55 protein-coding genes are annotated in these 57671 nt (G+C 27.8%); 15 read left to right on the top strand and 40 right to left on the bottom strand.

Annotated elements, in window-relative coordinates; all coding sequences use genetic code 11:
• Window positions 1–210: 210 nt before the first annotated feature.
• From NSA50_RS15765 to NSA50_RS15755, 3 genes are all read right to left on the bottom strand, one after another.
• Entirely contained in the window at window positions 211–1350 is a 1140-nt protein-coding gene (locus NSA50_RS15765) for a mechanosensitive ion channel family protein (RefSeq protein WP_195265209.1), read from the bottom strand.
• 270 nt (window positions 1351–1620) lie between these two features.
• A complete protein-coding gene (locus NSA50_RS15760; RefSeq protein WP_142690777.1) occupies window positions 1621–1779 on the bottom strand; it encodes a DUF1540 domain-containing protein in 159 nt (52 codons plus the stop codon).
• A gap of 127 nt (window positions 1780–1906) precedes the next feature.
• Entirely contained in the window at window positions 1907–2512 is a 606-nt protein-coding gene (locus tag NSA50_RS15755; protein WP_195265207.1) for an FMN-dependent NADH-azoreductase, read from the bottom strand.
• A gap of 209 nt (window positions 2513–2721) precedes the next feature.
• Between NSA50_RS15755 and NSA50_RS15750 the strand changes: the two genes are divergently transcribed.
• A complete protein-coding gene (locus tag NSA50_RS15750) occupies window positions 2722–3105 on the top strand; it encodes a winged helix-turn-helix transcriptional regulator (protein ID WP_279325039.1) in 384 nt (127 codons plus the stop codon).
• Window positions 3106–3429: 324 nt separating this feature from the next.
• Here the strand turns inward: NSA50_RS15750 and sdaAA are convergent, their stop codons facing one another.
• The 4 genes from sdaAA to NSA50_RS15730 form a co-directional block, all read right to left on the bottom strand.
• The gene (gene sdaAA / locus NSA50_RS15745) at window positions 3430–4311 is read right to left on the bottom strand and encodes an L-serine ammonia-lyase, iron-sulfur-dependent, subunit alpha (RefSeq protein ID WP_195265205.1); all 882 of its coding nucleotides are present in this window, start codon (window positions 4309–4311) and stop codon (window positions 3430–3432) included.
• A gap of 1 nt (window position 4312) precedes the next feature.
• Window positions 4313–4993: an L-serine ammonia-lyase, iron-sulfur-dependent subunit beta gene (gene sdaAB / locus NSA50_RS15740; RefSeq protein WP_195265203.1), complete on the bottom strand. Its 681-nt coding sequence runs from the start codon at window positions 4991–4993 to the stop codon at window positions 4313–4315.
• Between the two features lie 248 nt (window positions 4994–5241).
• A complete protein-coding gene (locus NSA50_RS15735; protein WP_195430051.1) occupies window positions 5242–5874 on the bottom strand; it encodes a hypothetical protein in 633 nt (210 codons plus the stop codon).
• Between the two features lie 153 nt (window positions 5875–6027).
• Complete coding sequence (locus NSA50_RS15730) at window positions 6028–7683, bottom strand: nucleoside kinase (RefSeq protein ID WP_195430049.1); 1656 nt, start codon at window positions 7681–7683, stop codon at window positions 6028–6030.
• A 197-nt stretch (window positions 7684–7880) separates the two neighbouring features.
• On the opposite strand from NSA50_RS15730, the gene NSA50_RS15725 reads away from it, so the two are divergent.
• The 10 genes from NSA50_RS15725 (at window position 7881) to NSA50_RS19835 (ending at window position 19124) form a co-directional block, all read left to right on the top strand.
• Window positions 7881–8567 carry a DUF421 domain-containing protein gene (locus NSA50_RS15725; RefSeq protein ID WP_195265198.1) on the top strand — a complete coding sequence of 229 codons (687 nt, stop codon included), beginning with the start codon at window positions 7881–7883 and terminating at the stop codon, window positions 8565–8567.
• Complete coding sequence (locus NSA50_RS15720) at window positions 8567–8947, top strand: DUF4363 family protein (protein WP_195265196.1); 381 nt, start codon at window positions 8567–8569, stop codon at window positions 8945–8947. Before NSA50_RS15725 ends, NSA50_RS15720 begins: the two co-directional genes overlap by 1 nt.
• 554 nt (window positions 8948–9501) lie before the next feature.
• A complete protein-coding gene (locus tag NSA50_RS15715; protein ID WP_195265194.1) occupies window positions 9502–10725 on the top strand; it encodes an argininosuccinate synthase in 1224 nt (407 codons plus the stop codon).
• Window positions 10726–10727: 2 nt separating this feature from the next.
• The gene (gene argH, locus NSA50_RS15710; protein ID WP_257446579.1) at window positions 10728–12128 is read left to right on the top strand and encodes an argininosuccinate lyase; all 1401 of its coding nucleotides are present in this window, start codon (window positions 10728–10730) and stop codon (window positions 12126–12128) included.
• Window positions 12116–13150 (top strand): N-acetyl-gamma-glutamyl-phosphate reductase, encoded by a 1035-nt coding sequence (gene argC / locus NSA50_RS15705; protein ID WP_257446576.1) that lies wholly within the window; start codon window positions 12116–12118, stop codon window positions 13148–13150. The genes argH and argC overlap by 13 nt, the downstream gene beginning before the upstream one ends.
• A 36-nt stretch (window positions 13151–13186) precedes the next feature.
• Window positions 13187–14407 (top strand): bifunctional glutamate N-acetyltransferase/amino-acid acetyltransferase ArgJ, encoded by a 1221-nt coding sequence (gene argJ / locus NSA50_RS15700; RefSeq protein ID WP_257446573.1) that lies wholly within the window; start codon window positions 13187–13189, stop codon window positions 14405–14407.
• A 16-nt stretch (window positions 14408–14423) separates the two neighbouring features.
• Entirely contained in the window at window positions 14424–15278 is an 855-nt protein-coding gene (argB, locus tag NSA50_RS15695; RefSeq protein ID WP_257446572.1) for an acetylglutamate kinase, read from the top strand.
• Between the two features lie 22 nt (window positions 15279–15300).
• On the top strand, window positions 15301–16464 hold the full coding sequence (locus tag NSA50_RS15690; RefSeq protein WP_257446569.1) for an aspartate aminotransferase family protein: 1164 nt from the start codon (window positions 15301–15303) through the stop codon (window positions 16462–16464).
• 149 nt (window positions 16465–16613) lie between these two features.
• Window positions 16614–17540 carry an ornithine carbamoyltransferase gene (gene argF, locus NSA50_RS15685; protein WP_257446567.1) on the top strand — a complete coding sequence of 309 codons (927 nt, stop codon included), beginning with the start codon at window positions 16614–16616 and terminating at the stop codon, window positions 17538–17540.
• 369 nt (window positions 17541–17909) lie between these two features.
• Entirely contained in the window at window positions 17910–19124 is a 1215-nt protein-coding gene (locus NSA50_RS19835; protein WP_306813964.1) for a 3D domain-containing protein, read from the top strand.
• Window positions 19125–19374: 250 nt separating this feature from the next.
• Here the strand turns inward: NSA50_RS19835 and NSA50_RS15675 are convergent, their stop codons facing one another.
• The gene (locus NSA50_RS15675) at window positions 19375–20415 is read right to left on the bottom strand and encodes a nucleoid-associated protein (RefSeq protein WP_257446564.1); all 1041 of its coding nucleotides are present in this window, start codon (window positions 20413–20415) and stop codon (window positions 19375–19377) included.
• A gap of 258 nt (window positions 20416–20673) precedes the next feature.
• Window positions 20674–21333, bottom strand: coding sequence for an HAD family hydrolase (locus NSA50_RS15670; RefSeq protein ID WP_257446561.1), 660 nt, complete (start codon window positions 21331–21333; stop codon window positions 20674–20676).
• Window positions 21334–21692: 359 nt separating this feature from the next.
• Here NSA50_RS15670 and fba point away from each other — a divergent pair, with 359 nt between their 5' ends.
• Complete coding sequence (fba, locus tag NSA50_RS15665) at window positions 21693–22556, top strand: class II fructose-1,6-bisphosphate aldolase (RefSeq protein WP_195265176.1); 864 nt, start codon at window positions 21693–21695, stop codon at window positions 22554–22556.
• Window positions 22557–22684: 128 nt separating this feature from the next.
• Here fba and NSA50_RS15660 read toward each other — a convergent pair whose 3' ends face one another.
• Complete coding sequence (locus NSA50_RS15660; RefSeq protein ID WP_195265174.1) at window positions 22685–23500, bottom strand: ZIP family metal transporter; 816 nt, start codon at window positions 23498–23500, stop codon at window positions 22685–22687.
• Between the two features lie 102 nt (window positions 23501–23602).
• Window positions 23603–24163, bottom strand: coding sequence for a class IV adenylate cyclase (locus NSA50_RS15655; RefSeq protein WP_195265173.1), 561 nt, complete (start codon window positions 24161–24163; stop codon window positions 23603–23605).
• 275 nt (window positions 24164–24438) lie between these two features.
• Between NSA50_RS15655 and NSA50_RS15650 the strand changes: the two genes are divergently transcribed.
• Complete coding sequence (locus NSA50_RS15650; protein WP_195265159.1) at window positions 24439–25485, top strand: HD-GYP domain-containing protein; 1047 nt, start codon at window positions 24439–24441, stop codon at window positions 25483–25485.
• Between the two features lie 38 nt (window positions 25486–25523).
• Here the strand turns inward: NSA50_RS15650 and NSA50_RS15645 are convergent, their stop codons facing one another.
• The 18 genes from NSA50_RS15645 to NSA50_RS15560 form a co-directional block, all read right to left on the bottom strand.
• Entirely contained in the window at window positions 25524–26357 is an 834-nt protein-coding gene (locus NSA50_RS15645; protein WP_195265157.1) for a prephenate dehydrogenase, read from the bottom strand.
• A gap of 249 nt (window positions 26358–26606) precedes the next feature.
• The gene (gene aroF, locus NSA50_RS15640) at window positions 26607–27617 is read right to left on the bottom strand and encodes a 3-deoxy-7-phosphoheptulonate synthase (protein ID WP_195265156.1); all 1011 of its coding nucleotides are present in this window, start codon (window positions 27615–27617) and stop codon (window positions 26607–26609) included.
• Between the two features lie 87 nt (window positions 27618–27704).
• The gene (gene aroQ / locus NSA50_RS15635) at window positions 27705–28160 is read right to left on the bottom strand and encodes a type II 3-dehydroquinate dehydratase (protein WP_257446554.1); all 456 of its coding nucleotides are present in this window, start codon (window positions 28158–28160) and stop codon (window positions 27705–27707) included.
• A gap of 26 nt (window positions 28161–28186) precedes the next feature.
• Entirely contained in the window at window positions 28187–28678 is a 492-nt protein-coding gene (locus NSA50_RS15630; protein ID WP_195265152.1) for a shikimate kinase, read from the bottom strand.
• A gap of 16 nt (window positions 28679–28694) precedes the next feature.
• Window positions 28695–29504, bottom strand: coding sequence for a shikimate dehydrogenase (gene aroE / locus NSA50_RS15625; RefSeq protein WP_257446549.1), 810 nt, complete (start codon window positions 29502–29504; stop codon window positions 28695–28697).
• A 276-nt stretch (window positions 29505–29780) separates the two neighbouring features.
• Window positions 29781–30197 (bottom strand): GNAT family N-acetyltransferase, encoded by a 417-nt coding sequence (locus NSA50_RS15620; protein WP_195265149.1) that lies wholly within the window; start codon window positions 30195–30197, stop codon window positions 29781–29783.
• Window positions 30198–30615: 418 nt separating this feature from the next.
• Entirely contained in the window at window positions 30616–31743 is a 1128-nt protein-coding gene (gene pheA / locus NSA50_RS15615) for a prephenate dehydratase (protein WP_257446544.1), read from the bottom strand.
• A gap of 3 nt (window positions 31744–31746) precedes the next feature.
• A complete protein-coding gene (aroC, locus tag NSA50_RS15610; RefSeq protein WP_257446541.1) occupies window positions 31747–32826 on the bottom strand; it encodes a chorismate synthase in 1080 nt (359 codons plus the stop codon).
• Window positions 32804–34099, bottom strand: a complete 1296-nt coding sequence (gene aroA, locus NSA50_RS15605; protein ID WP_195265135.1) for a 3-phosphoshikimate 1-carboxyvinyltransferase — start codon at window positions 34097–34099, stop codon at window positions 32804–32806. The genes aroC and aroA overlap by 23 nt, the downstream gene beginning before the upstream one ends.
• 189 nt (window positions 34100–34288) lie before the next feature.
• Window positions 34289–35356 carry a 3-dehydroquinate synthase gene (gene aroB / locus NSA50_RS15600; protein WP_257446538.1) on the bottom strand — a complete coding sequence of 356 codons (1068 nt, stop codon included), beginning with the start codon at window positions 35354–35356 and terminating at the stop codon, window positions 34289–34291.
• Between the two features lie 201 nt (window positions 35357–35557).
• Window positions 35558–36571, bottom strand: coding sequence for a 3-deoxy-7-phosphoheptulonate synthase (gene aroF / locus NSA50_RS15595; protein WP_195265131.1), 1014 nt, complete (start codon window positions 36569–36571; stop codon window positions 35558–35560).
• A 207-nt stretch (window positions 36572–36778) separates the two neighbouring features.
• On the bottom strand, window positions 36779–38206 hold the full coding sequence (cls, locus tag NSA50_RS15590) for a cardiolipin synthase (protein WP_257446534.1): 1428 nt from the start codon (window positions 38204–38206) through the stop codon (window positions 36779–36781).
• Between the two features lie 313 nt (window positions 38207–38519).
• Entirely contained in the window at window positions 38520–39068 is a 549-nt protein-coding gene (locus NSA50_RS15585; protein WP_257446531.1) for an NADH peroxidase, read from the bottom strand.
• Window positions 39069–39343: 275 nt separating this feature from the next.
• Window positions 39344–40297 carry a siderophore ABC transporter substrate-binding protein gene (locus NSA50_RS15580; RefSeq protein ID WP_195263823.1) on the bottom strand — a complete coding sequence of 318 codons (954 nt, stop codon included), beginning with the start codon at window positions 40295–40297 and terminating at the stop codon, window positions 39344–39346.
• 58 nt (window positions 40298–40355) lie between these two features.
• Window positions 40356–41111: an iron ABC transporter ATP-binding protein gene (locus tag NSA50_RS15575; protein WP_195263822.1), complete on the bottom strand. Its 756-nt coding sequence runs from the start codon at window positions 41109–41111 to the stop codon at window positions 40356–40358.
• Window positions 41108–42061: an iron chelate uptake ABC transporter family permease subunit gene (locus NSA50_RS15570; RefSeq protein WP_195263821.1), complete on the bottom strand. Its 954-nt coding sequence runs from the start codon at window positions 42059–42061 to the stop codon at window positions 41108–41110. Before NSA50_RS15570 ends, NSA50_RS15575 begins: the two co-directional genes overlap by 4 nt.
• Window positions 42061–42996 carry an ABC transporter permease gene (locus NSA50_RS15565; protein ID WP_195263820.1) on the bottom strand — a complete coding sequence of 312 codons (936 nt, stop codon included), beginning with the start codon at window positions 42994–42996 and terminating at the stop codon, window positions 42061–42063. The genes NSA50_RS15570 and NSA50_RS15565 overlap by 1 nt, the downstream gene beginning before the upstream one ends.
• A gap of 206 nt (window positions 42997–43202) precedes the next feature.
• Window positions 43203–43994 carry a GTP pyrophosphokinase gene (locus tag NSA50_RS15560; RefSeq protein WP_195263819.1) on the bottom strand — a complete coding sequence of 264 codons (792 nt, stop codon included), beginning with the start codon at window positions 43992–43994 and terminating at the stop codon, window positions 43203–43205.
• Window positions 43995–44353: 359 nt separating this feature from the next.
• Here NSA50_RS15560 and NSA50_RS15555 point away from each other — a divergent pair, with 359 nt between their 5' ends.
• Together NSA50_RS15555 and NSA50_RS15550 are read left to right on the top strand one after the other, a co-directional pair.
• Window positions 44354–45079, top strand: a complete 726-nt coding sequence (locus NSA50_RS15555) for a DUF2225 domain-containing protein (protein ID WP_257446525.1) — start codon at window positions 44354–44356, stop codon at window positions 45077–45079.
• Window position 45080: 1 nt separating this feature from the next.
• The gene (locus NSA50_RS15550; protein ID WP_195263817.1) at window positions 45081–46055 is read left to right on the top strand and encodes a methyl-accepting chemotaxis protein; all 975 of its coding nucleotides are present in this window, start codon (window positions 45081–45083) and stop codon (window positions 46053–46055) included.
• A 94-nt stretch (window positions 46056–46149) separates the two neighbouring features.
• Here NSA50_RS15550 and NSA50_RS15545 read toward each other — a convergent pair whose 3' ends face one another.
• From NSA50_RS15545 to NSA50_RS15495, 11 genes are all read right to left on the bottom strand, one after another.
• Window positions 46150–48618 (bottom strand): FAD-dependent oxidoreductase, encoded by a 2469-nt coding sequence (locus tag NSA50_RS15545; RefSeq protein ID WP_257446522.1) that lies wholly within the window; start codon window positions 48616–48618, stop codon window positions 46150–46152.
• 203 nt (window positions 48619–48821) lie between these two features.
• Window positions 48822–49103 (bottom strand): ArsR/SmtB family transcription factor, encoded by a 282-nt coding sequence (locus NSA50_RS15540; protein ID WP_195263815.1) that lies wholly within the window; start codon window positions 49101–49103, stop codon window positions 48822–48824.
• 114 nt (window positions 49104–49217) lie between these two features.
• Window positions 49218–49871, bottom strand: a complete 654-nt coding sequence (locus NSA50_RS15535; RefSeq protein WP_195263814.1) for a Crp/Fnr family transcriptional regulator — start codon at window positions 49869–49871, stop codon at window positions 49218–49220.
• Between the two features lie 100 nt (window positions 49872–49971).
• The gene (locus NSA50_RS15530; protein ID WP_195263813.1) at window positions 49972–50205 is read right to left on the bottom strand and encodes a glutaredoxin family protein; all 234 of its coding nucleotides are present in this window, start codon (window positions 50203–50205) and stop codon (window positions 49972–49974) included.
• 314 nt (window positions 50206–50519) lie between these two features.
• A complete protein-coding gene (locus tag NSA50_RS15525) occupies window positions 50520–50843 on the bottom strand; it encodes a hypothetical protein (RefSeq protein ID WP_195263812.1) in 324 nt (107 codons plus the stop codon).
• Window positions 50844–50854: 11 nt separating this feature from the next.
• On the bottom strand, window positions 50855–51265 hold the full coding sequence (locus NSA50_RS15520; RefSeq protein ID WP_257446514.1) for a YbaN family protein: 411 nt from the start codon (window positions 51263–51265) through the stop codon (window positions 50855–50857).
• Window positions 51266–51296: 31 nt separating this feature from the next.
• Complete coding sequence (locus NSA50_RS15515; protein ID WP_257446511.1) at window positions 51297–51587, bottom strand: nitrous oxide-stimulated promoter family protein; 291 nt, start codon at window positions 51585–51587, stop codon at window positions 51297–51299.
• A gap of 89 nt (window positions 51588–51676) precedes the next feature.
• Entirely contained in the window at window positions 51677–53347 is a 1671-nt protein-coding gene (locus NSA50_RS15510; protein WP_195263809.1) for an amino acid ABC transporter ATP-binding/permease protein, read from the bottom strand.
• Between the two features lie 2 nt (window positions 53348–53349).
• On the bottom strand, window positions 53350–55104 hold the full coding sequence (locus tag NSA50_RS15505; RefSeq protein WP_257446508.1) for an ABC transporter ATP-binding protein/permease: 1755 nt from the start codon (window positions 55102–55104) through the stop codon (window positions 53350–53352).
• Between the two features lie 126 nt (window positions 55105–55230).
• Window positions 55231–55509 (bottom strand): DUF2325 domain-containing protein, encoded by a 279-nt coding sequence (locus NSA50_RS15500; RefSeq protein ID WP_195263807.1) that lies wholly within the window; start codon window positions 55507–55509, stop codon window positions 55231–55233.
• A gap of 354 nt (window positions 55510–55863) precedes the next feature.
• Window positions 55864–56502 carry a DUF3793 family protein gene (locus NSA50_RS15495; RefSeq protein ID WP_195263806.1) on the bottom strand — a complete coding sequence of 213 codons (639 nt, stop codon included), beginning with the start codon at window positions 56500–56502 and terminating at the stop codon, window positions 55864–55866.
• Window positions 56503–57671 lie beyond the last annotated feature (1169 nt).

Here is a 57671-nt window from a genome sequence, read left to right as displayed (position 1 = left end):
TATAATTCATGTAATTTACTTAATAATTAAATTATACCACTAAATTTTCATAAAAAAAGTGGACATATATAAGTTACTTATTCCATAACATTTTTAATACTAATTAACAAACTTACATATGCCCACTTGAGCTCTAAACTAAGAATAATATATAATATGCTTTCTATCTTATATATTATTAATTTAATTTAACATTTGCTTTAATTTCCCCTATTTTCCTCTTTCTTCTTCAGTTATATTTCTTATTGATTCTAGTTCTGTACATTCCGTTTCACAATTTGCTCCTCTATTCTCTAATCCATTTCCAAAATTAAAAGTAAAGAACATAAGCTCTACTTCTTCTTCTCTAAGTATTCTTAATATATCCATATTTATTTCTTCTTTTAATTTTTCGTATAATTTATAATTTAATTCATTAGTATAGAAATAAACAAAAACTCCAAATCCATAAGTTGATAGCTCATTAAAACTTACAATAATTAAATCTTTATCAATTTTTTCATGACTATTTAATAATTCTTCAATTCTACTTATGCAATTTTTAATTTTTTCAACTTCAGTGTCAAACTTAATAGTGAACTTAAAATGTATTCTTCTTAGTTTTCTTTGTGTCCAATTTATAATATTTTCATTTGCAAGCTTTGAATTTGGTACAGTTGCAACCGCCATAGAAAACGTCCTTATTTTTGTGCTTCTAAACGTTATGTCTTCAACTATTCCTTCAACTTGAGATGTTTGTATCCAATCACCTATTGCAAAAGGTCTATCTAATACTATTATAACTCCACCAAATAAATTAGAAAAAGTATCTTGTGCCATTAGTGCAAATGCTACACCACTAATTCCAAGACCAGCTATGAATCCCGTAAAACCAAATTCCCTAGCTACACAACTTACCCCTATCACTATAATAACTAATCTTATTATTATAGATACAAAAGGAAATACTATTGTATTTCCTCCATCATTTTTATGCATTCTTGTATATAAGAGAGAATTTTCTAGAGTTAAATTGTAAAAGAAATAACATATTACTATAACTATAAATATTTTTTTTAATCTATCACTTGTAACTGTATTAACATTCAGACCATCGAAATCTATAATCTTTAATGATGCATAAAAAGAATATAATGTTATATATAGCTTGATTGGCTTTTCCAACGCCCTTACCAAGCTATCATCTGCAAAATTTTTAGTTCTCTTTACTATCCTAATTATATAATCAAAAATCTTAGTTATTATATATTTGTTTATAGCTAAAGCTATAATTATGACTATACCTGCAATTATGTATTTGCTTATACTTATCTTTAATAATTCTGTAAAAATATCTTCTATCTCTTTCATAGTTCCTCCTAAAAGGATTTCTATAAAATGTTAACTATAAATCTAAATAACATTTTCATTTTTATATCAAATATTATTTTTACCTATATTCTTTATTTTTATCCATTTTATGAATTTAATATTTCCTATAATTCTTCTTAAATTCACTAATTATTTGTCATAAGATTTAATATATTTTACAAATAAAAAGAGAAAGGAATTATCCTTTCTCTTTTCTCTTAGATTTATTTAATTTAAATCCAATATCTAGCTTGTAATTCTAAAAAATTATTATCTTAATTCAAAAGAATCACAATCTGTACATTCTACTTGAGTTGGATTTTTTTCATGAGTTCCAACTTGAATCATTGATAATGTACAATATTTTTCATTTGTATTATTATACTTACATTGTTCAACTGTACATTTTATACTTGGGTTCTTATCCATTAAAATCACCACCTTACAAAGTTATTATTAGCTTTATAAGTTATACTATTCATAAAATAAAACTATTTTAAAGTGATGAAATTAATCTATTTTATTGATCCTTAGAATCTCTTCTTAAATCTTTAAATTAAAAATTCTTTGCTATTTCTTTTGCTTCAGCTATTTCATCTGTAACAATCTTTTCTACATCTATTCCATATACATCTAAGTTTTCAGCAGCAACGCTCTTAATATCTTTAACACCAAAGAATGTTAAAATAGATTTTAAATATCTTTCTCCCATTTCTAGGTCTTTAGTTATTGGATTTGAATAATCTCCACCTCTTCCAGAAACTATTAAAGCCTTAGTTGCTTTACATAATCCTACTGGACCATTTTCAGTATATTTAAAAGTTATTCCTGTTACACTTACATAGTCAAAATAAGCTTTAACTATTGCTGGTGTTCCTAAATTCCACATTGGTGTAGAAATAACAATCTTATCTGCTTCAGCTATTTGATAAGCATATTTTAAAATTGGGTGCTTCTTACTCTCTTCAGTTTTTTCTCCAAATACAGCTGCTAAATCTTCTGGTCTTAAAAAGTCAATTCCTTCCTTATATAGATCTAAAACTGTTACTTCATCATTTGGATTGTTCTTTTTATATTCTTCTATAAAATTATCTGATATTCTAAATGTTCTTGATTGTCCTTCTGGTTTAATATTTGCTTTTATATATAATACTTTATTCATTTTGTCCTCCTAATAGTAATTACCATTGGTAATATACTTGTATTTTGCTATAATATAAATACTAGTTTAAATATTCTTTTTTTTCAAGTAGACACTTTTTTTATACATAGTATCCAAATTGATACTGCTTCTCAATTAAAATAGTATAACTTATATTTTTATTGTGATTAAATTTTGTGAAATTTATGTTATAGATAAGGAGAAATTATATGGAGAAATTCTCAATAACTCATAATGATTGTTATATAAACGAATCAAATAACTCTCATGAGATATGTCCAATGATTTTGGTGCATAAGCTAATTTCTGGCAAATGGAAAATATTAATACTATGGTATTTATGCAAAGAACCGCTTAGATTTAGTGATTTAAAAAGAAAGCTTCCTAATGTTACTCAAAAAATGCTTACAAATCAACTTAGAAGCCTAGAAGAAGACAATTTAATTTACAGAAAAGTTTATCCTGTAGTTCCTCCCAAAGTTGAATATGGCCTAACTGCTGTTGGAGAAAAAATAATGCCTGTACTTCAGGCTATGCATAATTATGGTGAGGATTATATAGATATGATGAACGGAAACTCAATGGATAATTAATAATTTACGCCGAAGAATTAAGGTGATAATTCATATTCGCTAAATGAAAAATTATAGAATGAATAAGTTATTGCATTAATTTTAGGAAAGCCGAATGAAAAAATGATAGAGTTATAGAAAAATCCTTAAGGGATTTTTAATTTATATTGTGCTTTACACAAATTAATTCTTTAAGTTTTACGTAGTAAAACCTCCTTAACTCTTTCACTATTAACTATTAATTTGTGCACTTTCGCTTCCTAAATATTTATTAATAAATATTAGTGGATAAATATAAATAGAGCATGCGAAATAAGCATACTCTATTTATATTTATCACGATATTTAATTGTCTCCAAAGACTTTTTTCTTTAACATTAATCCAGCTTTTGTTACTGCTACGCCACCTTGTGCAGTTTCTCTTAATGAAGCTGGTAAACTTCTTCCTACTTTGTACATTGCAGATAATGCATCATCAAAAGGTATCTTAGATTCTACACCTGCCATTACTAAATCTGCTGTACATAATGCACTCATAGCTCCAGAAGCATTTCTTTTAGCACATGGAATTTCTACTAATCCAGCAACTGGATCACAAACTAAGCCTAATATATTTTTAAATACTATAGCAGCTGCATCTAATGACATTTTTGGTGTTCCACCCATCATCTCTACAACTGCTGCTGATGCCATCGCTGCCGCTGATCCACATTCGGCTTGGCACCCACCTTCAGCACCTGCAAAAGTTGCGTTTCTTCCAATTATCATTCCAACTGCTGCTGATGCAAATAATGCTCTCATTAATTCTTCATCATTTTTTCCAAGCCTTTCTCCAGCTGTTAAAATAACAGCTGGTAAAATACCGCAAGAACCAGCAGTAGGGCATGCAACTATTTTCCCCATTGATGCATTTACTTCTGATGATGATAATGCCATAGCCATCGCTAAAACCATAGTATCTCCAGTTAAAGAGTTTCCCTTTTTTAAATATTGTTGCATTTTATATGCATCTCCACCAATTAGCCCACTAACTGAATATACTTCTTTTTCTCTTGCTTCAGTTGCACCACTTCTCATGGCATCTAAAGTCTTTTTCATTTTTAGAAATACCTCTTCTCTTGAAATATCCCTATCTTCCATTTCTCTTATAATTGCGTATTCACTTAATGAAATTGAATTTTCTTCACATATATGTACAAGTTCTTCTCCAGATTTTGCTATGTCCAAACTACTCACCCTCCTCAACTTTATTAATAAGGATTACTTTTTCTATTCCTTCAACTTCTTTTATTTGTTCTATTAATTCATCTGAAATTTTACTATCAACTTCAAATGTCATAGTTGCATTTTTACCTCTTTGACTTCTGCCTAAATTTAAAAATGCAATATTAACTTTATTATCATATAAAATATTTGTAACCTTTGCTACAGTTCCAGGTATATCTCTATGGGAAGTTATTATCGTTGCATAAGCACCTGTGAATTTAACTTTATTTCCGTTTATTTCAACGATTTCAATATTTCCTCCACCAATTGAACTTCCTATAACATCACACTCTTTACCATTTTTACACTTAATTAAAAATCTAACAGTATTAGGATGATAATCTCCTAAATCTTCGTCTTTAAATGTTATTTTTATTCCTTTTTCTTTTGCAATTTCAAGTGAATCCCTAAGTCTTTCATCTGAAGGATCCATTCCCATTATTCCTGCAACTAAAGCTCTATCAGTACCATGTCCCTTATAGGTTTTTCCAAAGGATCCATGTAATAAAAATGTCACTTCTATAACATCATCACCTGCAATTGCTCGAGCAACTTTACCTAATCTTGCTGCTCCTGCAGTATGTGATGAAGATGGTCCTACCATTATAGGGCCTAATATATCAAAAACACCCATGCCACTCATGATTTTTTCTCCTTTTGTATTTAATTTTGCTATACATATTATATATTGGAATTAATTAAAAATCTATACGAGCTATTACTTATTAAATGTATAAGTAGAACACCTAATAAATTATAGTATATGAATAAATTTAGTATTTTACTAATTTATATAAAACTTAAATATAAATGCTTCACTCTTTTAATTAAATGAATATATTGATTATTTATTATACCTATTTAATTTTATAACTTATTACATAAAAAATATTAACCAAAGAGTTTAACTAAACTTAAATCATATATTTTTATTAAGTAAGGATTATCCTTAAAATAAAGTCTAAACTTATTACCATTTTTCTTAAAGTAAATAGTAGTTATACCATTTAACTCTCTTTTTAATTTAATCTTATCTATTTCGTGCCTTTTATACTTAAGTATACTCTTTCTTCTTATAACTTCCAATTCATCTTTATCAATATTAAATACATTGTTTTCAAATATAGTAACCTTTCTACTATATATTATTCCTATAATAAAAATTAAAAATATTAATATCGCAAATCTAGGCTTTTCTATAAGATTTATAATAGAAATGGAAATTAAATAAAAAGGAAAAATTTCTTTAAAAACTTTGGTATTAGTGTAATCAAATAATATATTCTCCTTATTTAGCTCTTTTCTTAAATCTTCAAGCTTACCTTTTTCACTCCATAAAAGAGAACCCAAACTTAACGAGTAAATTTTCCCCCTATAAGTTAGTATTCCTAAATAGCCTTCATCATAAAAAACACTTCTAATATCTGATTTTTTTATTTTTACTTTTCTAAAAAAACTTTTATAAATGAAATCATCATCAGTTAATTCTATAATTACTTTTTTATAATCATTTATTAATACCATAAAAACCCCCATAAGTAATTTAAGAATGAAAAAGTTAAGAAATGAAAAAAATAAAATAAAAATTTTTAAGATTTTTTACACTTTCATAATTTAACGAAGGTAAATTATTTCCTAAATTCTTTCATTCTCTCACTCTTTCATCCTTTCACTTTTCTAGTATTTATAAAATACGCTTCCACCTATAAATTCTCTTAATATACTATTAGTTGGTACATAATCCTTATCTATTTCTTTAAAGAAACCTAAAAATGATTTTAGTCTACTTGCTTCTAAATAAACTGGACTGTCTTGACCAATTTTATCTAGCTCTTCTAGTGCATATTTCTTTAATACACATAATTCATAAACTAAAGTTGAATTAAACATAACATCAGCTTCTTCTTGGAAAACAAAAATATTTCTTTCTTCTCCTCTTCTAATAGATGGCCACATCTTCAAGGTTTGTTCTGCTCCATACCCTCTAGATAAATGATCTCTAACGATTCTTCTTACTCTTCTTATATCAGTAGTTGCTATTCTATTATGATTATCTAAATTTAATTGAGTTAGTGCAGATATATAAATTTTAAATTTTTGATTATCTGAAATTGATGACGTAAGAATTGGATTTAACCCATGGATTCCTTCAATTAATAATATTCCATTGCTTGGAAGGGTTAACTTATTACCAACCCACTCTCTTCCACCCTTTTTAAAATTAAAACTTGGAATTTCTACTTCCTCTCCTCTTAGCAAACTGCTTAAATTAGAATTAAATAATTCTAAATCTAAAGAATAGATACTTTCAAAATCATATTCTCCATTTTCGTCTTTTGGAGTATGGTCTCTATCTACAAAATAATCATCTAATGATATAGGGATTGGTACATACCCATTTACTCTAAGTTGAACTGATAATCTATTAGCAAAAGTAGTCTTACCTGAAGAGCTAGGCCCTGCTATTAACACAACCTTTGTTTCTTTTCTTTCATTTATCATATCAGCTATTTGTGCTATTTTCTTTTCATGCAAAGCTTCAGAAACCATAATTAAATCTCTAAACTCTCTATTTTCAACTTTGTCATTTAATGAGCCAACTTCTCCAACGCCTAGAATGTTAAGCCATCTTTCTGTTTCCATAAAAATTTGAGATAACTTTCTATTTTCCTTAAAATCAGATACAGAATTTAAATTATCTTTCTCTGGATATCTTAATACAAATCCTGGCTCATAATACATTAAATCAAATGCTTTAATCACTCCTGTTGAATATGCCATTTGACCATAGAAATAATCATATCTTCCATCTAATTCATATAAATTTACATTTTCAAAAGATACATGATTTAATAAAGAAACCTTATCATCCATTCCATATCCCTTAAATATTTCAATAGCTTTTTCTCTTTTTACTCTTATCTTATTTATAGGTAAGTCTTTTTCGATAATCTCTTTCATTTTCAACTTTATCTTATCTATATCTCCAGTACTTAAAACTTCTTCCTTATGAAGTTCACCAAATACCCCTTCTCCAAGACTATGTTCAATTGTTATAACTGAATTATCGAAAAGGTCTAAAGTAGCTTTTATAAAAATGAACTGTAATGTCCTAGTGTAAATTTTATATCCTATAGTACTATCAAACATTATTAATTCTATATCACCATCTCTATCTATAACTCTAAACAACTCATGATACTTTCTATTTACTCTGCATAATGCTACATCCGTTGAATCTATTTTTAGTGAAGTGTCTATAAATTCCTTGTAAGTAATACCCTCTTGAACATCATATTCTTTGCCCTGGTATTTTATCTTAAAAATACTCATAATTGCCCTCCTCCAGCTAAACTTTTTGTCAATATTTTCTAAATATCCTTATTTAATATTATATACTGAATGTTCAAAAAATCTATAAAAATATCTTACATAATACTACCTTATTAATACTCATATAATACTCACCTTATTAATATAAGAATAAATCTATGCATTTATACAAATAATATCTCTTACGAGGTGGTTTTATGTTTATTGTACTAATTAGAACAATTTTTCTTTATGCTTTAGTTATATTAGTAGTTAGGTTAATGGGAAAGAGACAAATTGGAGAATTGCAGCCTTATGAATTTGTAATTACTATAATGATTTCAGATTTAGCTGCATTACCGATGCAAGATACACGATTACCATTAATATTAGGCGTTATTCCTATTATAACTTTACTATTTATTAAGACGGTATTATCATTAATTCAACTAAAAAGCCAAAAAGCTAGGAAAATTTTAGAGGGTGAACCTTGCATATTAATAAATAGAGGTAAAATAAATTTTGAAACTCTAAAAAAACAACAAATTAACTTAGATGAACTTATGGAAGAAATAAGACTTGCTGGATATTTTGACTTAAGTGAAATTGAATTTGGTATATTAGAAAATAACGGACAAATGTCCTTTCTAACTTCTAATAAATCTAGTGATGGAATCTCAAATTCTCAAAATACTAGTTCATCTGAGCCTAGACTACCTATTATTTATGTTTTAGATGGTAGAATAAATAGAAATGCACTAACTTCCGGAAATAAAACTGATGAGTGGATTCAAAATGAACTAAAGAAACATAAGGTTAACTCAATTAAAGATGTGTTAATTGCAATGACAGATACTAAAGGTAAATTTATTTACCAACTTCATACAGATAAGGAGGATAATTAATGAAAAACAGCATTATTTCTATACTCCTATTTATAGTATTAATTACAGGATTATTTTTTCTTGATACTAAATTTGTATCACTTTGTGATGATGTAATGATAAAATGTGAAGAAATAGAAGATCTTCTTGCTGAAGGCGAAGAATATTTAGCATATGAAAGTTCAGTTGAACTATTATCATTAATTAAGGAAAAAGCTGATATTCCTGCAATATATCTAAATCATGTTGATTATGATTCATTAATGAATGAATCCCTAAAGTTAACTCTTTATATAAAAGGTGAAGATAAGGCTGAATCATTAGCAACTCTTCATGTAGTAAGATATGCAGCCGAACATTTAAAAGATCTACAAAAGCCTAATTTACAAAATTTATTTTAAAATAATTTTTTAATTCAATCTGATCTTATTTTAATTTACACTTAATTATAAACATGCAAAGCTTATATGAAATAAAAATTACTTGGGATGTCTTTGACATCCCTTTAATTTTAATTGTGTGACAGCATATTTTTAAATTTTTAAATAAAAAAACATTCATAAACTAGTTCATAAAAATGCATCAATGTCATATACATACTATTATCGCGCAAGATTTATACGAAATATTTGAATAATTATTCAAATATACTATTGCATAATTATACCATAAGCTGTATAATTATAAACATAGTTTTCTCGCAAACTATATGAATATTTTTATTTGACTACTTTTAATATTTTAGTAGCCTATATAATATCTAAACAAATATGGCTTCAATATTGCTAATTCTATCAAATAAATCTATAAATGTTTTTAAATATAAATGTTTGATAATTAAATAGATAATTGAAGCATATAAATCAAACAAATTTTTATTAGTAATAAATATACTGTTGCTATTTATAAATATTCTTTCTTTTATTCTTAGCAATATACAAGGGGGCTTTAATATATGAAAAAAATTAATAAAGTTGTACTAGCCTATTCAGGAGGATTAGATACTTCAATAATTATTTCTTGGCTAAAAGAAAATTATAACTGTGAAGTTATTGCTGTAGTTGGTAATGTTGGACAAAAGGATGAACTCGTAGGTCTAAAAGAAAAAGCACTTAAAACTGGGGCTTCAAAGTGCTATATAGAAGATTTAACTCATGAGTTTGTTAATGAATATATTTTCCCTACTATTAAGGCTAATGCTATTTATGAAGGAAAATATCTTCTTGGTACATCTTTTGCAAGACCAATAATCGGTAAAAGATTAGTTGAAATAGCTTTAGCTGAAGGAGCTGATGCTATTTGTCATGGATGTACTGGTAAAGGAAATGACCAAGTAAGATTTGAGCTTGCTGTTAAAGCCTTTGCGCCAGACATGGAAATAATAGCTCCATGGAGAATTTGGGATATAAAATCTAGAGAAGAAGAAATTAAATACGCTTTGGATAAAGAAATTCCAATAGCAATAAGCTACGAAACTAATTATAGTAAAGATAAAAATTTATGGCATTTAAGTCATGAAGGCCTTGATTTAGAAGATCCAAATAATGAGCCAAACTATGATAAAATCTTAGAGCTAACAAATACATTGGAAAAAGCACCTGATAAATCAACTTATATAACTTTAAAATTTGAAAAAGGTATTCCAGTTGAATTAAACGGTGAGAAATTAGATGGTGTTACTTTAATTGAAAAGCTTAATAAAATAGGTGGAGAAAATGCCATTGGAATAATTGACATGGTTGAAAATAGGTTAGTTGGAATGAAATCCAGAGGTGTTTATGAAACCCCAGCTGGAACTATACTTTACAAAGCTCATAAAGATTTAGAAGAAATTTGCCTTGATAAGGAAACTTCTCACTACAAAGAAATTGTAGCATTAAAATTTGCAGAAATTGTTTATAACGGCCAATGGTTTACTCCCCTTAGAGAAGCTTTAACCGCATTTATAGAAAAAACTCAGGAAACTGTTACTGGTGAAGTAAAACTTAAATTATATAAAGGCAATATAATAAATGCTGGAATGACTTCTCCTTACTCCTTATATAGCGAAGAGTATGCAACATTTGGAGAAGATGCTGTATATGATCAAAAAGATTCTGCTGGGTTTATAAACTTATTTGGTCTTCCTATAACAGTTAAAGCAAAAATGAATGAAACACTAAAGAAAGCTGGTAAATAAATATGAAACTTTGGGGCGGACGATTTGAAAAAGGAGTTAATTCATTAGTTAATGATTTTAACTCATCAATACGAGTGGATTCAAGAATGTATAAGGAAGACATCTTAGGTAGTTTAGCTCATGTAAAAATGTTAGGAGAACAAAATATCATCCCAAAAGAAGATAGTATAAAAATAGCTGCTGGCCTAGAAACAATATTAAAAAGATTCGAAAACGGAGTTATCAAAATAGATGAAGCTTCTGAAGATATCCATAGTTTTATAGAAGGAACATTAACCTACTATATTGGTGCTGAAGGAAAAAAACTTCATACTGGAAGAAGCAGAAATGATCAGGTAACTCTCGATACAAAGCTATATTTAAAAAGTGCCTTAAAAGATTTAGTAAATAATATTCTATCTCTTCAAGAAGTTATCTATCAAAAGGCTAATGATAATGTAAATACTATAATGCCAGGATATACTCATATGCAAAAGGCACAACCTATAACCTTTGCACATCATTTATTAGCATATTCTGAAATGTTTAAAAGAGATTTAGGTAGAATATTTGATTGTTATAAAAGATTGGATCAAATGCCATTAGGTAGTGGAGCTCTTGCTACATCAACCTATAACCTTGATAGACATATGATAGCAAAAGACTTAGGCTTTGCTTCTCTTACTGTAAATAGCTTAGATTCAGTTTCAGATAGAGATTATGCAATAGAAGCTTTATCAACCTTATCTATGATAATGATGCATTTATCAAGATTTTCTGAAGAAATTATTCTTTGGGCAACAAATGAATTTAGCTTTATTGAACTATCTGATGAATATAGTACTGGTAGCAGCATAATGCCACAAAAGAAAAATCCTGATGTTGCAGAATTAGTTAGAGGAAAAACAGGAAGAGTTTATGGTGATTTAATAACACTTCTTACTGTTATGAAGGGGCTTCCTCTTGCTTATAACAAAGATATGCAAGAAGATAAGGAAGCTTTATTTGATGCCTTAGATACAGCAATTTTATCATTAAAAACCTTCACTGGAATGTTAAATACTATGAAGATTAATAAAGAAAGCATGAGAAAAGGAGCTTCTAGTGGATTTACAAATGCTACTGATGTTGCCGACTATCTAGTAAAAAAAGGTTTAGCTTTTAGAGTGGCACATGAAATAGTTGGTGAAATAGTTCTTTATTGTATAAAAAATGATTTGGCCATAGATGATCTTTCATTAGATGAATTTAAAAACTTCTCACCTATTTTTGAAGAAGATATATATACTGCAATAGATTTAGTAAATTGTGTTGAAGAGAGAAAGATTTTTGGCGGTCCAAGTTCCTCTTCAGTAAAAATTCAATTAAATTTACTTTTAGAATCAATAAAAAATACTAAGGAGGATTTAAAATGCTTAAAGTAGGAATAATTGGGGCAACTGGCTATGTAGGAGTTGAACTACTTAGGCTTTTATTAAATCATCCTAAAGTTACTATTGAAGCTATAAGTTCAGTTTCTTATGAAGGTGAGCCAATATCTTCTATATATAAAAATCTATATGGTGTTACAAACTTAATTTGTGAAAACCAAAATGCTGTTATAAATAAATGTGATATTATATTTGCTGCACTTCCTCATGGTCTTAGTGAGGAAATTGCAGAATTAGTTTCTAAGGAAAATAAAGTACTTATAGACCTTGGGGCAGACTTTAGATTAAAAAGCGAAGAAGATTATAAGAAATGGTATGGAAAAGATTTTTTATATAAGGATCTTCATAAAAAAAGTATTTATGCTCTTCCTGAGCATAACAGAGAAAAAATTAAAGAATATAAAATAATAGCTAATCCAGGATGCTATCCTACTTCGATAGAACTTGGATTAATGCCTTTACTAAAAGACTCATTAATTAAATTAGATAATATAATATGCGATTCAAAATCAGGAGCAACAGGTGCTGGAAGAGGTCTTGCATTAAAGTCTCACTATCCAGAACTAAATGAAAACTTTTCTCCATATGGAATAGGTTCTCATAGACATACTCCAGAAATAGAACAATGCCTATCAGATATAGCACAAGGGGATGTAAATATTACCTTTACTCCTCACCTACTTCCAATAAATAGAGGTATATTATCAACTATATACTGCTATCCCAAAGAAAAAACAACTATTGAAAATATTCATAATTTATACTCTAACTTTTATAAATATGAGCCTTTTGTAAATATACTTCCACTTGGTGATACAGCTTCTATAAAAGATGTTAAATACACAAATAATTGCAATATATCATTACATTTAAATCATAGAGGTGATGGACTAATAATCATCAGCACAATAGACAATATGATTAAAGGAGCTGCGGGACAAGCAATACAAAATATGAATATAATTATGGGATTTGAAGAAACAGACGGATTAAAATTAGTTTCTTCTGGAAACTAATTTTAATTTTTTAATTGTAATAAGGGGGTTTTACAATTGCAATTAATTACTACAAATGGAATTACTGCTCCTCAAGGTTTCCTTGCATCTGGAATTCATTGTGGACTTAAGAAAAATAACTTAAATCTAGATTTATCACTTATTTATTCAACAGTCCCAGCCACAGCTGCTGGAGTATATACAAAAAATAAAGTTAAGGGAGCTCCTATTTATATAACTAAGGAACATTTATCTAATAAAAAAGCTCAAGCAATAATAATAAATAGTGGAAATGCTAATACATGCAATGGGGATGATGGATTAGTAAAAGCTAAAAGAATGACTGAACTTCAAGCAAAGGCTCTTAAACTAAAAACAGGTGATATTTTAGTTGCATCAACAGGTGTTATAGGAATTCCTTTAAATATAGATGCAATAAAAAATGGAATTCCAATGCTTACAGATAGATTATCAAAAGATGGTTTTGATGATGCTGCCACTGCAATAATGACAACTGACACTTATAAAAAGCAGCTATCTTTAGAGTTCATGATAGGTAACAAAAAAATAACTATTGGAGCTATGGCAAAGGGTTCTGGAATGATAGAACCTAATATGGGAACTATGCTCTCTTTTATAACAACCGATTTAAATATTTCTGGAGAAATGCTTCAGGAAGCTTTAAAAGAAAGCACAAAAATAAGTTATAACAGAGTCAGTGTAGATGGTGATACTAGTACAAATGACATGGTTTTAATATTAGCTAATGGTCTTGCTGATAATGAAATAATTAAAAGAAAAGATACAAATTACTACTTATTTATTGAAGCATTGAATAAAATTAATATAACTCTTGCTAAAATGATCGCTAAAGATGGTGAAGGTGCAAGTAAGCTTCTTGAATGTGTTGTTTATAATTGCAGATCTCAAAAAGATGCAGAAATATTATCTAAAAGTGTTATAAACTCCCCTTTAGTAAAAACAGCAATGTTTGGTAGTGATGCTAATTGGGGAAGAATTTTATGTGCTCTTGGTTACTCAGGAATTAATATAGATCCAAACAAAATAGATTTAACATTTGAAAGCTCTGTAGATAAAATTGATGTTTGTAAAAATGGTATAGGACTTTCCTTTGATGAAGTTAAAGCCAAAGAAATATTATTAAAAGATGAAATTACTATCCATATTAACATGAATGATGGCAACTTCTCCTCTACTGCCTGGGGATGTGATTTAAGCTATGATTATGTAAAAATTAATGGTGACTACAGAAGTTAACTGGAGGTATTAAGTTTTGAATTATTTTGAACATGCAAAAGTATTAACTCAAGCACTTCCATATATACAATCATTATCAGGTAAAATAGTAGTAATAAAATATGGTGGAAATGCAATGACTAGTGATGAACTAAGGAAAAGTGTTGCAACTGACATAGTATTATTACAATGTGTAGGAATAAAACCTGTTATAGTTCATGGAGGTGGACCTCATATATCAGAGTTTATGAATAAAATAGGTGAAGAAAGTAAATTTATAGATGGTCTACGTTATACAGATGATAAAACTATAGAAATAGTTCAAATGGTTTTAGGAGGTAAGGTAAATAAAGACATAGTAAGCTTAATAGAAAGCGCTGCTGGAAAAGCACTCGGCTTATGTGGCATAGATGCCTCATTTATAAAAGCAAGAAAATTAGAAAAATCAATTGATCTCGGATTTGTAGGAGAAATAACATCTATTGATACAACTCTACTAACTACTTTATTATCATCAGGATACATTCCTGTTATAGGATCAATTGCAACAAGCGAGAATTGCACTCAAACTTATAATATAAATGCAGATATCTGTGCATCTAAATTAGCTTCAGCGCTAAAAGCTGAAAAATTAATGCTGCTTACAAATGTTCCTGGATTAATGATAGATCCAAATGATGAAGCTACATTAATATCATCACTAAGACTACATGAAATAAAAAAACTACAAATGGATGGAATAATAAAAAGTGGTATGATTCCTAAAATTGATTGTTGTATAGAAGCCATAAGAATGGGAGTAAAAGAAGCACATATAATAGATGGCACTCTCCCCCACTCAATACTTTTAGAGCTACTCTCAAAAGAAGGAATAGGAACAATGATATATTAACAATTATTATGGGGGTTTTTATATGTCTAATGATTTATCTTTAATGTCAACTTACTCTTATCTTCCTGTGAATTTAGTTAAGGGTAATGGCTGTATGCTATATGATGATAATGGAAATGAATATATAGATTTTACAAGTGGAATCGGGGTAAATAGCCTTGGTTATGGGAATTCTGAATGGAGCAAAGCTATATCTAATACCGCCTGTACTTTGCAACATATATCAAATATTTTTCTTAATGAGATTACTTTAAAGTTAGCTGATAAAATAACTACTCTTTCAGGAATGAGTAAAGTATTTTTTTGTAACTCTGGTGCTGAGGCTAATGAAGGCGCTATAAAATTATCTAGAAAATATAGTTTTGATAAATATGGAGCTAATAGAAATAAAATTCTTACATTAAAGCAATCTTTTCATGGTAGAACTTTAGCAACTTTAACAGCAACTGGACAAGATAAATTTCACAACTATTTCTTTCCTTTTCCTGGGGGATTTGATCATTTTAAAGCAAATGATATAGATGATTTCAATGATAAATTATCTAATGATGTTTGTGCTGTTATGATGGAAGCAATTCAAGGTGAAGGTGGAATTTATCCTTTAGATTATAAATTTGTAAAAGAAGTTTATAAAATATGTAAAGAAAGAGATATTATTTTAATATTTGATGAAGTTCAATGTGGAATAGGTAGAACTGGAAAACTATTTGGTTATCAACACTTTGATGTAAATCCGGATATAGTTACCATTGCTAAGGGCTTAGGATCAGGTTTACCTATAGGAGGTTTTCTATGCAATGAAAAATTATCAAACGTCTTTAAACCTGGTGACCACGGTACAACATTTGGTGGAAATCCAGTGGCTTGCTCTGGAGCATTGGTTGTTTTAGATACCATTTGTACTAACTCTAAATTAAATGAAATTACGGAAAATGGTGAGTACTTAATTTCTTTACTTAAAGATATAGATTCAAATTTAATTAAAGAAGTTAGAGGTAAAGGCTTAATGATAGGATTAGAACTAAAAATACCAGCTTTAGAAATACAAAAGAAAGCACTAAAAAAAGGGCTTTTAGTATTAACAGCTGGACCAAATGTCGTTAGGCTACTACCACCTTTGATAATAACAAAAGAAGAAATAAAAAAAGGAATAGAAATAATAAATGCAATATTAAGCAATGAGTAATAACAATTGATAATGGACAATTGAAAATTAATAATTATTGAAATAATTCAGCACAGCTGAATTAAGAATATATTTTCTAAACTCTAAAGGTTTATCATTAATTATCCATTGTGCATTGTGCATTATCAATTGTAAAAATGGGGGTTTTTATGAATAAGGATTTACTTAAAATGGAGGATTTATCTAAGGAGGAGATTCTTGATATTTTAAATCTTGGGGATCAATTAAAATATGAATTGAAACATGGTATTAAACATCATTATCTTGAAGGTAAAACTCTTGGAATGATATTTGAAAAGTCTTCTACTAGGACAAGAGTTTCTTTTGAAGCTGGCATGTATCAACTAGGAGGGTACCCATTATTTTTAAGCTCAAGTGACTTACAAATAGGCCGTGGGGAGCCTATTCAGGATACATCTAGAGTATTGTCTAGATATCTAAATGGAATAATGATAAGAACCTTTGCTCAAGATGAAGTAAAGAGACTTGCTGAATCTTCTAGTATTCCAATAATAAATGGTCTTACTGATGATGAACATCCTTGCCAAGTTTTAGCTGACTTAATGACTATTAGAGAAAATAAAAATACTTTTGATGGTTTGAAAGTAGCTTATATAGGTGATGGTAATAATATGGCACAATCACTTATAGTCGGTTGCTTAACTGTTGGAATGAACATCTCTCTAGCTATTCCCAAAAATTATATGGTTAAAGATCACTATATAGAAAAAGGAAAAGAAATTGCTAAAAATAATAATTTAAACTTTGTAATAGTTGATAATCCTGAAGAAGCTATTACAAATGCTGATGTAGTTATAACTGATGTATGGGCTAGTATGGGAAAAGAGAATGAAGCTAGCGAAAGACTAGCTGCCTTTTCTTCTTATCAAGTAAACTCTAAACTTATGTCTCTTGCTAAAGATGATGCTATAGTTCTTCACTGTTTACCTGCACATAGAGAAGAGGAAATAACTGAAGAAATACTAGAAAAGCATGCAGATACAATTTTTGAAGAAGCTGAAAATAGACTTCATGTTCAAAAAGCTATTTTAGTTAAATTAATAAAGGAAAAATAATAAAAATAAAAGAAGTCCATGGGTTTATTTAAGCGCTTGGACTTCTCTTATTACATCCATAATTAAGAATTATATTTTACATTATATGAAAATCAGAAAGTTAATACATATCACCTAACTCGCAATTTGCAAATATACTACTTTCACTCCAATTAGAAGTTAATAGTAATTATTTTCTTATAAACATTTTATAAATTAAAATATATTATAATAAATTCTCACTATATACCATTTATTCCATGATATCTACATAAAACTTGCCAACATCCAATATTTATTGTAGGATATACACTATCATAAGAATATTATATGGACAACCTATATAATTTATTGTAGCCTTTGCTTAGTTTTAATTGGAGGTGTATATTTTTGACAAAAAAAGCTTTATTATCTGTAAGTATGATTTTGTTATTAATTTTCAACAATAGCAATTTAGTATTAGCAGAACCAAATTCTTCGGATACTCAAACTATTCAAGAGAATAAAGTTAAATATGAACAATTAGATGACGAAACAATAGAATTAGATGCTGAGATTAGTAAGTTAAATACTGAAATAGAAAATTTAAATACTCAATTAACAGAAAATAATTCTAAAATAGAAGATACAGAAAATGAAATAATTACTATTAACCACAAAATTGAAGAAGCAAAGCTAGAAATTGAAGAAACACAAAAAACTATTGATGGACGTGTTCGTTCCATGTATAAAAGTAATATGGCTACAGATATGATTGTTTACTTAGTAACTTCTGAAAATCTTTTTGATATGCTTAATAGAGTACAAGCTATGAGCAAAATAATTTCAGTTGACAAACAAATGATTATTGAAATAAATGAAAAAAAGGAAACTCTTGATAAAAATGCTAAAGAAATTGAAAAAAAGCAATCTGACTTAAAAAAACTTCAAGAATCAATTGAGAATAACTTAAATGAAGTAAGCAAGAAAAAGGAAGAACAACAAAAACTTTTAGATGATTTAAATTCTAGAAAAGATGAAATAATGAATATAATTGAAGCTAACGAAGAGAAATTAATCTCTCATCCATTATCAATTATAAATTCAGATTCTTCATCAATTTCAGAAGTTCAGGATGCAGTTAACACATTACAATATATGTTACCTCAGCTTAATAGTGATTATGTTATAGGATTAGCTAATGCTGCAATTGCTTTAGGCAATGAAAAAATAGCCTTAAGTGAAACTCCACCGCCAACTTCCAATTTTATGGGGGATGCTAGTACTAACAATAGTAGTAACAACAATAGCAATAACAATACTAATAATAGCTTAGGATCGTATTCTATGACTGCTACAGCTTACACTGGACATGGCTTTACTGCAACAGGCCTTAAACCAGTACATGATCCTAATGGACTAAGTACAGTTGCAGTTGATCCAAGTGTAATACCCCTCGGCTCCAAAGTTCATGTTGAAGGTTATGGATATGCAATAGCTTCTGATACAGGTGGTGCTATTAAAGGCAATAAAATAGACCTATATATGAATTCTGAAGCAGAGTGCATTGCATTTGGTAGAAGAACAGTAACCGTTACTATTATAGCTTATCCGGGTGAATGGTAGGATTTTGCAAAACAAAATAGTGAAAAGTGGAAGAATAAAAAAGTGAAAGAATTAGTAAAATAATTCAACCATGTTGAATATAAAAATCTAAATATTAGCAAAGAGGACAGTATCTAAATTTACGTAAATCTAGATACTGTCCTTTTTATTAAAAGTGCTGTCTAACACTTGGAATTTAAGTTTTTACTAGCAAAACATCCCAAACTTTTCACTATTAACTTTTCACTAAATAAATTGCTTTGCAATCTTCTTACTTCTCTAAATAATTAATAACATGTTTTATTATCATATTGATGCTTCCATCACCATTTCTTTGTATTTCAAATCTAGTATTATCATGATAAGCTTCTTCATTTATGTATAAATCTATATCTTTGTCAATTTTTAGTCTTACTCTCTTTAACTTTTTTTCAACCCATTGCTTATCTACAGCAACTTCATCTTCTAAGCCATGACTTTTTACAAAAGTTGAAAAATCATTTTTTACTTGTGGATTTTCTTTAAATAGCTCATTAGAAAGCTCATCTATATTTATAGTATCTTCTTCTTTTAACTTTGCTTTAACAGTAGTCCTTATTCTCTCTGCTTTATCTGCATCTTCTACTATATTACTTCTAGTCCAATTTTCAGCTGCTTTTAGGAATGTTTTAGTCATATCCCTTTCACTACTAATTATTGAGCATCCTAGGAAGTTGCTTATAAAGTAATTTGCTCCATATTCTTCTTCCTCTTTATTTTTTCTTTGCTTATCTATAACCATTAAATCATATCTTTGATTTTCTCTTATAGGTTTAATAAAAGCTGCTTTTTGTATCCTTTGACTACTACCTGGAAGTCCTGCTGATTGTGGAACTATATCTATTCCTATTTTATTTTCTTTAAACCCAACTTGGTGAGTAAAATTCTTAACATAATCCATCTTAAGTATACCAATCATTGGACCTTGATCTGTAATTAATGAAACTATTATTAAATCACATGAAGGGATATTTACATTTGCCTTCATTATTATAAACAATTGCCTTGCAAGCTCTTGTGATAATCCTATTAAATTGTTATCTATTCCATTTAAATAATCTTGAACTACTTCTTTTACTATATTTCTTTCTTGGTTAAAAACTGCATATTTTAATTCCTCATCTTTAAAACATTTTTCTATATGTCTATGCAGAAACTTATATGTCTCTTCATTTAATTCAAGGTTATATTCATTTAGAATTGCTTCATCCCCATTAGAATCAACAATATGTATGACAGCCTCTTGTATATTTATATCATTTACATATTCCATTAGTACACCACCTATAATATTTCTTAAATAATTTAGATATATAAGTTGCAATAATTTTTATATTTATCTAATTATATTTATTAAAGAATATTTAAATAAATTTATTATTTTTGCAACTTATATAAGAATAATATATAATTATAATTTTCCTATTCACTAAAAAACATTTCTATTTATTTAAATAAGTTTATAAATTATTTAGTATGATTTTATTAATAATTATTCATGTTATTAATTGAAAAATATTTTCCTTCAAAATTAAAATGAAGTTTCAATTAAATTAACTACTTCTTCTAAATTATTTAGCTTTTTAAATGCTAACTTTTCAATATCTTCACTAGGCTCTTTTAAATCTGGTATGATAACTGGAATCATTCTTGCCCTACTTGCTGCTATCGTTCCTGCTTCTGAATCTTCTAGTACCATACATTTATTTGCAGGTATATCTAGCTTTTCTGCAACTTTTAAAAACACCTCTGGATTTGGCTTAGATTTTTTGACTTCATCTCCGCATAATATATAATCATAATAATCATAAATACCAGCCTCTTTTAAAAGCCTATAAGCTACTTCCCTATTTGAAGATGTAGCAACAGCTTTTTTTATATTTTTATCAGTTAAATATTTTAATAACTCGTCTATTCCCTTCTTCTTTTCTACTTCACCATTCATTATTTTTGATAAATAAATATTATTTCTTTCCATTATATAATTATCAACATTTATTTTATTTTCAAACTCACTATGTAAAGTATTTCTAACACTTTCATGATTAGTTCCAAGTAATTTATATAGCAAATTTAAATCAAATTCTATATTAAATTCCTTTGCAGCTTCCTTCCATGATTCATAAGAAAGTCTTTCTGTATCAAATATTAATCCATCCATATCAAATATTACTAGTTCTAAATTTTTCATTGCACTTCCCCCAGTCATTTCTTCATTATATATTCTATACTAAAACTTATTATTTTTTAACCTCTAATATAAATTGCGAATATAAAGGCTAAGATAACTAGATATTATATAAAAATCGGAAAGTTAATACATATCATTATGTTTAAGTCGCAATTTATAACAATGGTTTAATAAATTTTAGTTAAATAGCCATAATATTTATACACTAGAAATTAATTTCTAATTTTTTTGTTTCAATTAAATTTATTTTGGGTTATAATACTATTGACAAGAATAAATATGTAGAATATATATTCTTGATATATTTTAGCTTTACAGCTTATATTGTAATAAAATTTAAAATTATGGAGGTTTATACCATGTTAGTTTCAGCACAAGAAATGTTAAACAAGGCTAAAGCGGGAAAATACGCTGTAGGTCAATTCAATATTAACAACTTAGAATGGACTAAAGCTATTTTACAAACTGCTCAAGAAAATAATTCACCTGTTATATTAGGAGTTTCAGAAGGAGCTGCTAAATACATGTGTGGTTTCAAGACTATAGTTGGAATGGTAAATGGCATGATGGAAGAGTTAAACATCACTGTCCCTGTTGCAATTCACCTAGATCACGGTAGCTATGAAGGAGCTTTAAAAGCTATGGAAGCTGGATTCTCATCAATAATGTTTGATGGATCTCACTATCCAATCGATGAAAACATAGCTAAGACAAAGGAAATGGTTAGATTAACTTCTGAAAAAGGACTTTCTTTAGAAGCAGAAGTTGGTTCAATCGGTGGAGAAGAAGATGGAGTTGTAGGTGCAGGCGAAATTGCTGATGCTGCTGAATGTAAAGCAATTGCTGACTTAGGAGTAACTATGTTAGCTGCTGGTATTGGTAACATCCACGGACAATATCCTGAAAACTGGAAGGGATTAAGCTTTGATGCTTTAGAAGCTATAAGCAATGTTACAAACAATGTTCCTCTAGTATTACATGGTGGTACTGGAATTCCAGAAGAAATGATTAAGAAAGCTATTTCTTTAGGTGTTGCTAAGATCAACGTTAACACTGAGTGTCAATTAGCATTTGCTGAAGGTACTAGAAAGTATATTGAAGCTGGAAAAGACCTTCAAGGAAAAGGCTTTGACCCAAGAAAGCTTTTAGCTCCAGGATTTGAAGCTATAAAAGCTACAGTTAAAGAAAAAATGGAATTATTCGGATCAGTTAACAAAGCATAATTCTATTAAATATAAAGGTAGAAAGATTTTCTTTCTACCTTTTAATTTTGTCTAACAATTTTAGCCTAGTCTAAATTTTTAGACAGAATTTCTTCTTTATAATCTTTTAAATTCCATCATTACTTATATTATCCTAAAGCAACATCTAAAACCATCATGACTATAAAGCCAAATATTAAACCCAATGTTGTTAGTTTTTTATTCTCCATTGATGCTTCTGGTAATAACTCTGCACCTATAACAGCAATCATGGCTCCTGCTGAAAATGATAATAAAAATGGTAGTATGCTTCTAACTGACAATGCAGCTATTACTCCAATTACACCTGCTATTGGTTCTACTAAACCTGATGCTTGACCATATAAAAAGCTTTTTGATCTTGATATACCATCTCTTCTTAATGGTAAAGATACAGCAGCTCCCTCTGGAAAGTTTTGTAGTCCTATTCCTAAGGCTAAAGTCATTGCTGCTATTAATGATGTTCCTGGTATTCCAACTGCAACACCACCAAATGCAACACCCACTGCTAAACCTTCTGGAATATTATGAAGCGTTACTGCCAGAACTAGAAGTATACTTTTTTTGTATTTGCTTGTTTTAGGTAAATCTTCCTCTCCTTTGTTGGTAATTACACCATAAGAATATGAATCCATCAATTTATCAGCAAAAATTAAGAATAGTCCCCCTAAAAGAAATCCCAGTGATGGAATAACAAATCCACTATATCCAAGTTCATTACATAGTTCTATTGCTGGATTTAATAAAGACCAAAAACTAGCAGCCATCATTACTCCAGCACCAAACCCTAACATTGTATTTAAAACTTTCTTATCTACTTTTTTAAAGAAAAAAACCAATGATGCTCCTAAAGCTGTAATAAACCAAGTAAATAAAGTTGCAAATAATCCTTGAATAACTGGATTAAGTTCACTAAACCAGTCCATATATATATCCTCCTTAGTATTTAGATTCCTTAATTATAATTTACTAAAGAGGCTCAACTTTTGTTACAGATAAATACAAAATACTACATTATTATCTTAATTTTAAAGTCCTTTTCCATTCTTTGATGTTATGCCTTTTTCCTCTAATATTTCATAAATTGTTTTTGATGTTGTGTCATTTATTGTATAACCAAGTAGTTCTAGTATTTCTTCTAATTTTTCTTCTGACGTAGTTTCTATTTCTAAATACGGAAATGGACAAAAGCTTTTATCATTTATGTCTATTTCTACTAAAGATTCATTTAATTTATAGCTTTCTCTATATTTTTTGATAGATTGCTTTAAATTCAATCCTAAAGATAAAAATATTTTTTCTGCAGCTATTTTATCTTCAACTATAGTTTCATTTTCTTCCATAACTTTAAACGTTTCTTGGCTTAACATTTTTTTTGTAGTCATATACACTACTTCTTTATTTGACATTCTATCATCTGTTATTCTTATTCTTGCATATCCTTTTACATTTAATAGTCTATTATCTTCAAAATCATATATATTATTTGTTTGATATTCTTCTTTTACTTTTTCAGCTCCTAATAATTTAAGCTTTTCTCTTATACTATCAACATCTATATCAATTATTCTAGTTTCTAATTCTTTCATCTAAATACACTCCCTCTAAAAATCATATAAAATATTATATCATAATGAAAATAGAAACAAAGTAACTTATTCCACTATTTAAATTACTATATTATAGTTATTTATTCAAAATGGTCATATATCTATATTGTATATTTAGACAAATTTTTGTAATAAGTATAATATTTCAGTATCGGCGTCCGAAATATAACATGTAACCATAATTTTGTATTAAATGTATAAAACTGTATTAGATGTAATTGCCATATAAAATTTTATTATGAGAGGTTAGTTTAATGAGTAGCAGAAAGAAATTTATAAATGTGAGAGATTTAAAAACAGGCATGGTCATAGCTAGTGAGATAGTATCTAATGGAACTGTTCTTGTTGGCGAAGGAATAACAATTAATCAACAAATGTTAGATAAACTAAATTCTATTTGTGCTTTTGACACTGTTGAAATATATACTAATGATCAAGATAATTCAAAAGAAACAATTGCTTTAAAAAAAGCTGAAAAAACCCTTAGTAATATTTCTATAGATGTTAAGCTAATATTTGATAATGCTAAAACTCTTCAAGCATCAAATACAAATGAAATAAACGAATACGCAAAAAAGTTATCTCAGGAACTTAAACTTAGCAGTAGTGTTTTAAAAAATATTGTTCTACATGGTAGCGATGAAGATTGTATCTATAGACACTCTGTAAATGTGGCTTCATTAAGTTATTTACTTGGAAAATGGCACGGATTAACTGATAATAAACTTCATTCACTTATTTATGCATCTTTATTACATGACTTTGGTAAAACAAAATTAGATGAAGATATAATAAGAAAAAAAGATCCTCTTTCTAAAAAAGATTTTGAAATAATAAAAACTCACCCTACTATTGCTTATAATGAAATAAAGCAAATTCCATTTATAAGTCAATCAGTACTTTATGCAGTTTTAATGCATCATGAAAGATGTGATGGAACTGGATATCCACTTGGACTTAAAGGAAATCAAATTCATGATTTTGCTAAAATTATAGCAATAGCTGATACTTTTGATGCAATTAACTCAAATAGAATATATAAGCAAAGAAAAAAGCCATTAGAATCATTAAAGATCATAAAAGATGAAAGTCTAACAAAACTAGACTATAGCCTATGTTGTACATTTTTAGAAGGAATGGCAAACTTTTATATAGGACAAAATGTATTACTAAATAATAAAAGTAAGTGTAAAATAATTCAAATGAACTTAAATAACATTTCATCTCCACTTTTACTATGTGAAGACGAATTCATTGACTTAAGTAAAACTACTGACCTTTATATTGAAAAAATATTATAAAAATTAAGCTACTTCTAATTATGGAAGCAGCTTAATTTTTATAATTTTTCTCTTCTTTTACTTGATTTTATAAATAATTCTTTTAATCTTTTCTCATCACTTTCAACTAGAGCTGATTTTATATAATTTATCTCATTTATAAAATTATCTATTGATTCTATCAAATTTTCTTTATTTCCAATAAATAATTCACTCCATAAATCTTCATTTATATTTGCAATTCTAGTCAAATCTCTATAACTATCACCAATGAAACTTCCTGTGTCTCTACCTTCTTCATCGCTATTAATTAATGCAACCGCTATTGCATGAGGAAGCTGACTTGTAAAACTTATCATTTTATCATGAAATATAGGATCTATCCTTTTAATTCTTTTGAACCCCATATCGTAAATAATATCCTCTAGAACCTTTAGATTTTCTTCTTTATTTTTATCAGTTACAGTTATTAAATAATTTGCCCCTTTAAAAACTTCCTTAGATGCATAATCAATACCTCTCTTTTCTCTCCCAGCCATAGGATGTCCAAATATAAAATCTATATCTGAAGGTAATATATTTAATATGTCATCAATAAAAAGCTTTTTTATTCCTGTAGTATCAGTAACTATTGCCCCTGACTTAAATAAGTTTCTATTTTCTTCAATAAATCTTTTAATAAGCATAGGATATATTGCAAGAATAATTAAATCAGCCTTTCCTACAACTTTACTAGCATTAACATAGCCCTTTTTAATTATTCCTAGTTCTTCTGCCTTGCTCAAAGTACTTAAATTACTATCAATTCCATAGACTTCTTCATATCCTGCTGCTTTAAGCGCCATAGCAAAACTTCCACCTATAACACCAAGCCCTACTATTAAAATTCTCATAAAAACACCCCAACTAAATATAATTGATAATGGACAATGGACAATTCCAGTTTATAATTGATAATGTACAATGGATAATTAAGGAGAAACTTCTCCGAAGTTTTTAGTATTTTTAATTTCTAAACTCCTTTAGGAGTTTATTTCTTAATTATCCATTTTTAATTTTCAATTGTCCGTTGAAATTCTATTTTCCTAAACTACTACTGAAGTTTATTACCTAATTGTCCATTGTCAATTGTGCATTATCAATTATTTCTTTCCTTCCATTTCTGCTAGTATCTTAACTTTATCCATTATCTTTTTAAAAGCTTCTGGCTTTATTGATTGCTGTCCATCACTTAATGCACATTGTGGGTTGTTATGGACTTCTATCATTAATCCATCAGCTCCTGCACTTATTGCAGCTTTAGCTAATGGTTCTACAAGGTACCAGTATCCTGCTGCATGACTTGGATCTACTATAACTGGTAGATGTGATTTCTTTTTCACTACTGGAATTGCACTTAAATCCAATGTATTTCTTGTATAAGTTTCAAATGTTCTTATACCTCTTTCACATAATATTACATTTTCATTTCCAGCTGCCATTATATATTCAGCAGACATTAACCATTCTTCTATTGTCGCAGATAAACCTCTTTTTAATAAAATAGGCTTGTTTGTTCTACCTAGTTGTTTTAATAAATCAAAGTTTTGCATATTTCTTGCACCAACTTGAATTACATCTACATCTCTAACAAATATATCTATATAATCTGTTGACATTATTTCCGTTACTATTGGTAGTCCTGTAGCCTTCCTAGCCTTTTTTAGAAGTTCTAAACCTTCTAATTCTAACCCTTGAAAACTATATGGAGAAGTCCTTGGCTTAAATGCTCCACCTCTTAAAAATGTTGCACCTGATTCCTTTACGCTCTTAGCTATTTCTATTATTTGTTCTTCACTTTCAACAGAACAAGGTCCTGCCATAATAGCTAAGTTATTTCCTCCAATTAAACTACCTTTTACATCAATTACTGTATCATCTGGCTTAAATAATCTATTAGCCTTTTTATAAGGCTCTTCAACTTTAAGAACTTTATCTACTCCAGCAAATCTAAGAAGCTTATCAGAATCTATAGATCGAGTTTCCCCAACTACACCCAAAATGCAGAAAGTTTCTCCTTGTGATAAGTGAACTCCTAGACCTTTACTCTCCAATTCTTCCTTAACCTTCAATACTTCATCTTCACTACAATTCGGATTCATTACAATAATCATACCTATCCCTCCATACTACTCTTACAATTAAAAATTTATAATTGATAATTGACAATTTATGAAGAAACTTCTCAAAAGTTTCTAAAATTATATTTTTAACTCTTCACTTTTAACTTTTCCATTTTTTAGCACTTCCATAGCCATTACATACCCAAATTCTCCAAAACCGCATATTTGTCCTATACATGCTGCTGCTATTACTGATTTATGCCTAAATTCCTCTCTTGCATGTATGTTTGATAAATGAACTTCAACAGTATTTATATTTACTGCTTTTATTGCATCCATTATAGCGTAGCTATAATGTGTATATGCACCAGGATTTATTATTATACCATCATATTTTTCATAATATGCCTTATGAATTCCATTGATTATTTCACCTTCAATATTGCTTTGAAGTAACTCAATATCAATATTTCTTTTTTGCCCCTCTTCTTTGATGTAATTACAAACATCTTGAAAGTCCTTAGTTCCATAAATTTCTTTTTCTCTTACTCCTAACATATTCAAATTAGGACCATTTATAACTAGTACCTTCATCTAACCCCTCCTAAAAATACTTATTGCTAAATTATTTTAATGATTTTATCTAAAGTTTCTTTTATAGTTGTATCATTAATTATTCTCACATCACAATAATCGTTATATAAATTATATCTTTCAGAATATAGGTTGTAAAGTTTAGACCTACCCTCTGATAATAGTGGTCTTGATGATATATCAACATCTCTTAAAATATCTTCTATTGGTCTATCTATAAATATTATTATTCCTTTATCCTTAAAGAAATCTATATTCTCTTTTCTTTTTACTACTCCACCCCCACTAGAAATTACTATATTACTTTTATTACTTAATTCTTTGCAAGATCTTGTTTCATAATCCCTAAAATATTCTTCACTAATATTAAATAATTCCTTTACTGTACTATTAGATATTTCTTCTATATATTTATCCATATCACAAAAGTCATAATTTATTTTATTTGATAACTCCTCACCTATAGTACTTTTACCGCATCCAGGCATTCCAATTAATAAAATTATATTTTTATCCATTTATATTCTCCTATAACTAGATGAACTTCAACTTTAATTTTTCATATATTTCTTTTATTATCTCTTCATCAATCGATATACCTTGCCATATTTCTTGTGCCTTAGCTGCTTGACCTATAAGCATATATAATCCGCAAGTAGTTTTTTTAGATAATGAATTCCCTACATTCAAAAACTTAGTTTCCATGGGATTGTATATTAAATCAACTAAAACATTAAAATTTTTTACTACATCTTCTGATACTGGTGATACATTAATATCAGGATACATGCCTACAGGAGTAGAATTTATTAAAATATCTCCACTGATTTCTTTTAATTCTTCATAAGTTATTAAATCTACATTTTGTAAATCAAATTCTTCTTTTTTTGGTTTCCTGCTTACAATCTTAACATTCGATATTTTATTATCTAACAAATAATGCGTTACTGCTCTGCAAGCTCCTCCATTTCCTAAAATAACTGCACTTTTTCCTTCTATACTTATATTATTAACTTTTAACATATATCCAAAGCCATAGTAATCAGTATTATATCCATATAGCTTTCCGTTTTCTAAAGCTATGGTATTTATTGCACCTATTTTTTCTGCTTCTTCTGATATCTTATCAATATATTTCATTATATCTTTTTTGTAGGGTATAGTTACATTTGTACCCTTTATCTTTAATAGTTTTAAAGCTTCTGTAAACTCTTCTAGTCTTTCTTTTTCCACTTCAAATAATTTATATGCCCCATCTTTATTTATAAATTTTAGTAATTCACTATGAATTTCTGGTGATAAACTATGTGAAAGCTTTTCTCCTAATAATCCATAAAACTCCATAACCGTCCCCCCTATCTCTATCTTAATTTATATTATGTTATTTAACTATTTTCTTGATTATAAATATTATAACATAATCAAATATTTTTTATAAAAATGGATATGTACAATATTATTTATAGTTCTGATTCTATTAAATCATCATAATCTTAGACATATACACTTTGATTTGCTTAATATCATTATAAATTAAAGAATATTAACTTGAATATTAAAAAAAGATTTTTCTAAAAAATTAAAGCAGTGAAACACTTTCAAAGTATCACTGCTTATATGCTATTGAATATATTCATTTTTTATAAATTGCCTTTTATTATCTAATTTAAACCCTTGTCTATTATAAAATTTAACTTCTTCTTCATTATATTCTTTATTACTGTTTACTATATACATTACTTCATTTTGTTTTGCATTCTTTTCAAGCTCTAATATTAATTGATGCCCTACTCCTAATCCTCTATATTTTTCATCAACAATTATATCGTTAATATCTAATCTTTTATTATAATTTATGTCCTCAATAAGATTACTATTAACATAACCTATAACATCATCATTTAATTGTGCTACAAGAACTATAGAACTTTTATCTTCTGCTATGGATTTTATGTTTGAATAATCTAGCTTTGAATTAAGCCTATGAATATCCTCATAATCATTTAATTTAATTTCCCTCACATCAAAACCCACCATAAAAATGCCTCCTATCACTTTGTAAACGTTTATAAGAATGGTAATTTTAAAAGAAAGGTTACCCTTCCTTCTTTTTTAATTTTAATCTTATTTTCTGAAAATTCTAAATATTATTTATATTATAATTATACACCTAAATTTTTCTAATTACTACTATTTTTTATTATTTTATTTATAAAGATTATAAGTTTCATCCATAGCTTAAATCCTTATAGGCAATACATTTATTCATTAAATGATATACTAATAAGCAAAAAATTTATTAGTATATTAAGTTTCTAAACTATTACCTTTTAAAAAAATTAAAAGGGATACTCTAAAAAGTAACCCTTATATTAAAAATTATAGTTTATTATTTTTTAATTCAGCTTATATTTTATTATTAATCTTACTTATGTGCTAAGAGTTAATTTATATACTATAAACTCGCCTTATAGCTTCCAATAATTTTAAAGTATCCACTATTTTGTTCTATAAGTTTTAAAGCATTTTTAACTTCACAATTTTCTAGGCTGCCTTCAAAATCAACATAAAGTAAATATTTCCAAGATTCATGCTTATTTGGCCTTGATTCTATCTTAATCATATTTATATTATTTTCTGCAAAATATCTTAATAAATTATAAAGTGTACCAGCCTTATCTTCCAAAGAAAATACTACACTAATTTTATTACATTCATCATTATATTTTAATTCTTTTCCTATAATTATAAATTTAGTATGATTATCCTTTTTATCATTTATGTTTTCTTGTAATATATCTAGTCCATAAATTTGTGCTGCCCTTTTACTTGCTATAGCAGCTTTTTTAGTATCTTTTAACTCTGAAATTAGCTTAGCACTTATTGCTGTATTATGATATGGTATTAACTTCATATTTTGATATCTACTTAAAAACTTCTTGCTCTGTTCAAATCCTTGAGGATGTGAATATATTTCCTGTATGCTATTTATATCTGATCCTTTTACTCCAATTAAATGCTGATCTATTTTAATGCATTCTTCTCCAATAATATAAAATCCATATTTAACCAGAAGATCATATACTTCAGTAATTGCTCCTGTATATGAATTTTCAATAGGTAAAATTGCATATTGTATTTCATTATTTTTTAAAGCATCAAATACATCTACAAACTCATCATAGTTTTTTGCATTATCGCAGTTTTTAAAGTACTTTAAAAGAGCTTCTTCACTAAAAGATCCTTTAACTCCTTGATATCCAAATATAAAATTTGAGTTTTCTCCAATTAGGTTATTTTGAATATTATTATTTTCTTGTATTACATTAGATTGAAGAGATCTGCTTAATTCCATTAAATTTTCAAAAAAGCTTCTTCCAATGTCCATATATGAACTATTATTAAGCTTTTTTATATTTTTTTCTATAACTTCTTCTTCTCTTTTACCATTAAAAATTGGTAACTTATTCTTCTTTTTATATTCACCAACCTTAACTGCAACCTCCATTCTTTTTTCAAATAAAGAAATTAATTCTTTATCTATAGAATCAATTTCTTTTCTATACTCTTCTAATTCACTCATTAATTATCTCCCCTTTATTAAGTCAAGTAAGCCTATTGCTGTTACAGCCTCAATAACAGGTACAGCTCTTTGAACTATACATGGGTCGTGTCTTCCTTCAACTCTAAACTTAACATTTTCATTTGTATTAATATCTATTGTATTTTGCTCTTTTATAATAGATGCTGTAGGCTTTATTGCAACCTTAAATAATATAGGCATTCCATTTGTAATTCCACCTAGTATTCCACCATTATTATTAGTTTTTGTTTTTATCTTATCTCCATCATAATAATATTCATCATTACATTCTGACCCAAACATATTAGTCATTTCAAATCCCTTACCAAACTCTATTCCTTTTACTGCTGGTACTGAAAACATTAAATGAGCTAATGTAGATTCTACTGAATCGAAAAATGGATTACCTATTCCAGGGTTTATTCCAGTAACAGCACATTCTATAGTACCTCCAACTGAATCTCCATCATACTTTGCTTGTAATATAGTATGCTTTATCTTTTCAGCTAAAGAATCATCAATTAATGGTAATTCCATTTTTCTTAAATTTAATATCTGCTCTTTAGATATATTTGTACTATTAAAATCTTTATCTTCTATATCTTTTATTGAAGATATATGAGCACCTATAAATATACCTTCTTTTTCTAATATCTGCTTACATATAGCTCCTGCAAAAACTAAATTTGCAGTTATTCTTCCTGAAAAATGACCACCACCTCTATAGTCATTAAATCCATCATACCTCATATATCCTGTATAGTCAGCATGCCCAGGTCTCATATAATCCTTTGTTTTACTATAATCTTTTGACCTTGTATCAGCATTTCTTATTATTGCACAAAGAGGTGTTCCTGTAGTCTTGCCTTCAAAATATCCACTTAATATTTCTGGAAGATCACTTTCTTTTCTTGCTGTTGACATTGCATTTTTCCCTGGAGCTCTTCTATTCATTTCTAAAAGAACTTTATCCATATCTATTTCAAAACCTGATGGCAAACCATCTATATTAATTCCTATGGCATTTCCATGGGATTCTCCAAATATAGAAACTTTTATATTATTGCCCCATACCCCACTCATCTACATTTCCTCCTAGCATTTTAAAATCTTCAAAAAAGCCTGGATAAGATTTTGCTACACAATCATAATCAGTTAATTCAATAGGATTTTTACATCTAGTTGATGCTATCGCTAAAGTCATTGCTATCCTATGATCCTTCCAGCTCCAAACCTGTACTCCACCTTCAAGTTCATCTACACCATCTATTATAAGACCATTTTCCTTTTCTACTATTTTAGCTCCTAACTTATTAAGCTCAGTAGCTACAGCCTTTAATCTGTCACACTCTTTAATTCTAAGTCTGCTTGCATTAACAATTTCAGTTCTTCCTTTTGCAAGTGTTGCTACTAATGATATTACTGGAATTATATCTGGGCATTGTGATGCATCTATTATAGTGGATGCCAATTCTTCTTCTACTTTGCACTTAATATGATTCCTATCAACTATAAATTTTGCTCCCATTCTTTCTAGTATATCTATTACTTCTTTATCTCCTTGAAGGGAATCCTTTTTTAAATCACTAATAGTTACATTTGATCCAAGTGCATCTGCAGCAAGATAAAATGCTGCCTGCGAATAATCGCCTTCAACTCTATAGTTTCTAGATATATACTTTTGATTTCCTTTAACTATAAACTCTTTGTAATCTTTATTTTCTATTTCTATTCCAAAATCCTTCATACAATCTAATGTTAAATCAATATATCCCTTTGACTCTATTCTAGTACTTATATTGATTTTAGAGTCACCATCTAATAAAGGAAGTGAAAATAAAAGTCCTGTGATAAATTGCGAACTTATATTCCCAGGCAAATTAAATTCTCCTGGCTGTAATACCCCCTTGACAATCATATTTAAATCATTTTCTACACTATGATATTTAATACCTTGTTCCTTGAATATATCAAAATATGTGTCTAAAGGTCTTTTACCTAAGTTTCCTTTTCCAACAAACTTAGTCATTCCAGCAAATAATAAAGATATAGGTATAATAAATCTCAAAGTAGAGCCTGACTCATTACAGTCAATCGCTCTAACTGGATTGATTATTGAATCTTCTCTATATATCCCACTTATTGTCACCTTATTTGTATCCCTATCTATAACAGCTCCCAATGCAATCATTGCATCTATAGTTGCATTAATATCATCTGAATAATCTATATTTTCTATTACAGAAGTCCCACTCCCTAAAGCAGCACAAATAATAGCTCTATGTGACATACTTTTAGAAGGTGGAACCTTCACCGTTCCATTTAATCTAGATTTCGATAATCTTAAACTATTCATAAAACACCACCTTATTTGTAATGGGAAGAATTAAAGAGTTAAAAAACGAAAAAGTTAATGGTAATAATTTTTTCACTATTAATTTCTTATATTTTACTTCTCATTCTTTCCCTTTTCATTCTTTTTCTCTTTTCTAATATTCACCTATATAATCATAACTCTGTTTACCGAGTTATTTCATTAATTCTTTCATTCTTCCATTTCTTCATTTTTCTGAAATATTTTACTTGTTGTTTTGTATATAAAGCTATCGCCTATTTCTTTTAAGAAAATCAGATTTAAATTGTTTCCTAAGTTTTTCTTATCAAGCTTCATAGTTTCTAATATTTCTTTAATATCTATTGTTAGTTCATATGGCAGATTATATTTTATTAATATATCTTTAATTATATCCTTTGTACCATTCTTTGTTATTCCTAATTCTTCACTTAATTTAGTTATTTCATACATCCCAATTGCAACAGCTTCTCCATGGGTATATTTACTATAATTATAATACTGCTCAATTGCATGACCTATTGTGTGACCAAAATTTAAAAGCATTCTTTCCCCAGTATCTTTTTCATCTTTTTCCACAACTTCTGTCTTAATTTTGCAACAATTATGAATGATGTATTCTATATTGTTCATAACTTCCTTCTTATCACTATAATTGATTAGACTTTTAAAAAACTCTCTATCTTTTATACAACCATATTTAATAACTTCTACCATTCCATCATTAAATACTCTATCACTTAAAGTTTCTAGAACCTCTGGATCTATAACTACTTTCTTAGGATGATAAAAACTTCCTACTAAATTTTTACCTTTCTCTAAGTCTACTCCAACTTTTCCACCTACACTACTATCCACTTGTGCTAATAAAGTTGTAGGTATTTGTACAAACGGTACACTTCTTAAATAAGTAGATGCAACAAATCCACCTAAATCTCCTATAACTCCTCCACCTAAAGTCATAATTAAATCACTTCTAGTAAACTTAAAATTTAAAAGTTCATCATAAATTAAAGGTAAAGTGAAAAAACTCTTACTTTCTTCACCAGGATCAAGTACTACCTTCTTAACCTCATAGCCAGCACTAATTAAATTATTTAATACTAGCTCCCCATAAAACTTATCAACATTTTTATCAGTTAAAATAAATATCTTATTACCTTTAAAAAGATTCTTTATCTCATCTGATAATTTATTTATTATTCCTTTTTCTATAATAATATCATAGCTACTATGAATTAAATTTACGGATAACTTCATTAAAACACCTGCTTTCCAATTAATAATTGATAATGGACAACTGACAATTACAATTGATAATTCATAATGGACAATTGATAATTAATGGACAATTGATAATTTAGAAAAAACTTCTCCGAAGTTTATAAAAAAATATTTCTTAATTCATAAACTCCTAAAGGAGTTTATTCCTTAATTATGCATTGTCCATTATCCATTGACCTATATTTCTCTTCCAACGGCTGCTGCAATAGCTTTTAATTCATCAAATAATGTTCCGTAATCTTCTGGTTTTATTGATTGTGGACCATCGCATAAAGCTTTAGCTGGGTCGTTGTGTACCTCTATTATAAGGCCATCTGCTCCTACTGCAACTGCCGCCTTTGCAAGAGGTGATATCATATATCTTTTTCCTGTTGCATGACTTGGATCTACAATGACTGGTAAATGACTTAATTTTTTAATTGCTGGTATTGCACTTAAATCTAATGTATTTCTTGTATAAGTCTCAAATGTTCTTATTCCTCTTTCACAAAGAATTACATTTTCATTTCCTCCAGCCATTATATATTCCGCACTCATTAAAAACTCTTCTATCGTTGCAGATAAGCCTCTTTTTAATAGTATTGGTTTATTTGTCCTTCCTAATTCTTTTAACAAATCGAAGTTTTGCATATTTCTTGCTCCAACTTGAATTACATCTACATCTCTCTCAAATATCTCAACATCATATGGTGACATTATTTCTGTAACTATAGGTAACCCTGTTTGCTCCCTTGCTATTTTTAATAATTCTAAACCATCATACTCTAATCCTTGGAAACTATATGGTGAAGTTCTTGGTTTAAAAGCTCCACCTCTTAAGAAATTTGCCCCTAATTTCTTAACTTCATTTGCTATAAATGTCAATTGCTCTTCACTTTCTACTGAACATGGTCCAGCTATCATAGCTATTTTATTTCCACCTATCTCACTATTATTTACTTTTACAACTGTATTATCTGGATGGAATAACCTATTAGCTTTTTTGAATGGCTCTTGCACATGCATTACCTTTTCAACATTATTATTTGCTTCAATTTTAAGAGGATCTATTTTGCTTGTATCTCCTACAAGTCCTAAGATTATTAATTCTGTTCCTATAACAGGATTAACCTTTACCCCTTGTACTTCAAGTTCTTCTGTAAGCTTTCTTATTTCCTCTTCAGTTGTTTTTGGTTTTAAAATAATTATCATGAACTTGCCCCCTTTTTATTAATTAATATCTGATAATTAATATTTGATGATTTAGATAATAATCTATATAAACTAAGCTATTTAGATTTTTATATTAAAAAAGAGACCTCAAATGAGCCCTCTTAAGTAATCAAAATTTCTTTACCTAATTATACCAAACAGCAACCTTTTGTCAATATAATGAAAGAGCTTCATATATTTTTAACTTTATAATATTGGAGCAATTAACATTATTAAGGCTTCTTTTATCCTTAACCATCTTCCTCGATTATTATACTCTTCCATAGTTACTAAATTACACTCTTCAATATCTTTACAAAAGATTTTTTCTTGTTCCTTTGCAAATTTATCTTCAAATATGAATGCATTTATCTCAAAATTTAATTGAAAACTTCTGATATCTAGATTTGCAGTACCAATACTACACACCTTTCCATCAGCAACCATAGTTTTTGAATGTATAAAACCTTTTTGATATCTATATATTTTAACTCCACACGCTATTAATTCTCCAATATTAGCACTTAATATCCATTCCATAAAGAAATGATCTGGCTCTCCTGGTACCATTAGTCTTACATCTACTCCAGATAATGCTGCAATCTTCAGCGCTTCTTTCATTGGTTCATCTGGCACTAAATACGGAGTTTGAATATATACATTTTTCTTTGCATTATTAATTATCTTCATATATGCATTCTTTATATATTCTTCTTTATGGTCAGGACCTGATGATATTATTTGTATTCCAACATCACCATAGCTTTCTTGCTTATTGAAGTATTTTTCATAACTTTTAAGCTCTTCTTCTGACGCATAATCCCAGTCTAAAATAAACCTCTTGTTAAGCTCATTTACAGCTTCTCCTTGAACTCTTATATGCGTATCTCTCCAAAAGTCAAATTGCTTTCCTTTGTTTATATATTCATCTCCAACATTAAAGCCACCTACATAACCAATGTTTCCATCTATTACAACAATCTTTCTATGATTTCTATAATTCAAACGTATATTAATATATGGTAATATTCCTGGGAAAAATACTGCAAATTTTATTCCTAAGCTTCTTATGTACTTTATATCTTTATTTCTTATGGACTTAGACCCCATTCCATCTATTAAAAGTCTTACTTCTACACCTTCATCTACTTTTTTCTTTAATTCATTTAGTATAGATTTTCCTATTCCATCTAATCTAAATATATAATATTCAATATGTATAAAATCTTTAGCAGACCTAATATCATTTATTAAGTCCTTAAATTTATCTTCTCCATCAATGTAACTCTTAATGCTATTACCTATTGTATATAATGCTCCTGAATGATTATAATTCATCATTATAAGATCCACATATTCTTTTGATATTCTTTCTGCTCTTTTTTCTTCTTTAAATTTTTCAATTAAATCTTTTGCCTTTTTCTCATCTGTTACTTTCTTTTCTCTAAATATCTTTTGTCTATTTAAGTTTTGACCAAAAATTAAATATATTATAAATCCAACTCCCGGAAGAACTAATAATATTAACAACCATGCCCATGTAGTAGTAGGTTCTTTTCTTTCTATAAATATTAATGATATTGCAGATAAAATATTAATGGTATAGGCTATTATAAATAAAATAGATGCGCTCATCTTATCACCTCCAAGAATACTTCTAATTGATAAGTAATAATGCATAACTAATGAAAAAATTCAGCAAAGCTGAATTATAAAATATAAAAAACATATTTTCCTAAACTCCTAAGAATCTTATTCATCAATTATCCACTGTCCATTATACATCATTTATTATAATTATATCCACTTTTTATAAGTATTTAAAGAGATTATATATTGTATTTTTGTATATAAAACATCCTCATTTTCACATTACAAAAAGAGTGTTGTATTAACGTAATAATACAACACTCTTTTTTAAACGATACCCTATAAATAATCAGGCAAATTAGTTTTGTCCGAAATATCTGTCTAATAATCCCTTGAATGCTTGTCCGTGTCTAGCTTCATCTTTACACATTTCATGAACTGTGTCATGGATTGCATCTAAGTTTAATTGTTTAGCTAATGTTGCTAAATCTTTCTTTCCTTGGCAAGCTCCGTGTTCTGCATTTACTCTAGCTTGTAAGTTAGCTTTTGTATCTGCAACAACTACTTCTCCGATTAATTCTGCGAATTTTGCAGCGTGTTCTGCTTCTTCGAATGCTATTCTCTTATAAGCTTCTGCAACTTCTGGGAATCCTTCTCTATCAGCTTGTCTTGACATTGCTAAGTACATTCCTACTTCTGTACATTCTCCTACGAAGTTAGCTTGTAATCCTTCCATAACTCTTGGATCTACATCTTTAGCTACTCCTACTCTGTGCTCATCTGCCCATGCTAAATCTCCTGATTGTTCCATGAACTTGTCAGCTCCAACCTTACATACTGGACATACTTCTGGTGCTGCATCTCCTTCATGAACGTATCCACATACTGTACAAACAAATTTCTTCATAATTTGAACTCCTCCTAATTTATATATAATTTAATAATTTATTTTTCTATAACTCTTATCAAATCCTTTTGATGTTATTATTATATAATAATAATTATCCATTGTAAATATCAAAATCCACTTTTATGAAAATTTCAAAATAAAATGTACAAGCTTTTCTTTTTTTTATAAATGCTTATTTTTAATTAATAATTTGATACTAAAAACTTCTTTTTATAAATAAAAAGGAAATTTAACACAGGTCAAATTTCCTTTTTTTACAATTATATATTCTATTACTTTATTCCTACTGCTGTTTCCATATCTGAAATTATAGCATCTATAGCCATTATTCCACTTCCACCAACATACCAAGCTTGTGGATTTACATATACTATATGTCCTTCTTCATAAGCTTTAGTTGTCTTTATCAACTCATTTTCTACTGCTTCTTTAACTGATGCTTGAGTTCCAGTTACAGCTCCTCTATCTAAAACAAATAAGTAATCTGGATTCTTTTCTTTTAAGTATTCAAATGAAATATTTTGTCCGTGATTTGAAACTTCTATTTTTGTATCTGCTGGAGTAAATCCGAACTTGCTATAAACCATATCATATCTTGATCCTGCACCATAAACTGATAATGAACCTTCATTAAACATTGTCATTAAAGCTGTTGAATTATTTTCTTTAACTTTTCCACTTACTGCTTCTAATCTCTTATTTATACTTTCTAATTCAGCAGTAACTCCCTCTTCTTTATTAAATACTTTACCTAATACTTTAGCATTATTTTCTGCTGAAGCAAATATATCGCTATTAACTGTACCTAAATATAATACTGGAGCAATTTTCTTTAAATCTTCATAATAAGACTCTTGTCTTCCTTCTATTATAATTAAATCTGGTTCAGCTGCATTAATCTTTTCTAAATCAAATTCTTTTAATGAACCTAAATCAACATATTTATCATCTTTATATTTATCTAAGTATGTTGGAAGAGAACTTTTTGGTAATGCTACCGGCTCAACCCCTAACTTAGCCATTATATCTAATGAACCGTAATCTAAAACTACTACATTTTTAGGATTAACAGGAACCTCTACTTCACCTTTTTGGTCTGTAACAACAACTGTTTTATTTTCTTCTTGTGCTGATTCTTCAGCTTTTTTATCACCTGAAGTACAACCTACTACTCCTACCATTAATAACATAACCATACTTAATATGACTGCAAGTCTCTTTTTCATTAAATTTACCTCCATTTTTTTCTTTTATATAAATTTTATTTTTACATACTAATGTTTTTTAGAAATAAATACATATTTTTTGATTATTTACTTCTCTAATATTAAAGTTCATATCGTAAAGACAGCTTAGACTATCTTCTGTTATCATTTCTTCTGTTATTGTATGATTTACTAATTTCCCATCCTTCAATGCTACAATAGTATCTGAATAACAAGATGCAAAATTTATATCATGAATAACTATTATTATAGTTTTTCCTAAATCATTAACCATTTGTCTAAGCATTTTCATCATTTCAGCTGAATGCTTCATGTCTAAATTATTTAGCGGCTCATCTAAAAGTATGTAATCAGTATCTTGAGCAATTATCATTGCAATATATGCTCTTTGCCTTTGTCCACCACTTAACTCATCAAGGTACTTATCTTGAATATCTGTAAGCTTCATATAATCTAAAGCTTCATCAACAAATTTTTCATCATCTTCTTTTAGCTTTCCTTCACAATATGGAAACCTTCCAAATGAAACAAGTTCTCTAATAGTTAGTCTTATATTTAAATTATTACTTTGCTTTAATATTGATAATTTTTTTGATAACTCTTTAGAGTCCCACTTTTTTATTTCCTTGCCATCTATAATAACTTCTCCTGAATCTGAGTCCATAAGTCTTGATATTATAGATAAAACAGTACTTTTACCAGCACCATTAGGCCCTATAAAGGAAGTTATTTTACCTTCTTCTATGTTAAAAGAAACATCTTCTAGAACTTTTTTACTTCCATAACTTTTACTAATATTTCTTACTTCTATCATAACTTACTCTCCCTTAATAATAGATTTATAAAGTAAATTCCTCCAATAAAGTTAATTATTATACTTATAGTTGTATTAAAGTTGAATAATCTTTCCACCAAGAATTGGCCTCCAACTAAAGCAATTATACTTATAAGTGTACCAACTATAAGAAGAACTGAATGTTTATAAGTTTTAGTTATTTCATAAGTTAAATTAACAACTATTATTCCTAAAAATGTAATAGGTCCAACTAGCGCTGTTGATAACGAAACTAGTATAGCCACAAACATTAATATTTCTTTGCTGAATTTATCGTAATCAACACCTAAGTTTATAGCTTGTTCTCTACCTAATGACATAACATCTAATTTATTAAAATCTTTATATAGAATAACTGCCATTATTACTAATATTACAATAGAAATAAATATTATCTTTGTATTAACTAGGCTAAATGAAGCAAATAGCTTTGTTTGAAGTGCATCAAATTCATTTGGATCTATTAAAACCTGCATAAATGATGATAAGCTTCTAAATAATGTTCCAACTACTGTACCTACTAATAATAAAAAGAAGATATTGTTTTTTCCACTTTTAAGAACTACTTTAAATAAAATCATTGCCAAAACTACCATTAAGGTACCTGAAGTTAAGAAGTTAATTGTTTTATTAACCATGAATATTGATGTAGATCCAAATATAAACACTACTATGGTTTGTACTAAATTATATAAAGCATCTAAGCCAATAATACTTGGCGTTATAATTCTATTATTTGTTATTGTCTGGAATAGTAACGATGCTACCGAAATTGTTGCTCCTGCTATTAATATGCCTAATACTTTTGGAATTCTAAGAGACAAATTAAATCTATAATTTTTTGCATTTAATCCCCACACTACAAACAATGTTAGAAATGTTATTGCAATTATTAGCATTATAATTATTTTTTTCTTATTATTTCTCATTATTTATTCCTCCTAAATATTAAATAAAGGAATATTACAGCTCCAATAACACCAATTGTTAAATCTATAGGCACTTCATATGGTGCAATAATTAATCTACTTATAATATCACAAGCTAAAACAAAGCTTGCACCTAGTAAAGCCACTATAGGCATGTTATTTTTAAGGTTGTCCCCTTTCCATATAGAAACTATATTAGGTATTATTAATCCTACAAAAGGAATACTGCCTACTGTTATTACAACTAAAGAAGAAATTAAAGCTACTATTATAACTCCTATATTAGTAACTCTTTTATAATTCAATCCAAGACTTACTGACATTTCTTCTCCCATACCCGCTAAAGTAAATTTATGTACATATGCAAAAGCAATAATTACTAACGGTATGCTTAAATATAATATTTCGTAGTTACCCTTTAATACTGTTGAAAAACTGCCTTGTAAAAAAGCTCCCATACTTTGCGTCAAATTGTACTTATATGCAAAGAAATCTGTTATTGATCCTATTACATTTCCTAGCATAATTCCTACAAGTGGAATAAAAATTACATTTTTTATTTTTATTTTCTTTAGTATCGTCATAAACATAAAAGTTCCCACTAAAGAAAATATGAAAGATAAAATCATCTTTTGAAATATATTAGCAGATGTAAATATTATTATAGAAAATAAAACTCCAAGCTTTGCAGAATCTACTGTTGCTGCTGTAGTTGGTGAAATAAATTTATTATTACTTATTTGCTGCATTATCACACCACTTATACTCATCCCCACTCCAGCAACTAATATACTGATTAAACGAGGCAATCTGCTTATCATAAGAACCTCTATTTCGGAAGTTCCCATATTAAATATATTTATATTTGATACTCCAACGAATATGGATATTACTGATAGAATAATAGTAATAGCCAATAAAGATTTTTTAGTCATATACTCACTCCCGTTACTTGATAATCTATATCAACTGATTATTATTATAGTTGATAAAGATTATCAATGTCAATATACTTTTGGAGAATTTATCTATATTTTTATACATTAATTAATAAATAGATAGTCTTCATATAAGATATAGCTATCTATTTATTGATAAAAAAAGAGTATGATTACTAAAAATCATACTCTTAAGATTAAATTCAATCTCTATATTTATTTACATCCCTTTTTATAGATACCAATAAATTATTAAGTTCATATATTTCTCCATCCTCTATTAGCTTATTTAATGAACTTTCATATCTACTTGCTTCCGCAAATTTTCCTAGCGATATAAGAGTTAATATATTATGCATAATATTTGAAATTATGTCTGATTTTATTTCAAATAGCTTTTGAGCATCCTTAATTTCATCTTTAATATCAAGCATTTGTTCATCCAACTCAAATGCTGCATCTGCTGCTCTTTTTAGCTTTTCTCTTACATTATCGGGAAGCTGTTTCTTATATTTATAATTTAATGAGTGCTCTATTGTTGCCCAGAAATTCATAGCTAAAGTCCTTATCTGAAATTCAGCCAGTATTTCTTTTTGACCTTCTGCCATATTTATTGGATATTTAATTATAATATGATAACTTCTATATCCACTTTCCTTTACACCTCTAACATAGTCCTTTTCATAAAGAATTTGCATATCTTTTCTTGCTCTTAATATTTCTACAACTCTATCTATATCATCTACAAATTGGCACATTATTCTAATGCCAGCTATATCTTCAATTTCATATTGAAGCCTATCTAAAGGAATTTCAAATTTATTAGCTTTTTCTAGAAGACTAGAAATTTCTTTTACTCTTCCAGTAACAAATTCTATTGGAGAATATTCATTTTTCTTTCTATATTCCTTTCTAATACTTCTAAGCTTTACCTTTAATTCATCTACAGCCTGTTCATAAGGCATAAAAAAACTTTTCCAATCTTGAATCGCCATATCTTATCACCCTTTTCAAACTTCACCCTAAATATTATATCAAAAATATCAAATTGTGTAATTAAATTATTTAACTATATAGGATAAAATACAGATTTTACCCTATATAGTTAAAATGTAACTTATTACTAATCATTAATTTCAAAGATATCTCACACTTAATTAATATATATTATTTTAATTTTATTGTGTACTCAAATAATTCTATTTACTATTTTACATCATAATACTATTAAATTTGTAGATTATTATTTTAAAATGTATTTATAAGTTATTTTTTGTATTTGTAATTGTTTTAGCTACAAATTTGTTATAATATGTTATAATTAGATATATGTAGAATGCCGAGGTGGTAACTTATGATAAGCTCATTAAAGAGTGTACAAACTAAAGATTCAATAAAAAAAGACGATAATAGTGATAAAGCAACTAAAAACTTATTTCTCAAAGAAGTTAATTGTCCAGTTTGTGAAAATTCCTTTAAAACACCAACTGTAAAAGTCAATGCCCCTAGAGTTACTTCTAGAGATTCTGATTTGTTTATAAGATATTCAGTTGAAAATCCATATCTTTATGAAGTATGGCTATGTCCAAGCTGTGGTTACGCAGCTCTTAAAACGGACTTTAATAAAATTAGAGACTTTCAAATACAGCTAGTAAAGGAAAAAATTACTCCTAAATGGGTTAATCGTGAATACGATATTCCTTTCACTGAAAAAATTTCAATCGAAAGATACAAATTAGCTTTAGTTAACTCACTAGTTATTGAAAGTAAAAATAGTACAAAAGCTATGCTTTGTTTAAAAATTGCTTGGATGTATAGGTTATTAATGGATGAAGTTAATGAAAAAAACTATATAAATCAAGCATTAATTGCCTTTAATGATACATTTATAAATGAAAAGCTACCAGTTTATGGATTGGATAGGTTTTCTATTATGTACCTAATAGGTGAATTACATAGAAGAGTTGGGGACGATACATCAGCCTTAAGATGGTTTTCAGAAGTCATTACATCCATAGGTGCACCCCAAAAAGTAAAAGAAATGGCTCGAGATGGAAAAGATAAAATTAGGAGGTACTAATATGGGTTTATTTTCTAAATCAAAGAAAAAAAATATATCAATGAATGATGTTACTAAAGAAGTTTCAGATGATTTTATTGCAAATAATATTGATGAAAAAGAAAATACAAATGAGAATTTAAAAAATGAGATGGTTATGTTAAGTGATACTAGTTCTAGTATTTCTAATGCAATTCAAGATGTTAATAACTCATTATCTAACTTAACAACTGCAACTCTTACTCAAGCAGAAGAAATTAATAATGTAAGCAACATTTTAGAAAACTTTAATAGCCGTATGGAACAATTAGCTTATAACGTTACAAATGTTCAAATTGCTGTTTTAGATACTGATAAAGTTGCAGATGAAGGCTTAAATACATTTACTGATTTAGATGAATCATTAAAATCTTTACAACACGCTTTTACTATAGTTAGTTCAACAGTAAACTCTCTTGTATCAAAGCTAGAATCAGTAAATACTATAACAGATTCTATAAGTCAAATTGCAAGCCAAACAAATTTACTTTCTTTAAATGCTGCAATAGAAGCTGCAAGAGCAGGGGAAGCAGGCAGAGGATTCTCTGTAGTTGCTGGTGAAGTTAGAAAACTAGCTGAAAACTCAAAACAATCAGTTGAAAGTATTACTAAAATATTAGATGATATAAAATCTGATATTCTTGATACTTCTAAAGCAATGCAAGCTGGTAGTTCAGCAATTGATAATCAACAAAAGACTCTTCTTAGCACTAAGAGTAGCTTTACAAACATAAAATCATCAATAGGTGATTCAATTCAAGAAATTGATAGTTGCATAGAAAATCTAACTGTAGCTTCTTCTGAAAAAGATAATGTTTTATCTATCATAGAAAGGGTTTCTACCATTTCTCAAGAGCATTCTGCATTATGTGAAGAAATTGCTGCAAATATGGATCTTCAAGCTACAAGTTTAGAAAAGCTTGATGATACTATTTCATCATTAAATAATCAACTTTAATAACTAAAGCAATATATATTTTAATAAAGATTACTTGCAATCTAAAAAGGAGCTGTTATACAGCTCCTTTTTAGATTGAAATATGCTATTTTAATTATATAAATAAATTGACATTTGCATCATCGGCTTCTCCAAGATAGTATCCAACGCCGCCATAAGTTATTCCATCTATTAACTCTTCTTTTTTAATTCCCATAACATCCATAGACATTGTGCATGCTACTATTTCTACTCCATTTTTTATAGCTGCATCCATTAAGTCTTCTAATGATTGAATATTTTTATTTTTCATGACTCCTCTAATCATTTTAGCGCCCATTCCACCCATATTCATTCTTGATAGTCCAAGCTTTTTGCTACCTCTTGGCATCATCATACCAAATGCTTTTTCTATTATATTTTTAGGTGTCTTTATTTTTTCAGGCTTTCTTAGTACGTTTAATCCCCAGAATGTAAAGAACATAGTTACCTTTTTGCCCATTGTAGCTGCACCATTAGCAATTATAAATGAAGCAATAGCTTTATCTAGATCTCCACTAAATACAACCATTGTTTGACCATTATTATTTTGAACTGTAGTACAAGTATTAGAAATTTCAGTTCCAGATAGAATTTGATCTGAACACTTCATAATTGTTGCTTCTATAATTCCCTTGTTTTTATCTAAATTCATAAGTCTATTATTAGTTTTCTTAGTCCAAGCTTCTATATCTCTACAGAATCCTTCATCTGATACCTTTACCTTTAAGACTTCTCCATCATTCATATCATCCATAGTTGCTTTTACTTGCATTAAAGGTCCTGGACAAGATAATCCTGTTGCATTTAATTCTCTTACCTTATCAGCTGCTACTTCTTTCATTACAGAATCTCCATTTTCACTATTATTTATATTATTTTTACTTTCAAAAACTTTTGCTTTGTAGTTCCAGTTCACATAAGACTTATAACCACCATTTAAGTTTCTAGCTTTAAAGCCATTAGCCTTTAATATTCTAGCTGCTATATAACCTCTTATTCCTACTGCACAATAAACTAAAATTTCTTTATCTTTATCTAGCTTATCTAAATTATTTCTTAAATCATTAACTGGTATATTTATTGAATTTTCTATCTTTCCAAGCTCTACTTCTTGCTTATCTCTTGTATCTAATAAAATTTGCTTTGATGAATCAAATTTATTTAAATCCTCTATGTTTATAACATCTACTAGTCCTTTGGTTTGATTTTGAGCTATAAAACCTGCCATATTTGCTGGTGATTTTGCTGATAGGAACGGTGGTGCATATGAAAGTTCAAGTTCTGCTAAATCTTCCATTGTTCCACCAAACTTAATTGATGTTGCTACTACATCTATAAATTTATCTACACCTTCATATCCTAAAGCTTGAGCTCCAAGTATTTTACCTTCAACATCATATATCACCTTTATTGTTAGCGGTGTAGCATCTGGATAATATCCAGCATGACTCATTGGATGTAAATATACCTTATTAAATTTAATTCCATATCTATTTAAAGTTCTTTCATTATTTCCTGTTGAAGCTGCAACCATATCAAATATTTTTATTATAGATGTTCCTAAAGTTCCTTTATATGCTGAATTTAAACCTGCTATATTATCAGCTATTATTCTTCCTTGTTTGTTTGCTGGTCCTGCTAGTGGTATAAATGCTTCATTTCCATTTACATAGTCTTTTACAACTACTGCATCCCCAGCCGCATATACTCCATCTTTATTAGTTCTCATGTGATCATCTACAATTATATGACCTCTTTCTCCAAGTTCTATACCACTCTCTCTTATGAATGTAGTATCTGGAGTTACCCCAATAGCTGAAACAACCATATCAACAACTATTTCTTTTCCGCTTTCTAGCTTAACCTTTATAAAATTATCAGTTTCTTCAAATCCATTAACTTTTTCATTTAACATGATACTTATATCATTAGAATTTAATTCTTTTTCAATTAAGCTTGAAAATTCAGAATCAAAAGGTGCCATAACATGAGGTGCTGCTTCTACTAATGTTACTTCAATACCTCTTTCCCTTAAGTTCTCTGCCATTTCTATTCCAATAAATCCACCACCAATAACAACGGCTGATTTAGTACCTTTGGAATCTACAAAAGCTTTTACTTTATCTGTATCTGGAACATTTCTAACTGTAAATATTTTTTTACTATCTATTCCTGGTAAATTAGGTTTTATTGGTTTTGCTCCTGGTGATAAAACTAAATAATCATAGCTTTCTTCATATTCTTCATTATTAAGTGTTTTTACTTTTACCTTTTTATCATCTGCATTAATTTGTATAACTTCACTATTGATTCTTACATCTATATTAAATCTATCTTTCATCTTTTCTGGCGTTTGAAGAAGTAAAGCATCTCTCTCTTTTATTACTTCACCAACATAATAAGGAAGTCCACAGTTTGCAAAGGAAATATACTCACCTTTTTCAAACATTACTATTTCTATATTTTCATCTAATCTTCTAAGTCTAGCTGCTGCAGATGCTCCACCTGCAACTCCTCCAACTATTAAAACTTTCTTATTCATTAAAAATCCTCCTAAATCTGCTGATATTATTCTTTCTAAATTTTTCATATCTATAATCAATATAATATTCATTCAATTAATTATTGTTATATTATAATATTACGATATTTATTTTAAATTTAAAGAACAGCTATAATTTAGCTGTTCTAAATTAGCAACTTTACACTATTAAAAATTTAAATTATTGATAAATAATTTGAATATTATTCTTCTATAAGAGCTTGTATAATTTTCTCAGCTCTTTTATCAACTACTTCATATACTATTTCAAGTCCGTTTCTTTCACCTTTAATTATTCCAACACTCTTTAGCTTTTGAAGATGTTGAGAAATTGTAGATTGAGGCATACCTAAGCAACTATGCATATTAGTTACATTACAAGAACCCTTTTCTAAAAGATTTTTTACTATACAAAGTCTAACTGGATGAGCTAAAACTTTTAAAAATTCTGCTATATCCTCGTATTGTTTGTAATTACTGTCCAAGATATCACCTCTTCTCATCTTACATATTAACTACACATATCATTGTTATTTCTGTGTCAATAATATTACTATATTCAAATTTTAAGATATTGTTACCTAAATGTCAATACTAATTTAAAAAATCCAATTTTTTATTTTTATCTTTCCTCTTCCAAGTTCTAATATTTCTCTTTTTTCTAATGATTTTAAGCTCCTACTTACTACTTCCCTTGAAGATCCTATATCTGCAGCAATTTTTTCATGAGTTGTATAAATTATTTTTCCACCATTATTATCATTCATTTTTTCTTTAAAATAATTTATAATTCTATTTTCTATACTGTCAAATGTAACTTTTTCTAATCCTTCTACTACGGTTTCAAACTTATTGTATAAATTTTTAAATATATATTTTAAGAAGCTACTATTATCTAATAAATGTCTCTTAAAAAAATCCATTGGTAATAAAGCAATCACTGCATTTTCTTCTACCTCAGAAAATGAAGTTTCTTCTGATTCAGTTAAAGCACATAATATTGTGTTAAAACAATTATCTCCCTTACCCAATCTATATAAAGTTATCTCTTTTCCATCATCACCAAGTTTATAAATTCTTATTCTACCATCTAATATAAAAGAAAATCCTATACAACTTTGTTTATTATTAAACATACTTTGTCCAACTTCATAGGTATTTACAATAACCCTCTTAAAAAATTCTTCTAATACTTCTTCACTTAAATCAGTTAAAAACGGATAATTTTCTATAACCTTTTTTCTTAACTCCATACTCTTACCTCATAAAATTCTTAAAAATAAAAAAAGTAAAACTAATTCTATTTTAGCTTTACTTTTTTTCTTTATCAATGTTTTTGATAATTATTTAATATTATAGTCCTAATAAATTATCTATTGTGTTTTTATCAAAACCAACAACTATTTTCCCGTTTATATCCAAAACAGGAACTCCCATTTGTCCACTTTTATTTACCATTTCCATAGCTGCTGCTCTATTTAATCCTACGTTAACTTCTTCATAATTTATATTCTTACTCTTTAAATAATTTTTTACTTTTGTACACCATGGACAAGTATTAGTTGTGTAAACTTTTATATTATTCATTTCTATTTCCTCCAATAATGTATTATTTACTCTATGATATAAGTATATTCTCATTCTTCAAATTTGACTGTAACAAAGTCACAAAACTAATTTTTCTATAAAAAAACATACTTTTCAGATATAAAAGTACGTTTCTATAAATGTATATTTTTCTAGCCTTAACCTATTTCTAAAATTAAAGCTATTCATATATAGCTATAAAAATATAGTCTTCTTGAAATCTAAATATTTAAAGCTATTTAGATTTTCATAAACACTATACTTATTTTGATACCCCAAATTTAAGTAACATATTTATTTGTAATTATTTAAGATTATTTTAATATAGCTATAACTGTAAATAGATAAACAAAAAATCCTACAGTACAAATAATATGAGGTTTCTTATATGTCTTAGGCTTTTTAGTTGAAAAGTATCCTGTTACTCCAATAGCAATCATTATTCCAGTAAAACCAATATATTTTATGAAATCATCTTGACCTATTTTTTGTATTAATGCAAAGCACATTGCTAATACAGATATAGTCCCAAGATAAATATGCGTTTTTACAAAGTTTATCTTCTTTATTTTAAATATCTTAGGTATATAATAAAATAATAATGATAACATAAATAGCGATGATGATATTCTTTCCATTGTTCCTCCAACTAATTTTCTTGTGTTAATTTTCTTATTGCTTTTTCTTCTGCTGTTATAGTTTTTATTCTAAAGATGAAATAATAGAATTTAAATAGTATAAGTACTACTATCACCCCCTTCATGAATAAGCTATCTATAAGTATTAAAGGAAATGCTAACATGAAATCTGCAAATGCTAAGATACATATTTTCTCCTTTAGTGTCATAGTTCTTTCTTTTACAAAGGATTCTAAGTGATTTTTATATAGCTTTGTTCCTATAAACCAAGTATTAAATCTATCTGATCCCTTTGCAAAACAATATGATGCTAATAGTAAAAATGGTGTTGTTGGAAATATTGGAAGTACTACCCCTATAGCACCTAATACTACTGAAATTAGTCCTACTGTTATATAAATATATTTTTTTATTGACTTCATAATAATATCTCCCCTTCAATTATTATTTAAGTTAGTACGTAATATGCCTAATTAACTCTATTGGATTATATATAATTAGTCTTGGACCAGAAAACCTCATAACCCTCTTAATTTTCTCTTTCATATCCTTTTTATAACAATGTATTGGACATTTACCACAAGTACTCTTTTCTTCACCAAATTTACAATAAGTAAGTCTCTTCAAAGCATATTCAAGCAATTCGCTACATTCAGCGCATAACTCTTTTTCCCTATGCTTCTTTTTACAATATATTTTTATCATAAGCTCTATTGTCTTTTTTTCTCTTTCAATCTTAGTCATATATCCCCCATGAATTTAATAATCATTATCAAGTACTTCTTTAAATTAAGAGGACTTTTACATCCTCTTAAAATTTAAATTTACTTACTTTAACTTATCTTAATTTGCTTATTTTCTAATTTATATACCTTATCACAAATAGCTGTTGTAGATTTTCTATGAGAAATTAATATAATAGTTTTTTCTTTACAATTTTCATTTATAGCTTTTAATATTTCCCCTTCATTTAAAGCATCTAAATTACTAGTTGGCTCGTCTAATACTAATACATCACTATCTTTTAAGAAAGCTCTTGCTAATCCAATTCTTTGTTTTTCTCCAGAAGATAAATTCCCTCCAAGTTCTGAAACCCTAGTTTCATATCCTTTTGGAAGACTTAATATAAAATCATGAATTGAGGCTTTCTTTGCTGCTTCTATTATTTCTGCTTCAGAAGCATTTTTATTTCCTACTTTTATATTTTCTCTTATTGATTCATTAAATAAATATGTTTCTTGGCTAACTAATGTTTGAGAACTTCTTAGTGATTCTGTATTAATATCTTTTATATCTATATTATCTAATTTTATATCCCCGCTATTAACATCCCAAAATCTCATTATTAGTTTTATGAATGTACTCTTACCAATTCCACTTTCCCCTATTAATGCAATCTTGTCTCCCTTTCTTATGTTTAAAGATGCATTATTGAATATCATTTCTTTTCTATTTGGATATGAGAAGCTTACACTTTTATATTCAATATCATTTCCTTGTATGTCTTCTTTACCACTTACTTCTTCCACTTGAGGTTTTTCATCTAAAAGAGCAAAGATTCTTTCTGCACAAGCAAAAGTTTGAAGTAATGTATTTGATAAATTACTTAAAGCAACTACTGGTCCAAAAGATGAAGCTATTATTACTATTGAAACTATAGCAGTAGTAAAACTTATATTCCCTGATAAATATTCGCTTGTCCCAATTAGTACAAAAGTTAATATTGCAATCATTATTGTAATATCTGTTGTTGCTCTAATTACTCCTTCATGCTTTTTTATTTTTTCTAAACTCTTATTAAGTCTAATTGAATTTTCATTTATCTTATTTAACCTTTCTTTACCATTTTTAAATAATAATACTTCTTTTAATCCTCTTAATGAATCAAGAATATAATTATTACTTTCACCGAATATATTTCTATAATTTACTCCAGCTTCTTTTGCAAAACTTGATGAAGCATAAGGTATTACAAAACCAACTATTAAAAAGAATATAGCAGCTAACACACCAAATACTGGTCTTATATTAAATAAAATTATTGATATAATTGAGTTTGTAATTATAGCAATTGAAATTGGTGCTATTGTATGTGCATAAAATACTTCTAATAACTCTATATCAGAAGTTATTAATGCAATCAAATTTCCTTTTTCTTTTCCTTCTAATTTTGCTGGTGCTAATTTTCTTAATACAGTAAATATCTTATCTCTTAATATATACAGTATTTTAAAAGCTATATAATGCCCTGATAGTTGTTCTCCATATCTTAAGAACCCTCTAAAAAGTGCAGAAATAGCCATAACTATCATTGCTCCCTTGAAGCTTATAAAAGTTATATCTCCTATATATGCACCTAGTGCTACAGCGCCAAAAGAAGCTATAGAAATTGCAGCAAGGAAGCCTAATACTCCCATAAATATAGTAATTACCATTACAGGTGCTAATGGTTTTAACTCAACTATTAATCTTTTCATTATTTGGAAGCCTGATCTTCTTTTCATATCTAACAAACCTCCCTAATTTCTTCTAATTCATTTTGCTTATCAACCATGCTGTAGTAATATCTATTAAGCTTCATAAGCTCTTCATGAGTACCTTCTTCACATAATATTCCTTTATTCATAACATATATATTTTTAGCTCCTCTTACATTTGCTAATCTATGCGATATTACTAATATAGTTTTTTCTTTTGAAAGATCATATATAGATTCCCAAATAGCTTCTTCACTTTCTACATCTATATTAGAAGTTGCTTCATCAAATATTATCATCTTTCTATTTGCTAAAATAGCTCTTGCAAGTGCTAATCTTTGCTTTTGTCCCCCTGATAAAGCACTTCCGCCTTCACCTACATTTGTATTCAATCCATCTTTTAAACTATCTACAAAACTATCTAGTCTAGCAAGCTTTAATGCATTTTTTATTTCTTCATTAGTTGCATATTTCTTTCCTATAAGTAAATTATCTAAAATAGTTCCATTAAATATATAACTATTAGTTGATATTAAGGCTATATTTTCATAAATAGTATCTAAATCAATCTTTTCTATATCAACTGAATTTAATAATACTTTTCCTTTATTAACTTTATAGTTATTTAAAATTATAGATGCAATAGTACTTTTACCTGAACCACTTTCCCCTACAATCGCAACCATTCCTTTTGGAGTTATCTTCATATTTATGCCATTTAGAACTTCTCTTTCTCCATCATAACTAAAGCTAGCATTGTTTAATTCAACTGTGATATCACCAGCTATTTCTTTAACATTAGTGTCTATGTCTTTTTCTCTTTCTTTAGCATCTAGTATTCCAAAAATTCTATCAGATGCTGCCATACCATTCATTGCTATATGGAAGTATGACCCTAAAAGTCTTAATGGTATAAAGAATTCTGAAGATAATAAAATTATTACAAGTAAACTTCCAGGATTAAGTTCCCCATTACTAAATTGAATTAGTGCAACTATTGTCCCAGCAGCTGCTCCACCAAAGGCTACTAAATCCATTATTGTAATAGAATTTAGTTGCATACTTAAAACCTTCATTGTTATCTTTCTAAACTTTTCTGCTTCTGTATTCATTTTTTGATGTCTTTCTTCATCCATATTAAAAACCTTTAAAGTTGTTAATCCCTGAAGATTTTCTAAGAATGTACCACCTAAATCTGAATAGCTCTTCCAATAATCTTTTAATATTCTCTTTGCAATTTTCATTATTGCAATTATTGATATTGGGATAAGAGGTACGCAAAGAATGAATACTAAAGCTGCCTTAAATGATATAAAACTCATAAATACAAATAATGTTACTGGAACTAATAATGAATAGAAAAATTGTGGTAGATACTTCCCAAAATAAATTTCTAATTGTTCTACTCCCTCTACCATTACTTGAACTATGGATGAAGTGCTTTCTACATTGCTGTATCCATTTCCTAACTTCAATAATTTTTTATAAACAAGCTCTCTTAAAGTCATTCTTGCTTTTGTTGATGCCAAATCTGAAAATTTAGCATATAAAATATTGCAAATAAATCTTAAACATAATAATAGGAATATTATTGCTCCAGATATAAAAATAGATTTATCTGCTATGCTAGTTGTTTCACCAGAATAAATATTATTAATAAACTGTCCTATAAGCAGTATTATTATAATATTACAGATAATAGCAAGCCAATTCATAAATATAGTGAAGCCAATATACTTTTTAGAGTCATTACAAAGGTTTATAAGCCTCTTATTGATCATCATATTATAAATCCCCCATTTCATTGATATTAAATTTCATTTGATAATTACAGTACAAAAGTATACTGTAATTGATATTCATTTTCAATTATATATTATATTTTTATTGTTAATTTTTTATGAACATCGTTATATTATATTTTTTATAATTTCCTCTAAAGAATGAACAGTACTATTATGATTATTAATTACTCTTATATTTTTTCTTTCAGCTTCCTTTTTTGCTTTTATAGCCATTTTATGTGATACTATGTTTGTAAATAATATTATTACATCCGCGCTACCTATCTTATCATTTAGCCCAGCTTTCATTTGAGTAAATATTTTAGCCTTACATTTATATTTTTTACAGATATTTAAATAATCCCTACTCATTCTATCGTGACCACCAATTACAACTATACTCATTTAATATCCCCTCTTTCTTTTCAATTGTTTATAATAATAGTTACTCTTAATGATATGTATTAACTTTCCGATTTTTATATAATTTCGAATACATATCATTAATGAGGCTAATTCATTTTTGGGTAATTTTAAGTAGCAAAATATAAGTTGGCGAAGATAAATAGACTGTGGGATAAGCATATAGCGAGCAATTAGAAGTACTTGGTGTTGGAGAAACTACTAGGCCTTGGTGTTGCTTAATTGTTTGAGCACAGCGAGTTAACCAAAACTCTTGGCATAGTAGTTTTTCCTAATTATTTATAGGAACATATCTATTTATCATAGCCTCTATATTCTCAATTTATAAAATTTTGCTTATATGCAAAACTTAATATTATCGTAGTTACTAAAAATTATATTGTTTACTATTGAATCAATAGGTTCTCCTTCTAGAATTTTATCCATTGTCTTTTCTCTTACATCATCATATATATCGAATATTTCTAATGCCTTTTCATAATTGCTATAAACTTTCCAATATCCACACCCTAAACACTTCTTATAACTACATTGCATAAAGCCTTTTACATCATTAATTGGAATTCCTAAAAATATACCAAGCTCATGAGGACATTTAAATTTCTCATATCTTTCTTTTAAGTATTCTATATAATAAGAAATATTATTATTTCTTTTATATCCAAGTTTAATTAAAAAATCCATATTTTCAGGCTTAAATATATGCTTTTTTAGAATATCATTATTATAAATTAGTATTATTGAGGCATTATCATCTTCTCTTAAATTAATAAAGCTTAAATTTATAGATTTTAAAAATGATTTCCCATCTTGAATCCAAGTTTTATATAACTTTTCTAACTTTTTATTTATAGTTACAGTTGCTGAAGGTTTAACGCCTGCTATCACCAAGGAACTATTATATAATAAGAACTTTTTTATAGATTCTTCATTTTCTATATTGAATAAGTCTTTATAAAATTCAATTTTATCCATACATAACACCACCTATTCTATTAATCAATATTGATATTCATTATCAATTAAATATTATTTTATTATATAATTTTTGTCAATCCTTACTTAATTATCTTTTAATCTACTATTCTTATTTTTAGGAATTTATATACGAATTATACATAAAAAATAGGAATGTCTCAGACATCCCTTAAATTATATTTTCTTCAAACTACTTTGTAGTACATTTTATCTTCATTTTGCATCTTTCATTTTAAATTTTTAATTGCAAATATATTTTCAAAAGAAATATTTTTAAAAACAACCAATAAACATAGGTAATATCAGTATTTTAATTAATTTTGAAAATACTGATATTTCATCTTTTTGAATTACAATGAAATATATTTTTGACGATTTTTTGACGTCAAAACGACACTTGACATAAATTAAATTTTTGGATATTTTATTTGGAAAACTATTATAGGCATAACCCTTATATGAGATCCGTCTTATGATGGCTTTTTTCTTTTTAAATAATTTATATGCATATCATCTTATTTTTAAAACATACTATTACTGTAAAGACCTTTTAAATCATTTTGTTATTTTTAACATTATCTTCGGCAACATACTTATATTGGTATGCTGCTTTTCATTGTATTTAAACATGAAAATAGCACCCAGTATAAACCGAGTGCTCCACGGATAAATATTAAAAAGGTATATATAATACTTATAACCTAATTAGAAGTTTCAAAGATAAATAACTACATGCACATACAAATCTATTATTAAGTATTATATTTTTTTAATTATATCTAATTTTATTCATCTATAAAATAGTATTTAACGTATATTTTACACTATTATACGAAAATAGCACCCAGTATAAACTGAATGCTACCATGATAAAAGTTAAAGGAGTTAAATTAGTTAAAAGCTATATAATACTTATTAACAATTAATATATATATGCATATTTAACTTATGGTTGAAAGTATGTATGAATGATATATTAAATCAATATAAATCATTATTGCTTTATAATTAGTTAATAAGTATTACAACTTAATTATAACTAAATTTCCTACTTCTTGAAATAATTTTTAGCGTACTTATATTATTGTTTCACGACTTCAATATACGAAAATAGCACCCAGTATAAACCGAGTACTATTCCGTGGTAATAAATTTGATTTAATGAA

Source organism: Clostridium mucosae (genome assembly GCF_024622765.1).
Classification (GTDB): domain Bacteria; phylum Bacillota; class Clostridia; order Clostridiales; family Clostridiaceae; genus Clostridium.
Note: the sequence above shows the minus strand (reverse complement) of the source record. Positions and strands in the feature narration are given on the sequence as shown.

What these genes read in the sequence shown, in the direction of transcription:
- NSA50_RS15575 (WP_195263822.1), bottom strand. Translation starts at nt 41,111, where the DNA reads ATGATAGAAGTAAGAAATATTAGTAAAAGTTATGGAAGTAAAAAAGTT.
- NSA50_RS15735 (WP_195430051.1), bottom strand. Translation starts at nt 5,874, where the DNA reads ATGGTATTAATAAATGATTATAAAAAAGTAATTATAGAATTAACTGAT.
- aroB (WP_257446538.1), bottom strand. Translation starts at nt 35,356, where the DNA reads ATGAAGTTATCCGTAAATTTAATTCATAGTAGCTATGATATTATTATA.
- pheA (WP_257446544.1), bottom strand. Translation starts at nt 31,743, where the DNA reads ATGAGTGAATTAGAAGAGTATAGAAAAGAAATTGATTCTATAGATAAA.
- NSA50_RS15500 (WP_195263807.1), bottom strand. Translation starts at nt 55,509, where the DNA reads ATGAGTATAGTTGTAATTGGTGGTCACGATAGAATGAGTAGGGATTAT.
- argF (WP_257446567.1), top strand. Translation starts at nt 16,614, where the DNA reads ATGAATAAGGATTTACTTAAAATGGAGGATTTATCTAAGGAGGAGATT.
- NSA50_RS15720 (WP_195265196.1), top strand. Translation starts at nt 8,567, where the DNA reads ATGAAAAACAGCATTATTTCTATACTCCTATTTATAGTATTAATTACA.
- NSA50_RS15550 (WP_195263817.1), top strand. Translation starts at nt 45,081, where the DNA reads ATGGGTTTATTTTCTAAATCAAAGAAAAAAAATATATCAATGAATGAT.
- NSA50_RS15555 (WP_257446525.1), top strand. Translation starts at nt 44,354, where the DNA reads ATGATAAGCTCATTAAAGAGTGTACAAACTAAAGATTCAATAAAAAAA.
- fba (WP_195265176.1), top strand. Translation starts at nt 21,693, where the DNA reads ATGTTAGTTTCAGCACAAGAAATGTTAAACAAGGCTAAAGCGGGAAAA.
- NSA50_RS15690 (WP_257446569.1), top strand. Translation starts at nt 15,301, where the DNA reads ATGTCTAATGATTTATCTTTAATGTCAACTTACTCTTATCTTCCTGTG.
- NSA50_RS15535 (WP_195263814.1), bottom strand. Translation starts at nt 49,871, where the DNA reads ATGGAGTTAAGAAAAAAGGTTATAGAAAATTATCCGTTTTTAACTGAT.
- NSA50_RS15585 (WP_257446531.1), bottom strand. Translation starts at nt 39,068, where the DNA reads ATGAAGAAATTTGTTTGTACAGTATGTGGATACGTTCATGAAGGAGAT.
- argH (WP_257446579.1), top strand. Translation starts at nt 10,728, where the DNA reads ATGAAACTTTGGGGCGGACGATTTGAAAAAGGAGTTAATTCATTAGTT.
- NSA50_RS15525 (WP_195263812.1), bottom strand. Translation starts at nt 50,843, where the DNA reads ATGGAAAGAATATCATCATCGCTATTTATGTTATCATTATTATTTTAT.
- sdaAB (WP_195265203.1), bottom strand. Translation starts at nt 4,993, where the DNA reads ATGAGTGGCATGGGTGTTTTTGATATATTAGGCCCTATAATGGTAGGA.
- aroQ (WP_257446554.1), bottom strand. Translation starts at nt 28,160, where the DNA reads ATGAAGGTACTAGTTATAAATGGTCCTAATTTGAATATGTTAGGAGTA.
- NSA50_RS15765 (WP_195265209.1), bottom strand. Translation starts at nt 1,350, where the DNA reads ATGAAAGAGATAGAAGATATTTTTACAGAATTATTAAAGATAAGTATA.
- NSA50_RS15505 (WP_257446508.1), bottom strand. Translation starts at nt 55,104, where the DNA reads ATGATGATCAATAAGAGGCTTATAAACCTTTGTAATGACTCTAAAAAG.
- NSA50_RS15755 (WP_195265207.1), bottom strand. Translation starts at nt 2,512, where the DNA reads ATGAATAAAGTATTATATATAAAAGCAAATATTAAACCAGAAGGACAA.
- NSA50_RS15565 (WP_195263820.1), bottom strand. Translation starts at nt 42,996, where the DNA reads ATGACTAAAAAATCTTTATTGGCTATTACTATTATTCTATCAGTAATA.
- NSA50_RS15510 (WP_195263809.1), bottom strand. Translation starts at nt 53,347, where the DNA reads ATGAAAAGAAGATCAGGCTTCCAAATAATGAAAAGATTAATAGTTGAG.
- aroE (WP_257446549.1), bottom strand. Translation starts at nt 29,504, where the DNA reads ATGGAGTTTTATGGATTATTAGGAGAAAAGCTTTCACATAGTTTATCA.
- NSA50_RS15655 (WP_195265173.1), bottom strand. Translation starts at nt 24,163, where the DNA reads ATGAAAGAATTAGAAACTAGAATAATTGATATAGATGTTGATAGTATA.
- NSA50_RS15560 (WP_195263819.1), bottom strand. Translation starts at nt 43,994, where the DNA reads ATGGCGATTCAAGATTGGAAAAGTTTTTTTATGCCTTATGAACAGGCT.
- NSA50_RS15645 (WP_195265157.1), bottom strand. Translation starts at nt 26,357, where the DNA reads ATGAGAATTTTAATAGTAGGGCTTGGTGTTATAGGTGGAAGTTTTGCT.
- NSA50_RS15750 (WP_279325039.1), top strand. Translation starts at nt 2,722, where the DNA reads ATGGAGAAATTCTCAATAACTCATAATGATTGTTATATAAACGAATCA.
- NSA50_RS15530 (WP_195263813.1), bottom strand. Translation starts at nt 50,205, where the DNA reads ATGAATAATATAAAAGTTTACACAACTAATACTTGTCCATGGTGTACA.
- NSA50_RS15630 (WP_195265152.1), bottom strand. Translation starts at nt 28,678, where the DNA reads ATGGATAAAAATATAATTTTATTAATTGGAATGCCTGGATGCGGTAAA.
- NSA50_RS15725 (WP_195265198.1), top strand. Translation starts at nt 7,881, where the DNA reads ATGTTTATTGTACTAATTAGAACAATTTTTCTTTATGCTTTAGTTATA.
- NSA50_RS15730 (WP_195430049.1), bottom strand. Translation starts at nt 7,683, where the DNA reads ATGAGTATTTTTAAGATAAAATACCAGGGCAAAGAATATGATGTTCAA.
- NSA50_RS15660 (WP_195265174.1), bottom strand. Translation starts at nt 23,500, where the DNA reads ATGGACTGGTTTAGTGAACTTAATCCAGTTATTCAAGGATTATTTGCA.
- aroA (WP_195265135.1), bottom strand. Translation starts at nt 34,099, where the DNA reads ATGAATAGTTTAAGATTATCGAAATCTAGATTAAATGGAACGGTGAAG.
- NSA50_RS15515 (WP_257446511.1), bottom strand. Translation starts at nt 51,587, where the DNA reads ATGACTAAGATTGAAAGAGAAAAAAAGACAATAGAGCTTATGATAAAA.
- cls (WP_257446534.1), bottom strand. Translation starts at nt 38,206, where the DNA reads ATGAGCGCATCTATTTTATTTATAATAGCCTATACCATTAATATTTTA.
- NSA50_RS15760 (WP_142690777.1), bottom strand. Translation starts at nt 1,779, where the DNA reads ATGGATAAGAACCCAAGTATAAAATGTACAGTTGAACAATGTAAGTAT.
- NSA50_RS15520 (WP_257446514.1), bottom strand. Translation starts at nt 51,265, where the DNA reads ATGAAGTCAATAAAAAAATATATTTATATAACAGTAGGACTAATTTCA.
- argC (WP_257446576.1), top strand. Translation starts at nt 12,116, where the DNA reads ATGCTTAAAGTAGGAATAATTGGGGCAACTGGCTATGTAGGAGTTGAA.
- NSA50_RS15620 (WP_195265149.1), bottom strand. Translation starts at nt 30,197, where the DNA reads ATGGTGGGTTTTGATGTGAGGGAAATTAAATTAAATGATTATGAGGAT.
- NSA50_RS15570 (WP_195263821.1), bottom strand. Translation starts at nt 42,061, where the DNA reads ATGAGAAATAATAAGAAAAAAATAATTATAATGCTAATAATTGCAATA.
- NSA50_RS15650 (WP_195265159.1), top strand. Translation starts at nt 24,439, where the DNA reads ATGAGTAGCAGAAAGAAATTTATAAATGTGAGAGATTTAAAAACAGGC.
- aroF (WP_195265156.1), bottom strand. Translation starts at nt 27,617, where the DNA reads ATGATTATTGTAATGAATCCGAATTGTAGTGAAGATGAAGTATTGAAG.
- NSA50_RS15495 (WP_195263806.1), bottom strand. Translation starts at nt 56,502, where the DNA reads ATGGATAAAATTGAATTTTATAAAGACTTATTCAATATAGAAAATGAA.
- NSA50_RS15670 (WP_257446561.1), bottom strand. Translation starts at nt 21,333, where the DNA reads ATGAAAAATTTAGAACTAGTAATATTTGATATGGATGGATTAATATTT.
- NSA50_RS15545 (WP_257446522.1), bottom strand. Translation starts at nt 48,618, where the DNA reads ATGAATAAGAAAGTTTTAATAGTTGGAGGAGTTGCAGGTGGAGCATCT.
- aroF (WP_195265131.1), bottom strand. Translation starts at nt 36,571, where the DNA reads ATGATAATTATTTTAAAACCAAAAACAACTGAAGAGGAAATAAGAAAG.
- NSA50_RS15580 (WP_195263823.1), bottom strand. Translation starts at nt 40,297, where the DNA reads ATGAAAAAGAGACTTGCAGTCATATTAAGTATGGTTATGTTATTAATG.
- aroC (WP_257446541.1), bottom strand. Translation starts at nt 32,826, where the DNA reads ATGAGTGGGGTATGGGGCAATAATATAAAAGTTTCTATATTTGGAGAA.
- NSA50_RS15715 (WP_195265194.1), top strand. Translation starts at nt 9,502, where the DNA reads ATGAAAAAAATTAATAAAGTTGTACTAGCCTATTCAGGAGGATTAGAT.
- NSA50_RS15675 (WP_257446564.1), bottom strand. Translation starts at nt 20,415, where the DNA reads ATGGAATATGTAAATGATATAAATATACAAGAGGCTGTCATACATATT.